This window comes from Pseudomonas sp., assembly GCF_030684895.1.
Taxonomy (GTDB): Bacteria; Pseudomonadota; Gammaproteobacteria; order Pseudomonadales; family Pseudomonadaceae; genus Aquipseudomonas.
Genome location: NZ_JAUXXP010000054.1, coordinates 1 through 57,671 on the forward strand (window position 1 = coordinate 1; position 57,671 = coordinate 57,671).

At 58.9% G+C, this 57,671-nt stretch carries 53 protein-coding genes (1 of these 53 running past the window's edge); 42 read left to right on the plus strand and 11 right to left on the minus strand.

Going from position 1 to position 57,671, the window contains the following annotated elements:
* The 6 genes from Q8M42_RS11915 to Q8M42_RS11940 all read left to right on the plus strand — a co-directional run.
* Positions 1-1,021 (plus strand): CpaF family protein (locus tag Q8M42_RS11915; protein ID WP_305284045.1); only part of this gene is annotated, 1,021 nt, incomplete at its 5' end.
* On the plus strand, positions 1,022-1,879 hold the full coding sequence (locus Q8M42_RS11920) for a type II secretion system F family protein (RefSeq protein WP_304870081.1): 858 nt from the start codon (positions 1,022-1,024) through the stop codon (positions 1,877-1,879). It abuts the gene before it with no gap.
* A gap of 2 nt (positions 1,880-1,881) precedes the next feature.
* The gene (locus tag Q8M42_RS11925; protein ID WP_305284046.1) at positions 1,882-2,760 is read left to right on the plus strand and encodes a type II secretion system F family protein; all 879 of its coding nucleotides are present in this window, start codon (positions 1,882-1,884) and stop codon (positions 2,758-2,760) included.
* Complete coding sequence (locus Q8M42_RS11930; RefSeq protein WP_304870077.1) at positions 2,760-3,113, plus strand: DUF192 domain-containing protein; 354 nt, start codon at positions 2,760-2,762, stop codon at positions 3,111-3,113. Before Q8M42_RS11925 ends, Q8M42_RS11930 begins: the two co-directional genes overlap by 1 nt.
* Positions 3,101-3,553 carry a tetratricopeptide repeat protein gene (locus Q8M42_RS11935; RefSeq protein WP_304870075.1) on the plus strand — a complete coding sequence of 151 codons (453 nt, stop codon included), beginning with the start codon at positions 3,101-3,103 and terminating at the stop codon, positions 3,551-3,553. The genes Q8M42_RS11930 and Q8M42_RS11935 overlap by 13 nt, the downstream gene beginning before the upstream one ends.
* On the plus strand, positions 3,525-4,250 hold the full coding sequence (locus Q8M42_RS11940; RefSeq protein ID WP_304870073.1) for a TadE/TadG family type IV pilus assembly protein: 726 nt from the start codon (positions 3,525-3,527) through the stop codon (positions 4,248-4,250). Before Q8M42_RS11935 ends, Q8M42_RS11940 begins: the two co-directional genes overlap by 29 nt.
* Before the next feature lie 9 nt (positions 4,251-4,259).
* Here the strand turns inward: Q8M42_RS11940 and glpD are convergent, their stop codons facing one another.
* Entirely contained in the window at positions 4,260-5,801 is a 1,542-nt protein-coding gene (glpD, locus tag Q8M42_RS11945) for a glycerol-3-phosphate dehydrogenase (protein ID WP_304870071.1), read from the minus strand.
* A gap of 165 nt (positions 5,802-5,966) precedes the next feature.
* Positions 5,967-6,725, minus strand: coding sequence for a DeoR family transcriptional regulator (locus Q8M42_RS11950; protein ID WP_304870069.1), 759 nt, complete (start codon positions 6,723-6,725; stop codon positions 5,967-5,969).
* A gap of 367 nt (positions 6,726-7,092) precedes the next feature.
* On the opposite strand from Q8M42_RS11950, the gene Q8M42_RS11955 reads away from it, so the two are divergent.
* The 5 genes from Q8M42_RS11955 (at position 7,093) to Q8M42_RS11975 (ending at position 12,859) form a co-directional block, all read left to right on the plus strand.
* Positions 7,093-8,217: a DNA cytosine methyltransferase gene (locus Q8M42_RS11955; RefSeq protein WP_304870067.1), complete on the plus strand. Its 1,125-nt coding sequence runs from the start codon at positions 7,093-7,095 to the stop codon at positions 8,215-8,217.
* On the plus strand, positions 8,214-9,281 hold the full coding sequence (locus Q8M42_RS11960; protein ID WP_304870065.1) for a hypothetical protein: 1,068 nt from the start codon (positions 8,214-8,216) through the stop codon (positions 9,279-9,281). Before Q8M42_RS11955 ends, Q8M42_RS11960 begins: the two co-directional genes overlap by 4 nt.
* Positions 9,282-10,040: 759 nt before the next feature.
* Positions 10,041-10,511, plus strand: coding sequence for a Cys-tRNA(Pro) deacylase (gene ybaK / locus Q8M42_RS11965; RefSeq protein WP_304870064.1), 471 nt, complete (start codon positions 10,041-10,043; stop codon positions 10,509-10,511).
* A 38-nt stretch (positions 10,512-10,549) separates the two neighbouring features.
* Positions 10,550-12,037, plus strand: a complete 1,488-nt coding sequence (gene glpK, locus Q8M42_RS11970) for a glycerol kinase GlpK (RefSeq protein WP_090248293.1) — start codon at positions 10,550-10,552, stop codon at positions 12,035-12,037.
* Between the two features lie 45 nt (positions 12,038-12,082).
* Positions 12,083-12,859, plus strand: coding sequence for an ABC transporter substrate-binding protein (locus tag Q8M42_RS11975; RefSeq protein WP_304870061.1), 777 nt, complete (start codon positions 12,083-12,085; stop codon positions 12,857-12,859).
* A gap of 33 nt (positions 12,860-12,892) precedes the next feature.
* On the opposite strand, the gene Q8M42_RS11980 is transcribed toward Q8M42_RS11975, so the two are convergent.
* A complete protein-coding gene (locus Q8M42_RS11980) occupies positions 12,893-14,122 on the minus strand; it encodes a hypothetical protein (RefSeq protein ID WP_304870059.1) in 1,230 nt (409 codons plus the stop codon).
* 342 nt (positions 14,123-14,464) lie between these two features.
* Between Q8M42_RS11980 and Q8M42_RS11985 the strand changes: the two genes are divergently transcribed.
* A complete protein-coding gene (locus Q8M42_RS11985; RefSeq protein ID WP_304870057.1) occupies positions 14,465-15,265 on the plus strand; it encodes a PhzF family phenazine biosynthesis protein in 801 nt (266 codons plus the stop codon).
* 4 nt (positions 15,266-15,269) lie between these two features.
* On the opposite strand, the gene Q8M42_RS11990 is transcribed toward Q8M42_RS11985, so the two are convergent.
* Together Q8M42_RS11990 and argF are read right to left on the minus strand one after the other, a co-directional pair.
* On the minus strand, positions 15,270-16,376 hold the full coding sequence (locus Q8M42_RS11990) for an ABC transporter ATP-binding protein (protein WP_304870055.1): 1,107 nt from the start codon (positions 16,374-16,376) through the stop codon (positions 15,270-15,272).
* Positions 16,373-17,293 (minus strand): ornithine carbamoyltransferase, encoded by a 921-nt coding sequence (gene argF, locus Q8M42_RS11995; protein WP_304870053.1) that lies wholly within the window; start codon positions 17,291-17,293, stop codon positions 16,373-16,375. The genes Q8M42_RS11990 and argF overlap by 4 nt, the downstream gene beginning before the upstream one ends.
* A gap of 309 nt (positions 17,294-17,602) precedes the next feature.
* Between argF and Q8M42_RS12000 the strand changes: the two genes are divergently transcribed.
* Positions 17,603-19,711 (plus strand): molybdopterin oxidoreductase family protein, encoded by a 2,109-nt coding sequence (locus tag Q8M42_RS12000; protein ID WP_304870051.1) that lies wholly within the window; start codon positions 17,603-17,605, stop codon positions 19,709-19,711.
* A 120-nt stretch (positions 19,712-19,831) separates the two neighbouring features.
* Complete coding sequence (gene grxD / locus Q8M42_RS12005; protein ID WP_090387563.1) at positions 19,832-20,158, plus strand: Grx4 family monothiol glutaredoxin; 327 nt, start codon at positions 19,832-19,834, stop codon at positions 20,156-20,158.
* 72 nt (positions 20,159-20,230) lie between these two features.
* Here the strand turns inward: grxD and bfr are convergent, their stop codons facing one another.
* Positions 20,231-20,701, minus strand: a complete 471-nt coding sequence (gene bfr, locus Q8M42_RS12010; protein WP_296219633.1) for a bacterioferritin — start codon at positions 20,699-20,701, stop codon at positions 20,231-20,233.
* 268 nt (positions 20,702-20,969) lie between these two features.
* Entirely contained in the window at positions 20,970-21,188 is a 219-nt protein-coding gene (locus Q8M42_RS12015) for a bacterioferritin-associated ferredoxin (RefSeq protein WP_304870047.1), read from the minus strand.
* 388 nt (positions 21,189-21,576) lie between these two features.
* Between Q8M42_RS12015 and flgB the strand changes: the two genes are divergently transcribed.
* The 15 genes from flgB (at position 21,577) to Q8M42_RS12090 (ending at position 38,146) form a co-directional block, all read left to right on the plus strand.
* On the plus strand, positions 21,577-21,984 hold the full coding sequence (gene flgB, locus Q8M42_RS12020; protein WP_304870045.1) for a flagellar basal body rod protein FlgB: 408 nt from the start codon (positions 21,577-21,579) through the stop codon (positions 21,982-21,984).
* 15 nt (positions 21,985-21,999) lie between these two features.
* Positions 22,000-22,443, plus strand: coding sequence for a flagellar basal body rod protein FlgC (gene flgC, locus Q8M42_RS12025; RefSeq protein ID WP_304870043.1), 444 nt, complete (start codon positions 22,000-22,002; stop codon positions 22,441-22,443).
* A gap of 25 nt (positions 22,444-22,468) precedes the next feature.
* Positions 22,469-23,137: a flagellar hook assembly protein FlgD gene (gene flgD, locus Q8M42_RS12030; RefSeq protein ID WP_304870042.1), complete on the plus strand. Its 669-nt coding sequence runs from the start codon at positions 22,469-22,471 to the stop codon at positions 23,135-23,137.
* A gap of 54 nt (positions 23,138-23,191) precedes the next feature.
* Positions 23,192-24,508, plus strand: coding sequence for a flagellar hook protein FlgE (gene flgE, locus Q8M42_RS12035; protein WP_304870040.1), 1,317 nt, complete (start codon positions 23,192-23,194; stop codon positions 24,506-24,508).
* Between the two features lie 206 nt (positions 24,509-24,714).
* Entirely contained in the window at positions 24,715-25,455 is a 741-nt protein-coding gene (locus tag Q8M42_RS12040; RefSeq protein ID WP_304870038.1) for a flagellar basal body rod protein FlgF, read from the plus strand.
* Between the two features lie 46 nt (positions 25,456-25,501).
* Positions 25,502-26,287: a flagellar basal-body rod protein FlgG gene (gene flgG, locus Q8M42_RS12045; protein WP_304870036.1), complete on the plus strand. Its 786-nt coding sequence runs from the start codon at positions 25,502-25,504 to the stop codon at positions 26,285-26,287.
* 121 nt (positions 26,288-26,408) lie between these two features.
* A complete protein-coding gene (gene flgH, locus Q8M42_RS12050) occupies positions 26,409-27,128 on the plus strand; it encodes a flagellar basal body L-ring protein FlgH (RefSeq protein ID WP_304870034.1) in 720 nt (239 codons plus the stop codon).
* Between the two features lie 11 nt (positions 27,129-27,139).
* Complete coding sequence (locus Q8M42_RS12055; RefSeq protein ID WP_304870032.1) at positions 27,140-28,243, plus strand: flagellar basal body P-ring protein FlgI; 1,104 nt, start codon at positions 27,140-27,142, stop codon at positions 28,241-28,243.
* A gap of 12 nt (positions 28,244-28,255) precedes the next feature.
* On the plus strand, positions 28,256-29,428 hold the full coding sequence (flgJ, locus tag Q8M42_RS12060) for a flagellar assembly peptidoglycan hydrolase FlgJ (protein WP_304870030.1): 1,173 nt from the start codon (positions 28,256-28,258) through the stop codon (positions 29,426-29,428).
* 6 nt (positions 29,429-29,434) lie between these two features.
* A complete protein-coding gene (flgK, locus tag Q8M42_RS12065; protein ID WP_304870028.1) occupies positions 29,435-31,474 on the plus strand; it encodes a flagellar hook-associated protein FlgK in 2,040 nt (679 codons plus the stop codon).
* 30 nt (positions 31,475-31,504) lie between these two features.
* Entirely contained in the window at positions 31,505-33,184 is a 1,680-nt protein-coding gene (locus tag Q8M42_RS12070; protein ID WP_304870026.1) for a flagellar hook-associated protein 3, read from the plus strand.
* Positions 33,185-33,251: 67 nt separating this feature from the next.
* The gene (locus Q8M42_RS12075; protein WP_304870024.1) at positions 33,252-35,579 is read left to right on the plus strand and encodes a PEP-utilizing enzyme; all 2,328 of its coding nucleotides are present in this window, start codon (positions 33,252-33,254) and stop codon (positions 35,577-35,579) included.
* The gene (locus Q8M42_RS12080) at positions 35,576-36,178 is read left to right on the plus strand and encodes a gamma-glutamyl-gamma-aminobutyrate hydrolase family protein (RefSeq protein ID WP_304870022.1); all 603 of its coding nucleotides are present in this window, start codon (positions 35,576-35,578) and stop codon (positions 36,176-36,178) included. The genes Q8M42_RS12075 and Q8M42_RS12080 overlap by 4 nt, the downstream gene beginning before the upstream one ends.
* A 7-nt stretch (positions 36,179-36,185) precedes the next feature.
* Positions 36,186-36,926, plus strand: coding sequence for a phosphocholine cytidylyltransferase family protein (locus Q8M42_RS12085; RefSeq protein WP_304870020.1), 741 nt, complete (start codon positions 36,186-36,188; stop codon positions 36,924-36,926).
* A 17-nt stretch (positions 36,927-36,943) separates the two neighbouring features.
* On the plus strand, positions 36,944-38,146 hold the full coding sequence (locus Q8M42_RS12090; RefSeq protein ID WP_304870018.1) for a bifunctional 2-polyprenyl-6-hydroxyphenol methylase/3-demethylubiquinol 3-O-methyltransferase UbiG: 1,203 nt from the start codon (positions 36,944-36,946) through the stop codon (positions 38,144-38,146).
* Positions 38,147-38,161: 15 nt separating this feature from the next.
* Here Q8M42_RS12090 and Q8M42_RS12095 read toward each other — a convergent pair whose 3' ends face one another.
* The 4 genes from Q8M42_RS12095 to Q8M42_RS12110 are packed head-to-tail and all read right to left on the minus strand — an operon-like array spanning position 38,162 to position 41,035.
* Complete coding sequence (locus Q8M42_RS12095) at positions 38,162-38,881, minus strand: formyltransferase family protein (protein ID WP_304870016.1); 720 nt, start codon at positions 38,879-38,881, stop codon at positions 38,162-38,164.
* Entirely contained in the window at positions 38,878-39,453 is a 576-nt protein-coding gene (locus Q8M42_RS12100; protein WP_304870014.1) for a hypothetical protein, read from the minus strand. Before Q8M42_RS12100 ends, Q8M42_RS12095 begins: the two co-directional genes overlap by 4 nt.
* Entirely contained in the window at positions 39,450-39,971 is a 522-nt protein-coding gene (locus tag Q8M42_RS12105; protein WP_304870012.1) for an adenylyl-sulfate kinase, read from the minus strand. Before Q8M42_RS12105 ends, Q8M42_RS12100 begins: the two co-directional genes overlap by 4 nt.
* Positions 39,971-41,035, minus strand: coding sequence for a CDP-glycerol glycerophosphotransferase family protein (locus Q8M42_RS12110; protein ID WP_304870010.1), 1,065 nt, complete (start codon positions 41,033-41,035; stop codon positions 39,971-39,973). The genes Q8M42_RS12105 and Q8M42_RS12110 overlap by 1 nt, the downstream gene beginning before the upstream one ends.
* A 128-nt stretch (positions 41,036-41,163) precedes the next feature.
* Between Q8M42_RS12110 and Q8M42_RS12115 the strand changes: the two genes are divergently transcribed.
* From Q8M42_RS12115 to Q8M42_RS12175, 13 genes are all read left to right on the plus strand, one after another.
* Positions 41,164-41,628, plus strand: a complete 465-nt coding sequence (locus tag Q8M42_RS12115; protein WP_304870008.1) for an acyltransferase — start codon at positions 41,164-41,166, stop codon at positions 41,626-41,628.
* A gap of 1 nt (position 41,629) precedes the next feature.
* Positions 41,630-42,739, plus strand: a complete 1,110-nt coding sequence (locus Q8M42_RS12120; protein WP_304870006.1) for a DegT/DnrJ/EryC1/StrS aminotransferase family protein — start codon at positions 41,630-41,632, stop codon at positions 42,737-42,739.
* Between the two features lie 146 nt (positions 42,740-42,885).
* The gene (locus Q8M42_RS12125; protein ID WP_304870004.1) at positions 42,886-43,296 is read left to right on the plus strand and encodes an FdtA/QdtA family cupin domain-containing protein; all 411 of its coding nucleotides are present in this window, start codon (positions 42,886-42,888) and stop codon (positions 43,294-43,296) included.
* A gap of 72 nt (positions 43,297-43,368) precedes the next feature.
* On the plus strand, positions 43,369-48,960 hold the full coding sequence (locus Q8M42_RS12130; RefSeq protein WP_304870002.1) for a glycosyltransferase: 5,592 nt from the start codon (positions 43,369-43,371) through the stop codon (positions 48,958-48,960).
* A 290-nt stretch (positions 48,961-49,250) separates the two neighbouring features.
* Positions 49,251-50,735, plus strand: coding sequence for a flagellin (locus Q8M42_RS12135; protein ID WP_304870000.1), 1,485 nt, complete (start codon positions 49,251-49,253; stop codon positions 50,733-50,735).
* Between the two features lie 71 nt (positions 50,736-50,806).
* Positions 50,807-51,199, plus strand: a complete 393-nt coding sequence (locus tag Q8M42_RS12140) for a flagellar protein FlaG (protein WP_304869998.1) — start codon at positions 50,807-50,809, stop codon at positions 51,197-51,199.
* A gap of 76 nt (positions 51,200-51,275) precedes the next feature.
* Positions 51,276-52,739 (plus strand): flagellar filament capping protein FliD, encoded by a 1,464-nt coding sequence (gene fliD / locus Q8M42_RS12145; RefSeq protein WP_304869996.1) that lies wholly within the window; start codon positions 51,276-51,278, stop codon positions 52,737-52,739.
* Positions 52,739-53,131, plus strand: a complete 393-nt coding sequence (fliS, locus tag Q8M42_RS12150; protein ID WP_304869994.1) for a flagellar export chaperone FliS — start codon at positions 52,739-52,741, stop codon at positions 53,129-53,131. Before fliD ends, fliS (Q8M42_RS12150) begins: the two co-directional genes overlap by 1 nt.
* 72 nt (positions 53,132-53,203) lie before the next feature.
* Positions 53,204-53,584, plus strand: coding sequence for a flagellar export chaperone FliS (fliS, locus tag Q8M42_RS12155; protein ID WP_304869993.1), 381 nt, complete (start codon positions 53,204-53,206; stop codon positions 53,582-53,584).
* A 27-nt stretch (positions 53,585-53,611) separates the two neighbouring features.
* The gene (gene fliT, locus Q8M42_RS12160) at positions 53,612-53,908 is read left to right on the plus strand and encodes a flagellar protein FliT (RefSeq protein WP_304869991.1); all 297 of its coding nucleotides are present in this window, start codon (positions 53,612-53,614) and stop codon (positions 53,906-53,908) included.
* Positions 53,909-54,150: 242 nt separating this feature from the next.
* A complete protein-coding gene (locus tag Q8M42_RS12165; RefSeq protein ID WP_304869989.1) occupies positions 54,151-55,623 on the plus strand; it encodes a sigma-54 dependent transcriptional regulator in 1,473 nt (490 codons plus the stop codon).
* Positions 55,624-55,808: 185 nt separating this feature from the next.
* The gene (locus Q8M42_RS12170) at positions 55,809-57,017 is read left to right on the plus strand and encodes a PAS domain-containing sensor histidine kinase (RefSeq protein ID WP_304869987.1); all 1,209 of its coding nucleotides are present in this window, start codon (positions 55,809-55,811) and stop codon (positions 57,015-57,017) included.
* Positions 57,018-57,023: 6 nt separating this feature from the next.
* Positions 57,024-57,671: the 5' portion of a sigma-54 dependent transcriptional regulator gene (locus tag Q8M42_RS12175; protein ID WP_304869985.1), read on the plus strand. The gene runs 759 nt beyond the window's last position; the window shows 648 of its 1,407 coding nt (coding positions 1-648); it begins with the start codon at positions 57,024-57,026; the stop codon falls past the right edge of the window.

Sequence of the window (57,671 nt, forward strand, 5' to 3'; positions counted from 1 at the left end):
AATCATGGTCAACCGTTACGATGATATTTACGTGGAGCGCTCCGGCCGCCTGGAGCGTACCGGCATCAGCTTCAGCTCCGACTCGGCTGTGCTGTCCACCATCGAACGGATCATCTCGCCGCTGGGGCGGCGCATCGATGAAAGCTCGCCGATGGTCGATGCCCGGCTCAAGGATGGCTCACGGGTCAACGCCATCATCCCGCCGCTGGCGTTGCGCGGCCCCTGCCTGACCATCCGCAAATTTTCGGAGAAGAAGCTCACCACTGATGACTTGCTGCGTTACGGCTCGATCAATGAACCCATGGTCGAGTTTCTGCGTATCGCCGTGGAGCAGCGGATGAACATCGTGGTCTCCGGCGGCACGGGCTCGGGCAAAACCACGCTGCTGAACATTCTCTCCAACTTTATCCCGCTGGATGAGCGCGTGGTGACCATCGAAGACGCCGCTGAGTTGAAGCTGGTGCAACCCCATGTGGTCGCCCTGGAAGCGCGCCCGGCCAACATGGAGGGCAAGGGCCAGGTGACCATTCGTGACCTGGTGCGCAACTGCCTGCGCATGCGCCCCGACCGCATCGTGGTCGGCGAGTGTCGTGGCGGTGAAGCCCTGGATATGCTGCAGGCGATGAACACCGGTCACGATGGTTCACTGACCACCGGCCACGCCAACTCGCCGCGCGACATGTTGCGCCGCCTGGAAGTGATGGTGCTGATGGCTGGCATGGATTTGCCCGTACAGGCCATCCGCGAGCAGATCTCCTCAGCCGTGCAGCTGATCGTGCAGCAAACGCGCTTTGGTGATGGCTCGCGGCGTATCACCAGCATCACCGAAGTCACCGGTATGGAGCAGAGCACGATTCTGCTCAACGAGATCTTTGCCTACCAGCAACAGGGCTTCGACGAGCATGGCCGGGTCAAGGGGCATTACCGCGCCACCGGGCAGATTCCCGAGTTCTATGAGGCGCTAAGCAAGCGCGGCATTGGCGTGAACATGGACATCTTCCACACCCAGGAGCGCCTCTAAGTGGCCGCCGTATGGCTGGTGCTGTGCGCGCTGCTGCTGGCCGTTTCGGTCTGCGCCCTGGCCCTGCTGATCAGCCGGCGGGTGGCGGACAACCTGGACCACTACCGCCGGCAGTTTTCCCGTCGTGCCGAGCTGGAAATGGCCGATATGTTTATTTTCACCAGCGGCCGGCAAGTGGTCATTCTTACCCTGGTGCTGCTGTTGCTGGTGCCGGTGTTGCTCGAACTGTTGTTCCAACTGCCGGTGGTCACGGCAGCGGGCATTGTGGTGACCCTGTTCACCCCACACCTGATGTTCAACCACCTGCGCAAGGCACGCCTGAAGAAGTTCGAGGAGCAGCTGCCCGATGCCTTCATGCTGTTGTCCAGCAGCCTGCAATCCGGCGCCAGCCTGAACATGGCGCTGGAGAACGTGGTGCATCAATCGCCGGCGCCGCTGAACCAGGAGTTCGGCTTGCTGATCAAGAACATCCGCCTCGGCGTCACCCTGGACGAGGCGCTGATCAAGCTGGAAAAACGCTTGCCGTTGCCCTCATTCATCATGGCCAGTTCGGCCATTCGCATCAGCCGCGAAGTGGGCGGCAATCTGGTGGAAACCATCAATGGCATGGCCGCCATGCTGCGGCGGAAAAAAGTCATGGAGGGCAAGATCGACAGCCTCACCGCCCAGGGTCGCGCCCAGGGCACATTCATGGCCATGCTGCCGATCATGCTGGCGATCATCCTCAGCTTTATCGAGCCGGAAGCCATGCGCCAGCTCTACACCACCCGCAACGGCCTGATGGTGCTGGCGGTGATGGTGGTGATGGAAGTGCTGGGCTTTATGTTCATCAAAAAAATTACCCGGATTGACGCCTGATCATGAGCGAACTTCTTGTCCTCTTCAGCAGCGCCAGCCTGGGGGTGACCGTCACCTGCGTCCTGCTCGCGGTGTTGTCGCTGTTCACCTTGCTGCCCGCGGAGAACCGCACCTACATGGACCCGGTGCCCAGCTGGATTCGCCCGATCTGGCCGCTGGTGCGCCTGGTCAGCCACTTTGCCTGCAGCAACCTGCCGCCCAAATGTATGGACTGGCTGGACGTGCGCATGCAGCGCACCGGGGCGCTTTATGTGCTCACCGCCGAAGACTTTCTCGCCCTGTGCATCACCATGGCGCTGCTGTTTCCGGTGTTGGCGATCCTGCCGATGGCCAGCGGCAAGAGCGGCATTCTTTGGTCGGTGGTGTTGCTGATGTTGCTGATGGGCGCCGCCTTACCGGTTATGTGGATCAGTGACACGCACAAGCGCCGCGACCGCGACATCGTGCGCAACCTGCCGGTGTTTCTCGAATACCTGTCCATGTGCGTCGACGCTGGCCTGAACTTCCTCGGCGCCTTGCAGCAGGCCGTGGATAAAGGCCCCGACGGCGCCATGAAAAACGAGTTCCGCATCGTGTTGCGCGATATCCGTTCCGGCCTGCCCCGCGCCGAAGCGCTGGCGCGCATGGAACAACGCATCAACCTGAAGGATGTCACCACCTTCGTGCGCTCGGTGGTGCAGGCCGAGAAGATGGGCAGCAGCCTGCGCAACACCCTGCAGATACAAGCCCAGCAGCGCCTGGAAGAGCGCTTCCAGCGCGCCGAGAAAACCGCCATGCAGGCCCCCGTGAAGCTGATCATTCCCTTGATCATGTTTATCTTCCCGCTGACCTTCGTGATCTTGCTGTTCCCGATTGTGGTCAAGTTTATGGGGCAAGCCTGATGCGTGAAGCCCTGGTTGTGCACGCCGCTGGCAATCGCCCGTCCAGCCGATTACAGCTGCAACTTGCCCACACACCTTGGGCGCGCCTGCGCGGTTTGCTCGGCTACAAAGCCCTGCCGGCCGGCCATGGCCTATGGCTGCGACCGTGTAATTCCGTGCATTGCTGGTTTATGCGCTTCGCCATTGATGTGATCTACCTGGATGAGCAACAGCGGGTGCTGCAAATCCGCACACAGCTGCGGCCCTGGCAACTGAGTCTGTGCTGGCCAGCCAGCAGCGTTATCGAAATGGCCGCAGGCGAATGCCTGCGGCTGAACATTACAGCGGGGGACCAGATCCAATGCGTGGCTTAATCATCATCGCCCTGAGCGTTTTGTTGCAGGGCTGCGCAGGGCTCGGGCTCGGCGGCTCAAACGACCTGCTCGACCTTGAGCGCCAGGCGCAACAGGCCTATGCCAAAGGCAGCTACGCACGCTCCAGCGAGTATTACGCAAAGCTGGCGGCGCAGATGCCCACTGATGCCGACACCCGTTATCGGTTGGCCAATAGTCTGGCGCGCGAAGGCAATCATGGCCTGGCGATCCGCACCTATCGCGAAGCCTTGCTGCGTGACCCGCAACACGCCGGCGCCTGGTACAACCTGATGCAGCTGCAAGCGCAGGAGCTGACGCTGACCGCGATGGAGGCACGCCGCTATCTGGATAGGAAGAACCCTGGGGCACGCTCGGCCCTGGAGCGCGCCGAGCAACTGATCGAGGTGTTCAATGAGCACGCCCCAGCCAGTACCGAGTAGCCGGCTGAACCGTGGGCAGGCCATGGTTGAGTTCCTGATCATCATCCCGGTGTTGATCCTGCTGATCTTCGGGGCCTTTCAAGCGACGCTGATCTATTCGGCGAAAAGCGGACTGAACTACGCAGCTTTCCAGGCGGCACGCCTCGGTGCGGTGAATAACGCGCAATACGAAAGCATGCGTCGCGGCCTGCTGCGCGGCATGTACCCGATGTTTTCGCAGTTCCCGGAAACCGAGCGGATGGACAAAACCGCCGAGGAGGTCGACAACTTCGTGCTGATCACCCGCATCAGCCCGGCGCTCAACAGCTTCAACGCCTGGCAAGTTCCCCATGCCGGGCTGCTAAGCAGCGGCCAAACCGCTCAAGCCATCCCTAATGACAACCTGATGTACCGCTCGGCTCAGCAGAACCCGGTGTCGATTCAAGATGCCAATCTGCTGAAAATACGTGTGCAGTACTGCGTGAAACTGATCGTGCCAATGGTTGAGAACCTACTCAGCACCGCATCAAAATTCAATCAGCGCCAATCCGGCGGCAGCTTCAGCGAAAACTCCAAGCAATCATGGGATCAGTACGCGGCCATCTGTGGCACGCGCAAGGGCTTTGTCCTGACTGCAGAGGCAACGGTGCGTATGCAGTCGGCAGCTGTGCATGACGCGGAAAACTGCGGGGCGGGCAAGAAGATGCTCTGCCCCTGAAACAACCAATCAGGCCGCGTGAGCATCTTCCGGGCTGCGCGGTGATTCGATGCGCAGGTAGCTGTCGAGCTTGGCTTGCTGCGCCGGGGTGGTAAACAGGCCAAGCTTGCTGCGGCGCCAGAGAATATCGTCCGCCTGCATCGCCCATTCTTCCTGGCACAGGTAGTCGACTTCACGGGTATACAGGCCGCCGCCCAGGTGTTCGCCGAGGTCGCTGAGGTTGTTCACGCCTTTGAGCATCACCCAGCTGCGGCTGCCGTAACTGCTGGCCCAGCGCCGTGCCAGTGAGGTGGGCAGCCAGCCAAAGCGTGCGCACAGCGCTTCCACCAAAGCGCTCTGGCTGTCCAGCTGCTCTGCGCCGGGTAGCAGGCTGCTGGCGGTCCAACTTGGGCCCATCTTGGGAAAGAACGGTGCCAGTTGCGCCAGCGCCGATTCGGCGAGCTTGCGGTAGGTAGTCAGCTTGCCGCCAAACACCGAGAGCAGTGGCGCTTCGCCGGGGTGGCCAGACAGCGACAGGGTGTAGTCGCGGGTGACTGCCGATGGATCGTCCGACTCGTCGTCACACAACGGCCGCACACCGGCATAGGTGTGCAGGATATCGCTGCGCTGAGTCTGCTTCTTGAAGTGTGCGTTGACCACCTTCAGCAGGTAGTCGGTTTCTTCGTCGCTGATCGCCACCTTGGCCGGGTCACCCTGGTATTCGCGGTCTGTGGTGCCGATCAGGGTGAAGCGCTCCTGATAGGGGATGGCAAACACGATACGGCGGTCTTCGTTCTGCAGAATGTAGGCTTGCTCGCCGTCGAACAGGCGTGGCACGACGATATGGCTGCCCTGGATCAGGCGAATGCCGTACGGCGATTCCTGTTTCAGATCCTCGCGGATAAATTTTGCGACCCAGGGGCCTGCAGCATTGACCAGGGCGCGGGAACGAATCGAGAACAGGCTGCCGTCGCTGCGCTCCAGATGGATATGCCACAGGCCCTTGCTGCGCCGCGCGCTGACGCAACGGGTTCGGCTGTGCACGTGGGCGCCTTGCTCGCGGGCGGCCATGGCATTGAGTACCACCAGGCGGGCGTCATCGACCCAGCAATCGGAATATTCAAAACCGCGGCTGATCTCGGCCTGTAGCGGGCTGCCGGCGCCGAAACGCAGGCCGCGTGAACCAGCCAGCTTCTCGCGCTTGCCCAGGTGGTCGTAGAGAAACAGCCCGGCGCGGATCATCCAGGCCGGGCGCAGGTGCGGGCGGTGCGGCAGGATAAAACGCATGGGTTTGACGATATGCGGGGCTTTGGTAAGCAGCACTTCACGCTCGGCAAGCGCCTCACGCACCAGGCGGAACTCGTAGTGCTCCAGGTAGCGCAGGCCGCCGTGGATTAGCTTGCTGCTGGCCGACGAGGTGTGCTGCGCCAGGTCGTCCTTTTCACAAAGGAACACGGACAGGCCACGCCCAGCTGCATCGGCGGCAATCCCGACACCATTGATGCCGCCGCCGATCACGGCAAGGTCATAGACTTCAGCGAGTGGAGTGTTGCTGGCGGGACGAGTAGGCATGGCGGCACCGAAAGTCAGTATTGAACTTTTAATGTTCACTTCCGAAAATATGCTAGTCGAATAAGCACGGCTTCGCCACCCCGGAATGCGCTTTCGCGCCCAGTGGTCGTCAGGTATTGGCAGAGGAATATGGGCTAGGCAGATGCCAGGCCTGCGCTGACGGGCTTACACCAGGTCGAGGTGCACCTTGTGCTCGGCGAGCAGGCGGTTGATTGCCGCGGACGGCGCGGTATCGGTAAACACTCGGTCGACCAGGGCAACCGAACCCAAGCGCACCACGGCGTTGCGGCCGAATTTGCTGGAGTCGACGGCCAGAAATACCTGGCGCGCATTGCTGATAATCGCCTGGGAGACGCGCACTTCCTGGTAGTCGAAGTCGAGCAAGCTGCCGTCTTCATCGATACCGCTGATGCCCACCAGGGCGAAATCGACCTTGAACTGCTGGATAAAATCCACCGCTGCTTGGCCGACGATGCCGCCGTCGCTGCGCACCGTACCGCCGGCCAGCAGCACCTCGAAGTCGGCCTTGGCGCTGAGTTGGGCGGCCACGTGCAGGTTGTTGGTGATGATCTTCAGGCCCTTGTGGCCGAGCAGCTCACGGGCAATGGCTTCGGTGGTGGTACCAATGTTGATGAAGAGCGAGGCGTGGTTGGGAATCTGCGCGGCGATGGCGGCGGCGATGCGTTGCTTTTCATCGCGCATCTGCCCGGCGCGCATGCTGTAGGCAGTGTTCTGCGTGCTGGAGCTTTCACTGGCCGCACCACCGTGGGTACGGCGCAGCAGCCCCTGTTCGGCGAGTTGGTTGATGTCGCGGCGAATGGTCTGCGGAGTCACCGCAAATGCCTGGGCCAACTCGTCGATGCTGACATAGCCGCGTTCGCGGGCAAGTTCGAGAATGTCGTGTTGGCGGGGTGGCAGGGTCATGAGAGCTCCTTGAAAGTGCGCGGCATTATAGACTGCTGGTCGGTAGATTTCTGGTCGTGTCATCCAGGCCTCACCCTGCAAGTCCTCGCAGCACGACGTTAAAAATGACTCCCGCTCTGTGGGCGTCTGGCAGGAGTGACTAAGGTGATGTGGGCAGGCGTTTGCCGTCGATCGGTAGCCGTGACCTGTTAAATTCCGTGCTTGGCCACGGTCGATTCGGATGAGCAACATATGTCGCAAGCCACGCACCTCGCTAAAAAATTGGTAAAGTGCGGCTCATAAAGAGAAAATCCATGCATTACATAGATCGGTTTAGGCTGTCCCGACTTGCCTGGTCGAAATGAATATTTAGTTAGATAGAGATCATATGAAAGCAATTGAGCTGTTTTCTGGAATTGGCGGATTTAGAATTGCGTGTGACTCGCTAGGGATTGAAACAGTTTGGGCAAATGACATCAGTCCTGCCGCCGCAAAAGTTTATCAACAAAGATTTGGCGAGGAAAACTATCATTTTGGGGATATAGCGGACTATCTGGATAATATTCCCGATCATGATCTTCTAACGGGTGGGTTTCCATGCCAGCCATTTTCAAGTGCGGGTCGGAAGCTTGGGCTTGAAGATGCCAGGGGTACGCTGTTTGAAAAGATAGTTCACATTCTTGAACAGAAAAAGCCAAAGTATTTTGTGCTTGAGAATGTCAAGAGACTCTTGTCAATGGATAACGGTAAGCACTTTGCAACCATATTAGACGCACTTTCAGGAATTGGCTATTTAGTGGAGTGGAGGCTGCTAAATGCAGTAAATTTTGGATTGCCTCAATATCGAGAGCGAGTTGTGATTGTCGGTCGTAGGGATCACAGTCCAAAATCTTACTTGTGTACAAGCTCGGATATCTCCGAGTTAACACCTCATCAGGCAGCTATAGCTTCTAACACAGATCACTGGAAAAGTATTGAAGATCACGGGTCTAAATTTCATCCCTGGGGGGTGGCACTTAATGGGAGGTTTTTTCATGCAAAGATTGAAGGTTTTTCCGAGGCAGAAAAATCAGTAAAGCTGAAAGACGTTCTTGAGGAGCGTCCAGATTGCTCTTTTTACTTCACTGAAGATACTCTGGAAAGAATTAAAAATAGTGAAGAGGTTAATAGATTTTATAATGGTGTAGAGATTTTGTATAACCAGAAAGGCGGTGCCAGGATGGGGTACTCGATTTTTGGGGTTGAGGGGGTAGCTCCGACTTTGACCTGCACAACAAGCCGGCACTATGAGCGTTACAAGATTGGAGGTGAGTTTAGACGTCTAACAGCTATCGAGTATGCCAGAATTCAGGGCTTTCCGGATGATCATTGCGCATCGGCAAGGCTTTATACTCAGTATCCATTGTATGGAAACGCTGTGCCACCTGCTTTGGTTCGATGGGCAATCAAAAGAACTATCTCAAATACTGGTACAAACTTTGAATCCTCCTCGGCGCAAATGGAATTGGTATGACTGATAGTTATGTACTCCGGGAACATGTAAAAAATAATTTGCCTGGAATTGTTGAAAGACTTAATCAGTATCTTCGCGGCGAAGGCGTGGAGGAAATAAAAAGCATACTGCAGAGGGTTGGGCGAGGTGGAAAGCTTCCACACTGGTACGAGCTTTTAGCGACCGGTCAGTCTATGCCGAATTTAGACGGGAAGACTATTGGCAGTGTTATTGAAATGACCCTGCTTGGCGTGCTGGAGCGGCATACACTTTCATCCTTCAAAATCCCGCCGCTTGAGGTTAATCCGGCAAAAGGTGTAGACATTCCACTTTTGGGTCTCGGTGTTAAATCGCCATCTGAAAATTTTTGTACAAGCGAGCCGTTTTTTTCTGCTTACGAGCGAGTTCTCGGAAATGAAAGCGATGCAGTTATTTTGTTGACAGACTATCAAACCGCCAAAAAAAACCCACCCCCTGTTAGGATTCAGATTATCAAGGCTGCATATTTGAGGGGAAGTGAGATAGCTGACAGAAATCTCTGCATGATTGCGTCAAAAAACAAACAGATGCTTTATGAAGAAAGCGAGTCATTGTGCAAGAAGATGCTTCAATTCCTATGTCATATAAATCAGCAAGACTGGCGAGCAAAGTCTCTTCTGCGGCTTGTAAATTCACTGTATCAAGATGACGCCGCCCTCAATGAGCTGGTCAATGCCATTGAGCAGGACTTCCAAAGAAAACTCAAAGATGATATCAAAAAGGGTGTGGAGCCGAATTCAACAGATGAATTGCATAAAATAATAGCTATACGTGATTCCAATCAAAAAGTTTCAACTATTATAAATGCTTGCAATGATTGGGTTATAGAAAATCATAAAGACTTCGCACGCCTTCCCAATGACAATGAATGGCAACGGTTTTTGAAAAGCCCTCTGGATGGGAAAATTGGCATGAGCTTTGCTTTGCAGTGGCGTTACAATTTTGGAAATCTTTTTAGTTTGCTCCCTTTTTCGCCAGTCGCTTCAGTTATAAATCACGAAGCACATGCCGCCCCATTGATTTCTGATTTTGAGATACTAGATTAGAATCTATCTATTTTGATATTGGTTCGAGTAAGTATCTAAAGAGTTTATGGTGTCAGTGTTGTGCATCTGCTGCCTCTAAAATATCCAAGATCAGTTTTTTGCTAGGTTGTTATTTTTTAATGATGTTTATAAATCTGTTATTCATCATGGTGTGACGAAACGGTTGCTCGGATTGTTATTGATCCTTCTTCAGTGAAATGAAAAAAATCTCATTTTTTATGGCCGCCGCATCGAATTGTTTATTAGCTCTATCGCATGAGTTCTTACGTAAAAAGCGCTTTGAAGAGCTTCGTGTCGTTGATCTTCTCTCTTTGGAGAGAAGTTGCCGTATTTTTGAGCTGTGCCTGAATATGCAAGATGATTTTTCGATTAATTAGATGCGCTCAAGCTTCTCAAGAAAATAGAGGGCTGCATTGATAAGGATATCGATTTGCTGGTGTAGGTAAAGATTGAGTTAGCTGTTGTTTCGGATGACGAAAACGTAACCACGGAAAGGCTGAAAGCGGTGATCAAAACCACTAAATCTATTTCAGCTACTTTGAAGGCCAATATCGCACGCATTGAATACGTGCTGTGAAAAATGCGATTTATAGAGGCCCGGCGAGACTAAACTTATGAGGATGCATTCCCTCATGGCCAGATATCTGCGATCCCTGAAGTCTACTCTGCGGACGCGTGGCTATTCGACGTTAAAAACTGCTCCTGGCAGTTTTTCGGCTAAGGTACGCCAACTTTGTCAGATTTTTTTCACATTCGAACATGACTCCTGCCATTGATCTGCTGAAAAAAGCCCAGGCTGTGCACCAGGTGCACAGTTATCACCACGACCCCAAGGCGGCTTCCTATGGCCTGGAAGCTGCGGAAAAGCTCAATCTTGAGCCTGCTCAGGTGTTCAAGACCCTGCTGGCGGCCAGCGAGAAGGGCGAGCTGCTGGTGGCGGTGGTGCCGGTGGCCGGCACGCTTGACCTGAAGGCCCTGGCGCAGGCAGCCGGGGTGAAGAAAGCCGATATGGCCGACCCCGCTGCTGCACAGCGTGCTACCGGTTACCTGCTCGGCGGCATCAGCCCGCTGGGGCAGAAGAAGCGCCTGCGTACCTTTATTGATGAATCGGCGCAGCACTTCCCTAATATCTATATCAGTGCCGGGCGGCGCGGCCTGGAGGTGCAGCTGGAGGCTACCGTGCTGGCCCAGCTGACGCAGGCCGTGTTCGCACCCATTGGCCGCCCCTGAACAAGTCGCTCGACGCCATAACAATAAGGAAACCTTGCATGTCTCATTACCTGCTTGCCATTGACCAAGGCACCACCAGTAGCCGGGCAATTGTCTTCAGTGCCCAAGGGCTGCCCGTCGCGCGTGCGCAGCAGGAGTTCAAGCAATACTTCCCGCAGGATGGCTGGGTTGAACATGACGGCGAAGAGCTATGGCTGAGCACCCTCAAAGTATGCCGTGAGGCGCTCAAGCAGAGCGGCTTGAGTGCCAGTGATGTGGCGGCTATCGGCATCACCAATCAGCGTGAAACCACGCTAGTGTGGGATGCGCAGACCGGTACACCGATCCATCCGGCGATTGTCTGGCAAGACCGCCGTACCGCTGACTATTGCGCCGAGCTGAAAGACGCCGGGCATGAAGCGGCGGTAGCGGCCAAGACCGGGCTGCTGATTGATCCGTATTTCTCGGCCACCAAGCTGCGCTGGATTCTGCATAAAGTGCCCGGCGCCCGTGAGCGCGCCGAACGTGGCGAGCTGCGCTTTGGCACCGTGGATTCCTTTTTGTTGTGGCGCCTGACCGGTGGCAAGTCGCACAAGACAGATGCCAGCAACGCCTCGCGCACCCTGCTGTTCAATATCCACACCCAGCAGTGGGATGAAGAGCTGCTCAAGCTGTTCGAGATTCCCGCCAGCCTGCTGCCGGAGGTGCTCGACTGCGCCGCTGATTTCGGCATTACTGACGCCAATCTGCTCGGCGCCGCCATTCCGGTGCTGGGCATGGCCGGTGATCAGCAAGCAGCCCTGATCGGTCAAGCGTGCTTCGAGCCAGGTATGGTCAAAAGCACCTATGGCACCGGCTGTTTCATGATCCAGAACACCGGTAGCACCCCGGTGATCTCGAAAAACCGCCTGCTCACCACGGTTGGCTATCGCCTGAATGGCCAGGTCACCTATGCAGTGGAGGGCAGCATCTTTGTCGCTGGCGCTGCTGTGCAGTGGTTGCGCGATGGCATCAAGCTGATCAGTCATGCCCGAGATACCGAAGCCATGGCCGAGCAGACCGGTGATGCCTGCGGCGTTTACCTAGTGCCAGCCTTCACCGGCCTGGGCGCGCCGTACTGGGACCCGAAAGCCCGTGGTGCAATCTTCGGTCTGACCCGCGATACCGGGATCAAGGAAATCGTCACCGCCGGCTTGCAGTCAGTGTGCTATCAGACCCGTGACCTGCTCGAAGCCATGCGCCAGGACGGCGCGGCCGAACCGAGTGCGCTGCGGGTCGATGGCGGCATGGTGGAAAACAACTGGGTCATGCAGTTTCTCGCCGACATCTTGGGGGTACCGGTGGAACGTCCGGAAGTCACCGAAACCACGGCGCTCGGCGTGGCCTATCTGGCGGGCTTGCAGGCTGGGCTTTATAAGGACTTGGCAAGCATTGCCCGGCATTGGCACCGTCAGCAGCGGTTCGATCCGCGCATGGCGGACAGTCATCGCAGCAAACTCTATGACGGGTGGCTGGATGCGGTGAAAAGGGTGCGCAGCGAAGGCTGAGGATGGTAAAACTCGCTGCAAGCTTATTGGTCTTTGGAGCCCTGCATGTCGATATGCCGTCAGCTGGTTGCTCGTGGATTGTTGTTGACGCTGCTGGGCGTAGCCGGCTGGGCGCGGGCCGAGACGCTGGTGATCGCCGGGGATATCTGGTGCCCGGTGAATTGCCAGCCAGGCGCCGAGCGGCCAGGCATATTTGTTGAGCTGGCGCGGGAGATCTTTGCCGAATCCGGTATCGAGGTGCAGTACCAGGCGCTGAATTGGGCGCGCACCCTGCAACAGGTGCGCCGCGGGCACTTGAATGCGGCAATCGGCGCGGGCGTCGAAGATGCGCCGGATTTTCTTTTTGGCACCACGCCCGTGGCGTCATCACGTAACTGCTTTTTCACCTTGCCGGATTCGACCTGGCGTTTTACCGGTACCGCTTCGCTCGCCGGACAACGCCTTGGGGTGATCAATGACTACAGCTACGGTGATGAACTGAACACCTATATCGCCTTGCACCACGCTGACAGCGAGCGCATCCAGATTGCCGCCGGTGATACGGCATTGGCCTTGAACATCGGCAAGCTGATGCACGGCCGGGTGGATGTAGTGCTGGAAAACGCCTGGGTGATGCAGGCCATGCTGGCCAGTCAGGGGCAGGCGGGAGGCTTGCGTGAGGCCGGGTGCCGCGCTCCGGATGTGCCGATCTACCTGGCGTTCTCCCCGGCACTGGAGTCCAGCCCACGCTATGTCGCGTTGTTCGAGCAGGGCGTGCAGCGCTATCGCGCCAATGGCCGTTTGCAGCAGCTGCTGCAGGCCTATGGCGTGGGCACGCCCTGATTTGAAACGGCCCCGTTGCCAGGGCCGCGAGCATCAGTAGCTGTATTGCACTTGCAGCCAGGCTTTGTCGGTGTCGACGGCAAAGTCGTCGGCGTCGTAGCTGGCGTATTTGACCAGCCCAATCAGACCCTTTACGCCCGGAATCGGGTGGGCGTAGGACAGATTGATCTCTTCGCCATATTGGCTGCTGCCCTGTTCAGCGCGAAAGTCGTGGTACCAGGCCTGCAGGGTGCCGCCGAACAACGGCGCGGTGACGCCAGCGTAGGCATCCTTGACGCCGCCAGCGGGCGTCATCAGAAAGATATCGGCCCACCCCTGAAACGCATGCTTGGTCGCCAACGGGGTCTGGAAGGCGCGGTTGCCTGGGCCCTCGTCGCCGCCGAGCATTTCATAGCCGGCTTTCAGCGCCACGCCTTGGACGGTGTAACCGAGTTCGGCCAGGTAGTAGTCGCTATCCAGATCCCGCGGGTTATCGGCGTATTCGCTTTGCTGCGCGTATTCCAGCACGTAGCTGACGCCAGCGATGGCACCGTTGAGGCGCAGGCCGGTGGTCTTGCTCGACTGGCTGCCGGCCGTTAGGTTGTCCAGGCCCAGGCGGTACTGGTAGGCGGTGGCGGTCAGCTCGGGCATCAGGATGTACTGGGCGTTGAGCAGGTGGCTGTGGCCTTCGATATTGGCCGGGTTGGCCGCAGTGTCGTTCTGACCGTTGCCAGGGCCGAAGATGCTGTTGATGTTGTCGATATAGGCGTAGGTCAGGGTCAGCCCGGCCAGCGGTTTGAGTTGAGCCAGGGCGCCGTCGTAGGTCTGCTCGTTCTGCCGCCAGGCCACGCCGCCAACGAAGCGCTGGTTGTCCAGGTTGATCCGTTGGCGACCCAGTACCGCGCTGCCGTATTGGTGGTCGTAGCGCAGCAGGGCCTGATTGATTTCGCTGCCATCCGGGTCGGCGACCACTGAGTACTCGCTTTGGCCATTACGGGTTTCGTTGTAGCTGGCATCGCCGATACGGCTGACGTTGTCGGCCTCGATCAGTGCCGACAGGCCGTACCACTTGCCGCTCTGCACGCCGACGCGGGTGCGCAGGGTTTGCGCGTTGGCGTGCTTGAGGGCGTTGTCCTGGTCGACATGCTCATAGCGGTAGCGCGCGTCGAGAATCGGCTTGGCCTCGCTGAACAGGTTGCTGAAGGATTCTTCGGCAAAGGCGGCGTGGCTGAGGGTGGTGCCGGCAATGGCCAGCGACAGCAGGGACAGGTTCATCATGCGCATAGGGGTCTTCCTGTAAGCCAAAAAACGCAAAAAAAAACGCCACAGCGCCCATGTCTCGAAAGGAGAGGGGTGCTATGACGTCGTTGTCGGTTGAGTGGCAGACACGCCGTTGTGCTGACCGGGGTGGCTCATAGCAGGCGGCGTGCCAGGATTTATAAGCTGCTGATTTCTTACGTATTAGTGAGTTTTTAAGAGCCTTTGGCGATTAACCCGTGCACCGTCGCTGCCCGGTGCGCATTCACACGGTGCAGCTGTACCGGCGCAATCGTCGGCCGCTGTAGTGGGTGCACGTTGGCGCGCTGCGGCATGCTCTGCGCCATCACAGATAAGGGGAGTCGCTCCATGCAGCTTGAATTTCACCAAGTCGATGCCTTTGCTACGCAGCCGTTTACCGGCAACCCGGCGATGGTTTATCGCCTAGACAGTTGGCTTGACGACGCGCTGATGCAGCAGATTGCCGCCGAGCACAACCTGGCGGAAACCGCCTTTGTGGTGAAGGAAGGCGCGGCCTGGCATATCCGTTGGTTTACCCCAACGGCGGAAGTACCGCTGTGTGGTCACGCCACATTGGCCAGTGCCCATGTGCTGTTTGAGGTGTATGACGAACCGGGTGAGGTATTGGATTTCACCTGTCTGTCCGGCGCACTGCAGGTCAGTCGCGCAGGCGGCAAGCTGGTGCTGAATTTCCCCGTGCGCCGCGTGCAGCCGTGTGAGTTACGTGCAGACGTGGAACAGGCGCTGGGCCAGCCGGTTGAAAGCGTATTGGCGCTGTATGAAGGGCAGGGCATTCAGGAGCTGCTGGCGATTCTGCCGAACGAAGCTGCAGTGCGGGCTTTTCAGCCTGATCTGGCAGCCGTGGCCCGCTTGCCGGGGCTGGGCTTGCTGATCAGTGCGCCTGGTGATGAGCACGATTTTGTCTCGCGCTACTTCGCCCCTTTCATTGGTATCGATGAAGACCCGGTGACCGGCTCGACCCACTGCATGCTGACGCCCTACTGGGCGCAGCGCTTGGACAAGTCCCGGCTGAGTGCCTTGCAGTGTTCGGCGCGTGGCGGCGAACTGCATTGTGAGTTGGCTGGCGAGCGGGTGAAGATCGCCGGCCAGGCGCTATTGATTGCCAGTGGCCGGCTATTTTTGTCGTAGCCGCTTAGCTGTCGCTGCTGTAGCGGCGTACCCCCGACTCCCCCAGGTTGACCTGGGCGGCGATGCTGCCCGGAGCGGGGAATACCACCAGATGGTCGGCGGCAACGCGAATGCCGACCTGCTGGCCGGGCAGGTGGTCGGCGTGGCTGGGGAAGATTGATTCCAGCTGGCTGCCGGTGGGTAGCTGTAGGCGATACAGGGTGGCTGCGCCGAGGAAGGTCTTACCGACGATCAGCGCTTTTTGCGTGCTGTCCGGGTCATAAACGATATCGTCCGGGCGCAGCAACACGTCCACCGCGCTGCCGGTTGGCCAGGTGTAAGCACGATTGCCGCGAATCAGGCCCAGTTCGGTCTGTACCGAGTCCGGGCTGAGCAGTTGGCCGCGAATAAAGTAGCCCTGGCCGATAAAGCTCGCGACAAAGGGCGTTAGCGGTTCGTGGTAGAGGTTGAACGGGGTGTCCCACTGCTGCAGCTTGCCCTCATGAAAGACCCCGACGTGATCGCTGACGGCAAAGGCTTCTTCCTGATCGTGGGTCACCAGAATCGCGCTGGTGCCGCGCGCCTTGAGAATGTCGCGCACCTCATGGCTCAGGCGCCGACGCAGCTCGCCATCGAGGTTGGAGAAGGGCTCATCGAGCAGCAGCAATTGCGGTTCCGGGGCCAGAGCGCGGGCCAGGGCCACGCGCTGCTGTTGGCCGCCGGACAGCTCATGCGGGTAGCGCTTGCCGAGGTGGCCAAGTTTGACCAGCTCCATCAGCTCCTGGGTAACCCGCTCGCAGTTGGGCTGCTTGCGGATGCCGAAGCCGATGTTCTCGGCCACGCTCAGGTGCGGGAACAGCGCGTAATCCTGAAACACCATACCGATCCGGCGTTTCTCCGGGGCCAGGGTAAAGCCGGCCTTGGAGATCACCTGATCGGCCAGCTGAATCTCGCCTTCCAGCACCGGCTCGAAACCGGCAATCGCCCGCAGCGTGGTGGTCTTGCCGCAGCCAGAAGGGCCGAGCAGGCAGCCGATATCGCCGGCATTCAGGTGCAGGTTGAGGTTTTGCACCACCTTGTGTCCGGGGTAGCCGCAGCTCAGCTCGCGCAGGTTCAGCAGGGCTTGGTTCATGCGTGGTGGTACGCCGGCTCAACCAGAAGTTCGAGCAGTGCCTTCTGTACATGCAGGCGGTTTTCGGCCTGATCCCAGGCTGCCGAGCGCGGGTCGTCGAGCAGATCCTCGCTGATTTCTTCGCCACGATGGGCCGGCAGGCAGTGCAGGAACAGCACGTTTTCTGCGGCTGCATCGAGCAGCGCACGGTTGACCTGGTAGGGCTGGAATAACTTCAAGCGCTCGGCGGCTTCGTCTTCCTGGCCCATGGAGGCCCACACGTCGGTGCTCACCAGGTGCGCGCCGGCAACGGCGGCAAGCGGGTCACGCAGAATCTGCACACGCTCGCCGGCTGCAGCGAGGAATTTGGCATTCGGCTCATAGCCCTCGGGGCAGGCCACGCGCAGCTGGAAGTCGAACTGCATGGCCGCCTCTATATAGGAGTTGCACATATTGTTGCCGTCGCCGATCCAGGCCACGGTTTTGCCTTTGATGCTGCCGCGCTGTTCTTGATAGGTCTGCATGTCGGCCAACAACTGGCAGGGGTGCAGGTCATCGGACAGGCCGTTGATCACCGGCACGCGCGAGTTGGCGGCAAATTCGGTCAGGGTGCTGTGGGCGAAGGTGCGGATCATCACCGCATCAAGCATGCGCGACATGACGATGGCCGCATCGCCAATCGGCTCGCCACGGCCCAACTGGGTGTCACGCGGCGAGAGGAAGATGGCCTGGCCGCCGAGCTGGATCATGCCGGCTTCAAACGACAGCCGGGTACGGGTCGAAGCCTTCTCGAAGATCATGCCCAGTACGCGATTCTTCAGCGGCTCGAACAGTACGCCGCGGTTACGCAAGTCCTTCAGCTCCATGCCGCGGCGGATCAGGCTCACCAGTTCGTCTGGTGTGCAATCCATCAGCGAGAGAAAGTGTCTTGCGCTCATCGTTAACTACCTTTTGACAGCTGGGCGCAGGTTCAATGGCCTAATTAAATAGAAGAAACGGCAGAACCTACGGCTGGGGGGCCGCACTATGCGACGAAACGGGGAAGTCGCGATCTTATAAGCAAACGCCGATCAGGCGCAAATTGCCTGCGGTTTGCGGGTGAACTGAACGGGGGCGAGAACCATCTATCGGCTGACCTGATGCCGCGCAATTCACGCAGCGAACCCTGCTGGCGCACGTCCGCACCAGCCGCCATAGTCATGCCTTTACGGTGCTCAGCGCATCGCGTTAAAACAAGAGGCCCGGCCATGACCAAGACCCTCCACCACCGTGCATGCCATCTCTGCGAAGCCATCTGTGGCCTGACCATTGAAACCGACGTGCAGGACGACGGCTCCACGCAGATCCGTTCGATCAAGGGCGATGCCCAGGACAGCTTCAGCCGTGGCCATATTTGCCCCAAGGCCGTGGCCCTGCAGGATATCCAGAGCGATCCCGACCGCCTGCGCCAGCCCATGCGCCGCATCGGCAATGAGTGGCAGGCCATCGAGTGGGATGACGCCTTCGAGCGGGTAGCCGAGCGTCTGAGCACGATTCAGGCGCAGCATGGGCAAAACGCCGTGGCGGTGTATCAGGGCAATCCGAGTGTGCATAACTACGGCCTGATGACCCACAGCAACTACTTCCTTGGCCAGCTGAAAACCCGTAACCGTTATTCGGCTACCTCGGTCGATCAGCTGCCGCATCACCTGACCAGTCACCTGATGTACGGCCACGGCCTGCTGATCCCGATTCCGGACATCGACCACACCGACTTTATGTTGATTCTCGGCGGCAACCCGCTGGCGTCCAACGGCAGCATCATGACCGTACCGGATGTGGAGAAGCGCCTGAAGGCCATCCAGAAGCGCGGCGGCAAACTGGTGGTGGTTGATCCGCGTCGCAGCGAGACTGCGGCGATTGCCGACCAGCATGTGTTCGTCCGCCCCGGTCAGGACGCTGCGCTGCTGTTCGGCCTGCTCAATACCCTGTTTGAAGAAAGTCTGGGGCGTGTGAGCCACCTGGCAGTTGATGGGCTGGATGAGGTGCGTCAGGCGATTGCCGGTTTCACCGCCGAAAGCATGAGCGCCCAATGCGGCGTGCCGGCGCAAACGATCCGCCAGTTGGCGCGCGATTTTGCCGCTGCCGAATCCGCTGTGTGCTATGGCCGCATGGGCGTGTCCACCCAGGCCTTCGGCACCTTGTGTCAGTGGCTGGTGCAATTGACCAACCTGGTCACTGGCAATCTGGATCGCGTCGGTGGCGTGCTTTGTACCGAGCCGGCCGTGGACCTGGTGGCCTCGACCTCAGGCGGGCATTTCAATCGCTGGCAAAGCCGCGTGTCCGGCTTGCCGGAGTACGGCGGTGAATTGCCGGTGTCTGCCCTGGCCGAGGAAATGCTCAGCCAGGGTGAAGGGCAGGTGCGGGCGCTGGTCACGGTGGCGGGCAATCCGGTGCTGTCCACACCCAATGGCCGGCAGCTGGAGCAGGCGCTGGATGGCTTGGAGTTTATGCTCAGCATCGACTTCTACATCAATGAAACCACCCGTTATGCCGACCTGATTCTGCCGCCGACTGGGCCTCTGGAGCACGATCACTACGACACCACCTTTAATATGTTCGCGGTGCGCAATGTCACCCGCTTCAATGAGGCGGTGCTGGCCAAGCCGGCGGGTGCGCTGCATGACTGGGAAATCTTTGTCGGTCTGGCCAAGGCCTTTGCTGCCAAGACTGGCGTGGAACTCAAGCCGACCATGGCGCCTGAGCAGATGATCGACATGGGCCTGCGTTTTGGCAGCTACGGCGACAAGTCGGAACATAAGCTGTCTTTGGCTGCGCTGCGTGAGCATCCGCATGGGCTCGATCTGGGGGCGCTCAAGCCCAATTTGGCCAATCGCCTGAAAACCGCCAACAAGCAGATTCAGGCGGCGCCGGCAGTGATCATGGCCGACTTGCAACGCTTTGCGGCGCAGCCTACAGCCAAGGCGGACGAGCTGCTGCTGATCGGTCGACGCCATGTGCGCAGCAATAACTCCTGGATGCATAACTACCACCGCCTGGTTAAAGGCAAGCCGCGCCATCAGTTGCTGATGCACCCGGCGGATCTGAGCCAGCGCGGGCTGACCGATGGCCAATTGGTGCGCGTGCGTTCGCGGGTCGGTGTCATTGAAGTGGAAGTGGCCGCCAGTGAGGACATGATGACTGGCGTGGTCAGCCTGCCGCATGGCTGGGGTCACGCCCGCCCAGGCGTGCAGATGAGCATTGCCAGCGAGCAGCCAGGCGCCAGCGCCAATGACCTGACTGATGAGCGGCAACTCGACGCCTTGTCCGGCAATGCTGCGTTGAACGGTGTTCCCGTGCAGGTTGAGGCCGCTTGACCAAGTGATCTTCGGCACAAGGAAAGTGGCAGGGAAGGCCGAGCATTGCGCTCGGCTTTTCGCTACAATGCCGCCACCGTGCCGACCCGTGAGTCGGGAAGTTAAGTCCTGAGGTGCCCAATGGATATCATCGAAACCATCAAAGAGCAGATCGCTAAAAATACCGTTCTGCTGTACATGAAAGGCTCGCCGAACGCTCCGCAGTGCGGCTTTTCCTCCAAAGCTGCGCAGGTAGTGATGGCCTGTGGCGAGAAATTCGCCTACGTCGACATCCTGCAAAACCCGGAAATCCGCGCCAACCTGCCGAAGTACGCCAACTGGCCAACCTTCCCACAGCTGTGGGTCGGTGGTGAGCTGGTCGGCGGCAGCGACATCCTCGCGGAAATGTTCGATAAGGGTGAGCTGCAGACCCTGATCAAGGACGCTGTGCAGAAAGCCGACGCCTAAGCCAAGCAGACTGCATAAACAACAAACCCCGCCAAGTGCGGGGTTTGTTGTTTATGGCGCAAGCGTTTTGGTTTATTCGTCCATCTGCGATTGCAGATAGTTCTGCAAGCCCACGGCCTCGATCAGGCTGAGTTGGGTTTCCAGCCAGTCGATGTGGTCTTCTTCGGAGCAGAGGATTTCTTCCAGCAGTTCACGGCTGGCGTAGTCCCCGATGCTTTCGCAGTAGGCAATCGCTGCTTTTAGGTCGATATGCGCTTTGTGTTCGATCTTCAGGTCGCACTCGAGCATTTCCTTGGTGTTTTCACCGATCAGGATCTTGCCGAGGTCTTGCACGTTGGGTAGGCCTTCGAGGAAGAGGATGCGCTTGATCAGCTTGTCCGCATGCTTCATCTCGTCGATGGACTCGTGATACTCATGCTCGCCGAGTTTCTTCAGGCCCCAGTCTTCATACATGCGTGCGTGCAGGAAGTACTGGTTGATCGCGACCAGCTCGTTACCGAGGATCTTGTTCAGATGCTGGATGACCTTCTTGTCGCCTTTCATGTCTGCGTCTGCCTTGCAGGGGAGTTAGCGTCAAATTCTGGGCCGATGGTTTTCGACTGTCAAACCTAAGTATTTGAATTTAAAGCTAAAATTAATATGAATACGAATGCTTAAGTTCTGCGCTTTGCCGCTAAGGCATTGAATTTCAGGCATAAAAATGTCCGGGAGAGATTTTTAACGTCGCCCAGCGACGGCTCGCAGGTTGGTCGTCATGGATGGCGGCCATAAAAAACCGGACACAAGGTCCGGTTTTTGTATATCGCTAGATTCAGGCGGCAACACAGTTTGCCGGGTAGGCCATGGCTGCCTGGCTGCTCTGCACGTCGCTCAATGTTTCGCGGACCACTTGCTTGGCCAGGCAGGCGCATTTGCCGCATTGGCTGGCAACACCGAGGGTGGCGCGCACGTCACGGTAGCTGCAGCAGCCTTCGTAGATGGCTTCGCGGATCTGGCCGTCAGTAATACCTTCGCAGAGACACACGTACATGATTAAGGCTCGTGGCAGGGCAGTGGTTCGTGCGACGGATACTAATGTTAATGAGAATGCTTGTCAAAACTGTGTGTGGTTGATTGCGAATTGCCTGACGGGCGGTGGTGAGCAGTGCCGCATCTGGCTGCGGATGATGGGGCGTGACCTGCATGTAAGCCGTCGTGGCCGTGCAGCGTTGCGCTGAAATGTGCCGCGCGAGCGGCAATAGGCCCAACCCGCTTGCCGCTTGCTTGCCCATAGGCGGAAAGCGCTTGCCGCTTTGCCGCTCCAAGTGCTGTATTTTTAAGTTAAGTTGATGATAAATAAGTAAAAAATAATATGGCACAGGCATTGCTTATGGTCTTGCACGGAAAGTAGCAAGACCAACCGGCAAAGGTTTCTGACCATGAGCATCAGTTTCGATCGGGCACTCGGCATCCATGAACAGGCACTGGGCTTTCGCGCTCAGCGCGCCGAGGTGTTGGCCAACAACATCGCCAACGCCGACACGCCGCACTACAAGGCGCGTGATCTGCAGTTCGCCACTGTGCTGGCCGAGCAAAGCGCTAAAAACCAGCGTGGTCAGGTCAGCCTGAATCGAACTAACAGTCAGCATATCCCTGCCGATGGCGTGATGGTCGGGGATGCCAGCCTGGCGTACCGCACCCCGTTCCATCCCTCGATTGATCAGAACACCGTCGACCTGCAGATCGAGCAATCCAATTACGCGGAAAACTCGGTGCAGTTCCAGGCCAGCTTTACCTTTCTCAATAGCAAATTCAAAGGGCTGGTCAGCGCCCTGCGCGGCGATTAATAGGAGCCTGATGCCATGTCACTAGCCAGTGTTTTCAACATCGCCGGAACCGGGATGAGCGCCCAGAGCACTCGCCTGAACACCATTGCCAGCAACATCGCCAACGCCGAAACGGTCTCCTCGAGTATCGATCAGACCTATCGTGCGCGGCATCCGGTGTTTGCCACCATGTTCCAGTCAGCGCAGGGCGGCGACCGTGGTTCGCTGTTTGCCGATCAGGACAATGCCGGAGTCGGCGTGCAGGTGTTGGGTGTGGTCGAGGATCAGAGCAGCCTGATGCCGCGCTATGAGCCGAATCATCCAGCAGCCGATGCCGGCGGCTATGTGTACTACCCCAATGTCAATGTGGTGGAAGAGATGGCCGACATGATTTCTGCCAGTCGGGCCTTTCAGACCAACACTGAAATGATGAACACCGCCAAGCAGATGATGCAGCGCGTATTGACCCTCGGTCAGTAAGCCTGCGAATAAGGAGCGCAGACCTATGAGCACTGTTGGCGACGTCAGCGGTACGGCACTGGATCAGTACCAGATCAAAAATGAGCGTACCACCAATAAAGACCTCGGCAAGAACGAGTTCCTGAATCTGTTGGTGGCGCAGTTGAATAACCAGAACCCGCTTGAGCCGCAGAGCAATGGTGAGTTTATCGCCCAGTTGGCGCAGTTCAGCCAGGTCGAAGGGATCGAGAAGCTGAATACCAGCATGGGTTCGCTGCTCACTGGCTATCAGTCGTCCCAGGCGCTGCAGGCGTCTTCGTTGGTGGGGCGCAAGGTGATCATCCCGACGGACAAGGCGGTGGTCGATACCAGCGAGAGCTTCAAGGCCAGCCTGGTATTGCCCGTCAGCAGTAGCAACGTCTACGTCAACATCTATGACACGGCGGGCTCTGCGGTGGGGCGGGTCAATCTGGGTGAACAGGCGGCGGGTAATGTCAGCTTTATCTGGGATGGTAAGGACGCCAGCGGCAATCTGTTGCCGCCCGGCACTTACAAGTTCGAGGCGCAGGCCACCTACGCCGATGGCACCAAAGGGTTGTACACCATGCTGCCGGCCAACGTCGACAGCGTCACCCTGGGCGGCAAAGAGTTGATGTTGAACCTGGCGGGGCTTGGCAGTGTGCCGATGTCGCAGGTCCAGGTGATCGGTCAGTAACTAACAGGTTTTAGCCAGGTTTTAGCCGCCGGCTGTCCGGCAAAGGAGTCTTCCATGGGTTTCAATATCGGTCTGAGCGGTCTGCGTGCCGCAACCAGTGACCTCAATGTGACCGGCAACAACATCGCCAACGCAGGCACTGCCGGCTTCAAGCAGTCGCGTGCCGAGTTTGCCGATGTCTATGCAGCCTCGGTGCTGGGCTCTGGCTCCAATCCGCAGGGCAGTGGTGTGCTGCTCGGTGATGTCTCGCAACTGTTTAATCAGGGCAATATCAATTACACGCAGAACGCCCTGGACCTGGCGATCAATGGCAATGGTTTTTTCCAGACCAGCAACAACGGTGAGGTGAGTTATACCCGTGCCGGTTACTTCGGCACCGACCGTGATGGCTTTATGGTGAATAACTTTGGTTATCGCCTGCAGGGCTATGCGGTGGATGCCAATGGTAATTTGCAGAATGGCATCATCAACGATTTGCGCATCGAGACTGCCAGCCAGGAGCCCCGAGCAACCGAGAAGCTTGAGCAAGTGTTCAACCTCAATTCGACCAATAAAGTCCCGACTACCGTGCCGTTCAATCCGTCGGACCCCACGACTTATAACTCGTCGACGTCGACCAATATTTACGACACCCAGGGTAACTCTCACGTATTCACCCAGTACTTCCTCAAAACGGGGCCCAATACTTGGCAGATGAATGTGCTGATTGATGGGCGCAACCCGGATGACCCGACGCTGACCACGCCTTCGTCAGTGGATCTGCAGTTCACCACGGCCGGACAGTTGGATATTCCCGCGCTGATTGCCTCGACGCCGACCGGTTTTACTGTCGACGCCAATGGTCTTATTAATCTAACCACCTGGGTGCCGGCAGCGCCGGACAATTCCATCCCACCTGTGTGGAGTGGCAACGGCGCTACTGCCAGCGCTGCGGGTGTGGCTGTGGATGTGCGCGCCTCAACGCAGTTTGCCAGTAACTTTGCGGTAAACCGGGTCAGTCAGGATGGTTACACCACCGGTCAATTGGCTGGGTTGGAAATCGATGATACCGGGGTGATCTTTGCCCGCTACACCAATGGTCAATCCAAGGTTCAGGGGCAGGTGATTCTGGCCAACTTCGCCAACGTGCAAGGCTTGACGCCGGTGGGCAAGACCGCCTGGGTACAATCCTTTGCCTCGGGGGAGCCGGTGGTCGGTACGCCGCGCAGCGGTACCCTGGGCGCGCTGCAGTCTGGTGCGCTGGAGGACTCCAACGTTGAGTTGTCGGATCAGCTGGTCAACCTGATCGTGGCGCAGCGCAACTACCAGGCCAACGCTAAAACCATCGAAACCGAAAGCGCGGTAACCCAGACCATTATTAACCTGCGTTGATAGCTGTTGCCGACGGCAGGCAAGCGCCTGTCGTCGGCGGCAAAAGTACGCCGCGCTGATATTTAGAAGGCTCCATGTGGAGCCTTTTTTGTTTTTTAAAGTCTATTTAAATCAATAAGTTAAATTGATTTTTCGAGTGCTGGCACAGCCATTGCTTTATGGCTTGCATAGAGCAGCGGGGCGGCAAGCCCACTCGGAGAATGACCATGGACAAGATGCTGTACGTTTCCATGACTGGGGCCCACCAGAACACCCTGGCCCAGCGTGCCCATGCCAACAATCTGGCAAACATCACCACCAATGGTTTCCGCCGGGATTTCGAGCAGGCGCGTTCCATGCCGATCTTTGGTGACAGTTATCCGTCGCGTGTCTACGCCATGAGCGAACGCCCGGGTACTGACTTCACCCCAGGCTCGCTGCAGGAAACCGGTCGCGATCTGGATGTGGCGGTAGGCGGCAAGGGCTGGTTGGCCGTGCAAGCGCCCGATGGCAGCGAAGCCTATGTGCGTACCGCCAGCTTGAACGTCGATGCCCTGGGTGTTTTGCGTACCGGCAATGGCTTGCCGGTGATGGGCAACGCCGGGCCGATTGCGGTACCGCCTGAGCAGAAAATCGAGATCGGCAAGGACGGCACCATCAGCATCCGCGCCCTGGGCGAGGCACCTAACGTGCTGGCCGAGGTGGACCGTTTGAAGCTGGTCAACCCGGACCTCAAGCAGATGGAGAAGGGCACCGACGGGATGATCCGCTTCAAGGGCCAGGGCCCGGTACTGGCAGACGCCAATATGGAAATCACCTCGGGCTTTCTCGAATCGAGCAACGTCAACGCCGTGGAAGAGATGACCGCGATTCTCTCGCTGTCCCGCCAATTCGAGCTGCAAGTGAAGATGATGCGCACCGCCGAAGACAATTCGGCGGCCATGGCGCGCGTCTTGCAAATGACCTAATTATCAGCACGCGGCGCCGTTAAAACGACGCCCGAGGAGAATCGATATGCTTCCGGCACTGTGGGTCAGCAAGACGGGTCTGTCCGCTCAGGACATGAACCTGACCACCATTTCCAACAACCTGGCCAACGTTTCGACCACCGGCTTTAAGCGTGACCGCGCCGAGTTCGAGGATCTGCTGTATCAGATTCGTCGTCAGCCAGGTGGCCAGTCCAGCCAGGACAGCCAGCTGCCGTCTGGCCTGCAGCTGGGTACCGGTGTGCGGGTGGTGGGTACGCAGAAGATCTTTACTGCCGGTAGCCTGCAAACTACTGAGCAACCGCTGGATATGGCGATCAACGGCCGGGGCTTCTTCCAGGTGTTGCTGCCTGACGGCACCGTGTCCTATAGCCGCGACGGCAGCTTCCACCTCAATTCCGATGGCCAGGTGGTGACCTCCAACGGCTATGCGCTGGAGCCCGCCATCGTGCTGCCCAACGAGGTACGCACCTTTACCGTGGGTGAAGACGGCACTGTGTCGGTGACCACCGCCGGCAATCCGCAACCGCAAATTATTGGCAACCTGCAGATCTCTGACTTCATCAACCCGGCGGGTCTGGAAGCGATCGGCAACAACCTGTTTCTGGAGACCGCCTCCAGCGGCGCGCCGCAGGTTGGTACGCCTGGCCTGAACGGCCTGGGCACCACGCTGCAGAACACCCTGGAAAACTCCAACGTCAGCGTGGTCGAGGAACTGGTGAACATGATCACCACTCAGCGCGCCTATGAAATGAACTCCAAGGTCATTTCCACCGCTGACCAGATGCTCGGCTTTATTTCGCAGAATCTTTGATAGGTAGGGCCGGTTAGTCGCGCAGCGTCTGGTCGGGCTTTGGATACAGCAAGGAATCGCTTGAACGGGTGCTGGTGGCTCAGGTTACACACCGCCCCAGGCAACGCATGAGGTAGTAGATATGAACCGGCTGATAATCATAAGTGCACTGCTTGGCCCCCTGGCTTTGAGTGGCTGCATGGCGCCCGCGGCTAAGCCGGATGATCCCTATTACGCGCCTGTGATGCCGCGCACACCGCTGCCAGCGGCGCAGAACAATGGCTCTATCTATCAGGCCGGCTTCGACAATGGCTTGTTCGGTGACCGCAAGGCCTATCGCGTGGGCGACATCATTACCATCACCCTGAATGAGCGCACCCAGGCCAGCAAGAACAGCAACAGCAAGATCAGCAAAGACAGCTCGGCCAACCTGGGTGTGCCTAACCTGTTCGGTATGACTGCAGCCCCGAAAAACCCCCTGGCTGGCCTTAGCGCTTTGGGCATGACCAACGACACCCTGGGTCTGGATGCCAGTTTTGATGCCACTCGTTCAGCGGATGGCTCTGGCGCTGCCGGGCAGAGCAACAGCTTGACCGGCTCGATTACCGTATCGGTCGCCGAGGTGATGCCCAACGGTATTTTGCTGGTGCGCGGGGAAAAGTGGATGACCCTCAATACCGGCGATGAGCTGGTGCGCATTGCCGGCCTGGTACGGGCCGATGACATTGCCACTGATAACACCGTGTCTTCGACCCGGATTGCCGATGCGCGTATCACCTACTCGGGTACCGGCGCCTTTGCCGATGCCTCTCAGCCGGGCTGGATGAGCCGGTTCTTTCTTAGCCCAATGTGGCCGTTCTGAGGATGGCCAGCATGACGCTTAGCAAATACCTGATCGCCGCTAGCGCTTTGTTGCTGGCTTCTCTGGCTCAGGCCGAGCGGCTTAAGGATCTGGCCAGCATCCAGGGCGTGCGCAGTAACCAGTTGATCGGCTACGGCCTGGTGGTGGGGCTTAGTGGCAGTGGCGACCAGACCACCCAGACGCCTTTCACCGTGCAGACCTTCAACAACATGATGGCGCAGTTCGGCATCAAGGTGCCGCAGGGCGGCAACGTGCAGCTGAAGAACGTTGCCGCGGTGTCGATCCATGCCGACTTGCCGGCGTTCGCCAAGCCCGGGCAGACCATCGACATCACTGTGTCCTCCATCGGTAACGCCAAGAGCCTGCGTGGCGGCAGCCTGCTGATGACACCGCTCAAGGGTATCGACGGCAACGTTTACGCCATTGCCCAGGGCAACCTGGTGGTCGGCGGTTTTGACGCCGAAGGCGGCGACGGCTCGCGGATTACCGTCAACGTGCCGTCGGCTGGTCGCATTCCTGGTGGTGCGACGGTCGAGCGGCCAGTGCCAAGCGGTTTCGATCAGGGCAACACCCTGACGCTCAACCTTAACCGTCCGGATTTCACCACGGCGAAGAATATCGTCGACCACATCAACGAACTGCTCGGCCCAGGTGTGGCGCAGGCAGTGGATGGCGGCTCGATTCGCGTCAGTGCGCCGCTCGACCCTAATCAGCGGGTGGACTACCTGTCGATTCTGGAAAACCTCGAGGTCGAGATTGGTCAGGCCGTGGCCAAGGTCATCATCAACTCACGCACCGGCACCATCGTGATTGGCCAGAACGTGCGCGTGCAGCCTGCTGCAGTCACCCACGGCAGCCTGACCGTAACCATTACCGAAGATCCGATTGTCAGCCAGCCGGAAGCATTGTCTGGCGGCCAAACTGCCGTGGTGCCTCGCTCCAAGGTGAATGCGGATGAAGAAGCCAAGCCGATGTTCAAGTTCGGCCCCGGGACCACGCTGGATGAAATCGTCCGCGCGGTGAATCAGGTGGGCGCTTCGCCTTCCGACCTTATGGCCATCCTGGAGGCGCTGAAACAAGCCGGCGCTCTGCAGGCTGATCTGATCGTTATCTAAGAGGGCTGCGCCATGGACTCTCGCCTTTCAGCCGGTTTGCTCGGCGGCACCAGCACCGTCGACAGTGGTGCCTATAACGATCTCAATCGTCTCAACCAGTTCAAGGTCGGCGGCGACAGCGAAAAGAACATCAAGAAAGTGGCTCAGGAGTTTGAGTCGCTATTCCTCAATGAAATGCTCAAGGCCATGCGCTCGGCCAACGAAGCGTTCGGTGAAGGCAACTTCATGAACAGCAACGAGAGCAAAACCTACCAGGACATGCACGATCAGCAGCTGTCGGTGACGCTGTCCAATCACCAGAACGGCATCGGCCTGGCCGACGTGCTGGTGCGGCAGATGTCGAAGATGAAACAGGCGGATAGCCGGCCCAATCCATTTGCTCAGGTCAATGAGCCGGTGCCGAATGCGCCGAGCAAGCCACTGGCCAAGGTCGACAGCGCGCGTGACGACACCTCGCTGATCAACCAGCGCCGTCTGTCTCTGCCGGGCAAGCTAACGGACCGTTTGCTGGCTGGCATCGTGCCGTCGGCTACAGCCGCTGATGGTCAGCCATTGGCGCAGAACGACTGGATTCCGGCCAAGGCCTTTGCCGCACCCGCCGATACTGCGCTGGGGCTCAACGGCATGGACGCGATCACCGGTCGGCGCATTGCCCAGCCGCCACTGGCGCCGGGCAAAGCCGCGTTCGGCTCGAAGGATGAATTTATTGCCGCCATGTTGCCGATGGCCGAGAAGGCTGCCGAGAAGATTGGTGTCGACCCGCGTTATCTGGTGGCCCAGGCCGCGCTGGAAACCGGTTGGGGCAAGTCAATTATTCGTCAGCAGGATGGCACCAGCAGCCACAATCTGTTCGGCATCAAGACCCACAACAGCTGGGAAGGCGACTCGGCGCGGGTACTGACCACCGAGTTCAAGGGTGGCAAGGCGGTCAAGGAAGCGGCCTCGTTCCGCGCCTATGACTCCTTCGAGCACAGTTTTAACGATTTTGTGAGCTTCCTGCAGGGCAATGGCCGCTACGAGAAAGCCTTGGCCAGTACCGACAAACCCGAGCAGTTCGCCCGTGAGTTGCAGAAAGCCGGCTACGCCACGGACCCGCAGTACGCCCGCAAGATCGCTCAGATAGCGCGGCAGATGCAGACCTATCAAACAGTCGCGGCCGTCAGTACGCCGTCCACCAACGGATGATGAAACATGGCTGACCTACTCAGTATTGGCCTCTCCGGGCTGTCGGCGAACAAGACCTCGCTGGCGGTGACTGGCCATAACATCGTCAACGTCAATACGCCGGGTTTCTCGCGCCAGGAGACGATCCAGGCCACGCGCATTCCGCAATTTAGCGGTGCCGGCTATATCGGTTCGGGCACCACCCTGGTCGATGTGCGGCGCATCTATAACGAATTTCTCAATACCCAGGTGCGCAGCAGTACCGCGCTCAACAGTGATGTGCAGTCCTACCTCAGTCAGATCAACCAGCTTGACTCGCTGCTGGCTGGTAGCACCACCGGGATCAATCCGGGGTTGCAGAAGGTTTTTGCTGCGCTGCAAACCGCTGCCGAAGACCCTGCCAATATTCCGGCACGGCAGTTGGCGTTGTCCGAAGCCGAGGGCTTGGCCAAGCGCTTCAATACCGTGTACGACCGCTTGTACGAACAGAACGCCTTTATCAACAAGCAGCTGTCGGCGGTGACCGATCAGGTCAATCAGCTGGCCACCTCGATTGCCGGCTACAACGATGCCATCGCCGTGGCCGCCTCCAACGGTCAGCAACCCAACGATCTGCTCGACGCTCGTGAAGAAGCAGTGCGCAAGCTGTCGACCTTTATCGGTGTGACGGTGGTGGCGCAGGATGACAACAGCTACAACCTGTTTGTCGGCTCCGGCCAGCCCTTGGTGGTCGGCAGCCAGGCCTCGCGTCTGGAGGTGGTGCCCGGCTTGTCCGACCCACTGCGCAGCGAAGTGCAGTTTGTCAGCGGCAATTCGCGCCAAGGCATTACCTCACTGATTACCGGCGGCGAAATGGGCGGGCTGATCCGCTACCGCGAGGATGTGCTGGACACCACCTTGAATGCCGTCGGCCGTTTGGCGCTGTCGGTTACCGATCAGGTCAACCGCCAGCTGGGCCAGGGCCTGGACCTCAATGGTCAGTTTGGTAATGGCCTGTTTCGTGACCTCAATGATCCCATTCTGATTGGCCAGCGCAGCCTGGCGCGTGTCGGTAACAGCGATACCACGGCCAACCTCAATGTGCTGATCAAGGACACCACCCAGCTGACCACCAGCGACTATGAAGTGGAATTCACCAACGCCACGGATTACACCGTACGGCGCGTCAGTGATGGCACCAGCTTTGGCCCGTTCGATATTACGGCACTGCCGGCGGCGGAATTCGATGGCGTTTCGCTGAATGTGGCCAGCGGCACCTTTGCCGCCGGTGACCGCTTCCGCATCATGCCGACGCGCAACGCCGGGCAGAACATCCGCGCGGATATGAAACGGCCTGAAGAGCTGGCCTTTGCCGCACCGCTGAAATCGCAAACCAGTCCGGCGAATATCGGCACTGGGGTGATCAGTCAGCCGACCCTTAAAACCGAGATCGACATCTACGATCCAGTCGCCCAGGCCGATCTGGAAACCAGCCTGCGCAACGCGCCGCCGCTGCGCATCGTCATGGGCGCCGGCGGGGGTGCCACTCAGGGTTATGACGTCGTCGATATCAACGGCAACGTGATTGATACCGGGGTCATCGTACCTGGGCAGAACAACAAGCTGACCATCACTGTGCCCGCTACGGTTGGCCCGCCTGCAGTACCGGTGCCCTTCGATTACGAGGTGACCATTAGTGGTCGGCCGCAGGGTGGCGATAATTTTTCGGTTTCTTTCAACACCAATGGGGTGTCTGATAACCGCAACGCCTTAAAGCTGATTGATCTGCAGAATCGCGCGACGATTGGCATCAATCCACTGGCGCCTGCTACTACCGGCTCAAGCTTTACCGATGCTTACGGCGATTTGGTGGAGCGGGTGGGCACCCTGACCAGTCAGGCGCGGGTCGATGGCGAGGCCACTGGCGCTATTCTCAAGCAGGCCACCAATAACCGTGACTCGGTATCGGCGGTCAACCTCGATGAAGAAGCGGCCAAACTGATTCAGTTCGAGCAGTACTACCAGGCGTCGGCGCAGATCATTCAAGTTGCCCGCAGCCTGTTCGATACACTGATTAACACGTTCTGACGCGCCGTCTAGAACTTCGAGGTTAGTTTTATGGTGATGCGCATCTCTTCGATCCAGGCCTTCAATAACGGTGTCAGTGGCCTTGGGCGCAACTATGCCAACCTGATCCGCACCCAGGAGCAGATCAGCAGCGGTAACCGTATTCTGACTCCGGCCGATGACCCGGTGGCCTCGGTACGCCTGCTGCAACTCGAACAGCAGCAGGCGCTGCTGGGCCAGTACAAGGAAAACCTCACGGCTGCGAAGAACAGTCTGACCCAGGAAGAAACCACCATCAAATCGGTGGTCAACGTGCTGCAGCGCATTCGCGAGCTGGCGGTACAGGCCGGCGGCGGTGCGCTGTCAGCCGATGATCGTAAGTCGATTGCCAAGGAGTTGGGCGAGCGCGAGGGCGAACTGCTCAATCTGATGAACAGCCGCAACGCCCGTGGCGAGTACCTGTTCAGTGGCTTTCTCGGTAAAACCGAACCGTTCTTGCGTAATCCCGATGGTAGCTATTCCTATCAGGGCGATGAGGGCCAGCGCAGCTTGCAGGTAGCGGGCTCAAGTAGCGTGGCGATCAACGATAACGGCAAGCGCCTGTTTGAAGATGTAAGCAATGCCAATCGGATTATCAATGCGCTGGGCGTTAATAACGCCGCCTTACCGACGCCGCCGTTACCGGCCACCAACATTCCGGCGCTGCCGACAGCAGATCAGCGCGTGTTTATGTCGCCTGGTCTGGTGCAGGATAATCAGGCATTCAACAGCAGCTTTCGTGCGGGTGAGCCCTATTCGCTAGCCTTTGTGAGCGGCAAAGAGTTTCGCATCTATGACAGCGCTGGCGCCGATGTGACCTCGGAAATTCCCGGTGGCGGTCTGATTGACCCCCTGGCTAGTGGTGGCAATACCATCAATTTTCGCGGCATGCGTTTCCAGTTGGATGTGGTGTTGCAGCCTGGGGACAACGAGCTGGATCTGGACAACCTGCTGGCCAATACCGCCACGCCGGGAACCCCGGGCATCAATACCCATAGTTTCACCCTGCAGTCGGCGCCGACGGACTTTGCCGTCAACCGCTCATCAACCAACAATTCGGCTGCAATTGTTGCTCCGGCAGGTATCAGTAACCAGGCAACCTTTGACAGCCAGTTTCCGACATCCGGGGTTGTCCTGCGCTTTACCGACGACACGAACTATGAGGTCTACTCCCAGCCGGTTGGGCCGGGTAGCCCGGTACTCGCTACCGGTACGGTGGCTGGACCTTATCCGGCAACCTTCAGCGTGTTCGGTGCTGATTTCACCCTGTCCGCTCCAGCGGCGGTTGCCGGTGGTGACGAGTTCGGCCTGCAGCCACAGTTTCAGGAACAGCGCAGCATCCTCAACACCATCAGCCGTTTGCGCCAGGCGCTGGAGTCTTCGCCGACCTCACCGGCCGGTAACCTGGGTGTGCGTAACGAGGTGGCGATTGCCTTGACTAACCTGGACAGCGGGATGGGCAAGGTGCTGGAAGTGCAGACGGAGATCGGTGCACGGATGAACCTGATTGAAACCACCGAAATCGATAATGAAGATGTCACCTTGGTCAACAAGGCCGTACAAGCAGACCTGCGCGAACTGGATTACGCCGAAGCGCTGTCACGCTTGTCATTTCAGACCATCATTCTGGAGGCTGCGCAGCAGAGTTATGTGAAGATCGCCGGGTTGAATTTGTTCAATCAGTTGCGTTGAGCCGCAGCCACTAGGCCGCTCGTCGCGGCACCAGGGCACGTTCTACTCATCAGGGATATGGCAGCGCATGACCGAACAGATTCTGGCTTTTTCTACCAAGGCGGGTTCACTCGCTCTGCTCGATGGTCGTCTGCACAGCGCCTGCGTGCTACCGCAGGTGCTCTTCAGTGTCGCGCAGTGGCGCGAGAGGGCTGACGCCTGCCTAGCCGAGGTGCTCTCGCAAGGCTGGGCCAGCATGGCGGTGCGCAGCAGCAGCAGCCGTGAGGACGGCGAACTGTCTTCGGCGGCCGGCGCGTTCGACTCCTGCCTGAACGTCGACTCCGACGGCTTGCCTGCGGCCATCGAGCAGGTGCTCGAGTCGATGGGCGGGCTGGGCGCCAGTGAGCACGATCAGGTCTTCGTTCAACCTATGGTCGGCGATGTACGTATGGCTGGTGTCGGTTTTGGCCTCGACCCGGCCACCTTGGCGCCGTATTTCGTGATCAACTACGACGAGAGCAGTGGGCGCACCGATGCCGTGACCTCCGGGCGCTCCAACGAGCTGCGCACCTTTTATGCACATCATGCTGCCAGTGAGCTGCCGTCTTCGCTGGCGCCCGTGGTGGCGCTGTTGCGCGAATTGCAGGCGCTGTTCGGGCGGCAGGCCATGGACATCGAATTTGCCGTGGATGCGCAGGCACGGCTGTATCTACTGCAGGTGAGGCCGCTGGTGCTCGGCGCCGAACCGGCCGATGCCCAGGCGCATGGCAAGCTGGTTCGCCTGATCCATGACCGTATTGCCCAAGGCATTCGTCCACAGCCCTTTCTACATGGTGAGCGCACCGTATTCGGGGTGATGCCGGACTGGAACCCAGCCGAAATCATCGGTGTGCGACCGCGGCCGTTGGCGCTGTCGCTGTACCGCGAATTGGTCACCGACATGATCTGGGCCTACCAGCGCAACAACTATGGCTACCGCAATCTGCGCAGCTTCCCGCTGATGCTGCATTTCCATGGGCTGCCTTACATCGACGTGCGCGTCAGCTTCAACTCCTTCATACCGCGCGACATCGACGGAGCCCTCGCCGACAAACTGGTCAATTACTACATCGAGCGCCTGTTGGCCGCGCCCAATCTGCATGACAAGGTCGAGTTCGAGATCGTCTTCTCCTGCTACACGCTGGATCTTCCGCAGCGCCTGCAGGCGCTGCAGGACGCCGGTTTTACTGAGGCCGAGTGCCGACGCCTGGGCGACAGCCTGCGCGAGTTGACCAACCGTATCGTGCACAACGAAACCGGTCTGTGGCGCACTGACCGGCAGAAGCTCGACGTGTTGCTGGCCAGGCGCGACGAGATACTCGGTGCCGATACCGATCCGGTTACGCGCATCTACTGGCTGTTGGAAGACTGCCGTCGCTATGGCACGCTACCGTTCGCAGGCTTGGCGCGGGCCGGTTTCATTGCTGTGCAACTGCTGCGCTCGCTGGTCACCGTGGGCGTGCTCGACCAGAGCGAATACGATGCCTTTCTCAATGGCCTGTCCACGGTCAGCGGGCAGATGACTCAGGATCTGGCGCAGCTGGATCGCACCACCTTCCTGGCCCGCTACGGTCACCTGCGACCGGGTACCTACGACATCCTGTCGCCGCGCTACGACGAGGCTCCCGATCTCTATTTCGATTGGCACAACCTGGCGGTCGAGACGCGTCACGACAGCACCCGTTTCGCTCTATCGCTGGCACAGATGCGCGAGATCAGTCGCCTGCTCAGCGAGCATGGGCTGTCCCACGACGTGGTGGGGCTGTTTGATTTTCTTCAGGCCGGTATCGAGTTGCGCGAATACGCCAAATTCGTGTTCACGCGCAACCTGTCCGATGCGCTGTCACTGTTCCGTGAGCTGGGCCATGACCTGGGGTTCAGCGCCGAGGACATGTCCTACGCCAACATCCAGGTGATCAAGGAACTGCATGCTGCCAGTGCCGACCCCAGGGAGCTGATCGCCGCCAGTATCGAGGAAGGGCGCCGGCGTTACGGCGAAACCTGCCAGATCGTGCTGCCGCCGCTGATCACCAGCGCCGAGGACGCTTTCTGTTTCCACCTGCCGCAGGCCGAGCCGAACTTCATCACCCAGCGTCAGGTGACCGGCGCGGTGATGGACTACCACCAGCGCGATCAGCTGCAGGGCGCTATCGTCATGATCCCCAGCGCCGATCCTGGGTTCGATTGGATCTTCTCCCACTCTATCGCCGGCTTTATTACCGCCTATGGCGGCACCAATTCGCACATGGCCATCCGCGCCAACGAACTCGGTCTGCCGGCCGTGATCGGGGCAGGAGAGGTGCTCTACCGCAAGTGGGCTGCGGCGCAGATGCTCAACATCGACTGCGCCAACCGGCGCGTCGAGGTGTTGCGGTGAGGGTGGTGCTGGTCAGCCAGCGCGTAGATGTGCTGGCCGACCGGGGCGAGCGGCGTGATGCGCTGGATCAGCGCTTGCCGGACTGGTTGGCGAGCCATGGACTGTTACCGGTGCCGGTGCCCAATCGCCCTGAACGAGTGAATGCCTTGTGGACGCAGTTGAAGCCCTGCGCGGTGGTGCTCAGCGGCGGCAACGATCTTGCCGAGTACGGTGGCGATGCTCCGGAGCGTGACGCTGTCGAACGTGCGTTGCTGGCGCGAGCCATGGCCGAGCGGGTGCCGCTGTTTGCCCTGTGCCGTGGGGCGCAACTGCTGCTTGATGCCTTTGGCAATCGTCTCGAACAGATGGCTGGGCATGTTGGTACGCGTCACCGCTTGGTGATCGACGGTCGCAAGGTGGAGGTCAACAGCTACCACCAATGGGGCTGCCGTTCGCTGATCGCGCCACTGGAAGTGCTGGCATGCAGCGAGGATGGCGTAATCGAGGCCTTCTTTCACCCGCAACTGCCGCTGCTTGGCGTGATGTGGCACCCCGAGCGGGAAATGCCTTTCGCCGAGCTGGATGGTCTGCTTCTGAATCGCTGTCTGAACAAGGAATGAGCGTTACATGACACGAGCCATCATCCTTGCCGCCGGGCGCGGCAGTCGCATGGGCGAGCTAACCGCCGAGCAGCCTAAGTGTTTCGCCCGCCTGCACGGTCGCCGCCTGCTGGACTGGCAGCTGGGCGCGCTGCGTGGCGCTGGAATCGAGCGCCTGGGCCTGGTGCGAGGCTATCGCGGCGAATGCTTCGACGAGCCGTTAACCTATTTCGAGAACCCGCGCTGGCAACAGAGCAATATGGTGCGCACGCTGCTGGCCGCCGACGCTTGGCTAGCAACGGAGGCGTGCATCGTCAGTTACAGCGACATCTTCTACAGCGCCGCCACCGTGGCCGCGCTTAGCCGGGTGGAGGCGGGCTTGGCGATTGCCTACGACCCGCACTGGTATGCGCTGTGGTCGCAGCGTTTCGCGGATCCGCTGGCCGATGCTGAGAGTTTTCGTCTGGATGCCAATGGCAATCTGGCGACTATTGGCGAGCGCTGCCAAAGCGTCGCCGAGATCGAGGGGCAGTACATGGGCCTGCTCAAGTTCACTCCGGGCGGCTGGACACAGGTGCGTGAGTTGCTGCAGCGACTCGGTGACGACGCGGTGGATCGCCTGGACATGACCAGCCTGCTGCGGCTGCTTTTGCAGGCCGGTATGCCGATTGCCGTGTCGCCGGTGCAAGGGCCGTGGGGGGAGGTGGACGCCGCCGACGACCTGGCGCTCTATCATCGGATTATGCCTCTCGCTGCAATTGCCCCCTGAGTTCTGGAGCTGCCTTCATGCCACTATGTTTCCCCATCGACACGGTGTTGGCCATTCTCAAGCGTTTTCCCCGTCCTGCCGATCCTCTGGAGCAGCAGGCGCTGGAGCGCTTGAGGACGATGGAAGCGCAGGAAGCCGACTCGCTCTGGGAACAGCTGTGCCTGAGAGTGCTGCTCAACCCTGTGTACCTAGAGGCGCTCTGGCCTGACGCCTGTGTGCAGCATCCGGAAATGCGCCAGCTCCTGCAACGCTTGCAGGAACGGCTTTGGGTGCCGGATGTCCGCGTGCAGACGGAGAACGACAGTGCTCAGTGGGTGCTGGAGCAGGGGGATGCCGAGCAGCACGACACCCTGATGCACCGCCTACTTGCTTACCTCAGAAGCGGCAACCCGAACGCCGGTACCCCCTTTGCCTTCCTGGCGCGCTACTACACCTGGCGTGACCTATTGGTGACGCAACTGGTTGCGCCCGAGCGCATCGATCTGGTTGATCGCGTTTTCGCTTTGCTGGATATGCAGAACAAGCAATGGGGCAAACCCTACTGCGGCGGATACGCCTACCAGGGCTATGCCCGAATCGGCATCGCCGGCGTCAAACCGACCGAGGAGCGCCTGGACGGCTACGCTTTTATGCCCTGGCTGAACGAGGGAATGAGCGTACTGGAGATCGGCTGCAACAACGGTTTTATGGCCATCGAACTGGCCTGCCGGGCGGGTCTCGTCGACGCGGTGGAATACAACCCCTTTCTCGTCGAGATCGGCCGTATCACCGCTGAAGCGCTGGGCCAGCACAATGTGAATTTCCAGGTCGCAGATTTCAGCAGCTGGAGGCCGAACCGGCGCTATGACGTGGTTCTCTCGTTCGCTAACCACTGCACCATCGACGGAAACCTGGCCGTCGAGTTCGAGAACTTCGTGGCCAAACTCTGGTGTTTGACGCAGGACGATGGCTGGCTGCTGTTCGAGAGTCACAATGTGTTCGGCGCAGGCACTGGCGCGGCAGGCGATGACGGTGACCTGGACCGCAAGTTCGACATCATGGAGCGTTACTTCGAACTGCAGGACTCCAAGATGACGCGGGCATTCGTGCCCAGTCAGGACATCGACAAGTTGTTTGTCGTGCTGCGTCGACGTCCAGAGGTGATCCCTTGCGTTCAGCGCTGCATGAACCTCCCGCAAGCTCGCCAGCTATACAGCTATCAGGGCGAGCCGTTCGCCTGAACCGGTCAGTCAGGTTCAGGCCTCGGGCAGGCTCAGCAGCGCAAGGTGCTTGAGCACCGGATGGATGACGTAATAGGTGTTGCCCTGTTCGGCATCTTGCTGCAGTACCACCGCCAACTCGCCGCTGGCCTGATAGCCACGCAGCACCTCCAGCAGCAGGTCGGCGCGGATCGCCGTGTCGTAGCGGCGGTCGATGTCGGTGCCCAGCGGCGGCGCCGGATAGCGCTTGCGGGCGAGTACCGGGCCGGTGTCGATGTGGGTGTCGAGCAGGATGGCGCTGGCGGCGCAAGTACCTTCCTCCAGCAGGCTGTAGTAGACGGTCGTGCTGCCACGGTATTCGGGTAGCCAGCCGCTGTGTACGTGCAGCAGCGGTATGCCCAGCTCGATCAGTGGCGGCTTGACGATCTGCCCGCCATAGCCGGAGAAGATCACCAGGCGCGGCGCCCGTTCACGCACGGCTTCGATGACCTGCTGATCGTTGATGTCGCGCGTTTCCAGATAAGTGACCGGTACAGCGCAGTCGGCCAGGGTGCGGCTGAGGGGGATACCCAGATCCGGCAGCAGAACCCCCATCAGCTCGCGGGCCGGCTCGCTCGGTGCCGTGCAGGCTGGCGCCGTCTCGCCGAGCAGCAACGCATGGGATGGCATCAGCCCGTGGGCGGCCAGGGTCTGCACGTAGGCCTGGCTGCGTGCGCTGTGTGCCGCGATCAGCAGAACGTCGTCGAGGTGGGTCATGGGGCGATCTTCACGTTGGCCTGCGTGGCAATACGAGTGACCCAGTCCTGCTCGGCGGCGATTAGCCAGGCGAGTTGAGCGCCCTGGGCCGGGGTCAGGCGCGGGTGGATCGAGATCAGGCTATCGATGACCTTGAGCAGGCCATTGAGGAAGGGCAGGGCGCCAGGCTGTTTGGCCTGATGTAGGCACAGTGCGGCGAATTGCAGGTAGAGATTCAGGTCGTCATAGCCGCTGTCGGCGACGGCCTTGAAATCGCTATCGTAGCGACGATGCAGGCGCTTGCTGACTTCGAAGCGTTGTAGCAGGCGTTCGGCCAGACGCCGCTTGCCGGGCGCATCCGCGGCCGCATGCAGCAGTTCGGCCAGCAACTCGGCTGTATCCTGAGTTTTTGCGCCGTGTTTGGGGGCTACCGGTAACGGTACCACGCGCGCTGACGGTAACTCCTCCAGTGCTGCCTGACGGCTCGCGCGCCAGGCCGGGAAGAAGGCCGCGCCGTGGTACTGGCTGTAGAAGTAGGTGTTGCGTTCTTCGAGCCGATCACCCTGGCTATAGGCGTAGTCGATATCGCTCATGCCACCGATCCCTGTGCCCGTTGGAGGATGTCACGTGCCAGTTCGGCGATGTCGGCCGAATGGCTGGTATCGATTTCCAGATCGGCTGCGGTGGGGGGCGGGAAGGGAATGTCCACGCCCACCATGTCGCTCATCTCGCCGGCCAGCGCCTTGCGGTAGAGCCCCTTGGTGTCGCGTTCGACCAGCGTCTGCATGGGTGGATTGAGGTAGACCTCGTAGTAGTGGCGAAAGCGCGTACGGTTCAGCTCGCGCAGATCCGGAAAGACCGACAGGATGCTGCACACCACGTTGATTTCCTGCGCATCGAGCCAGGTGCACAGTTCGAAGATGCGCTCGGCGTTGAGGCGTCGCCCAGCCAGGCTGTAGTCCGCAGCCTGGGTGTCCTGGCGGAAGATGCGCCGAACTTCGTCGCCATCCACCAGCAGGGTATTGGGCGTCTGCAGCTTCCATTGGCGGGTTATTTCGCGTCCGAGCGTGGTCTTGCCCGAACCGGACAGGCCGATCAGCCAGATGACCATCAGCCTCTCCCTGCCAGGGAACGGGCGCTGTTGGCGATTGCCACGGCGGCGACCTGGCCTGCATAACCGTAGAATGGCGCGAAGTAGTACTGGCTGAGGGTCTTGCGGATCGGCCGCTGGGCCTCCCACAGGCGGGCATCCTCCAGCAACTCTTCGAGACGGCCGCTGTGCTGGGCGCCAAGGTGCGGCAGGTACTTGCGCAGCCAGATGTCCGAAGAGTCCTCACCCATCAACGGGTCGGCCTCGGCATTGGGTAGGTCGAGCAGCAGCACGTTGCGATCAGTGTAGATGCCGCCGAAGGCAGAGCCGCCGTAGTCGCACAGCAGGAAGTCGGCAAGCTGGAACAGTTCGACGTTGTCGATGTGTTCGCGGATCACGCAGGCAAAGCGCTCCAGCTCGCGCATACGCGCTGGCTCTTCGGTGATGGTGATCGGGTGTGGTTTGACGATCACGTTGTAGCGCGCCTGTAGACGTGCGACGGCAGCGGCGAACAGGTCTATCGAACTTAGCGTGCTCCATGTCGGCAGCCACACCACGGTCTGGCGGCCGGGGTCGAGCTGCAGCTCGGTCAGCCGCGCAGGGCAATCCAGCGGCTGATTGAAGAAACGATCGAAGCGCGGGTAGCCCATCTGAATCTTCAACGTGTCGTGGCAGAACTCCAGATGCTCAGCCTGATAGGGGCCGAAACAGAGGATGCTGTCGTACACCTGGTTCCAGGGCTGGAAGTTCCAGCCGGCCTTGCCGTTGGCGTACATGAACCTTAGGTTGTAACGGCCAATGGACTTGGGCAGGTAGGGCGAGTCGGGGCCACGCAGGTAATGCTGTGGGAAGTTTGACACCAAGGTGGTGTAGCGTTCCTTGTTGGCGAGCATTTCGCGAGCGTCGCGCCACGGTAGCCGGTGCTGCTGGCAACCGGCGACCACTGCGTCGATGTCCTGCTGCGTCTTGCCGGTGACGGCGATCTCCACACTGCCTGCCGGCAGATGCTGCCAGACCGCGTGATAGTGATTGAACATCTCAGGGTTGTGAATCAGGAAACCGAAGCGTTCGAGTTCTCTAGCCATGCCGTCCAGTCCTGGCGATTACCAATGCGCCATGTTACTGGAAATTAACCGGTGGTTGAGACGCTTCTTCCGTGACGCCTTAGGCTAGGCTTGCTACGCTCGAAACTTCTCCCAAAGGCAGTGCATACATGGCATCGATCCATCCGTCCGCGGACGTCAAAAGCCAATCGATCGGCGAGGGCACCTCTGTCTGGCAGTTCGTGGTGATCCTCGCGCAGGCGAGCATCGGTCGTGACTGCAATATCAACGCCCACTGTTTCATCGAGAACGATGTGATGCTTGGTGATCGGGTTACGGTGAAATGCGGCGTGTATCTGTGGGATGGTCTGCGTGTCGGCGACGATGTCTTCATCGGCCCCAATGCCACCTTCACCAACGACCGACTGCCGCGCTCCAAACAATACCCCGAAAGCTTCTCGCAGACCGTGATCGAGCGCGGGGCCTCCATTGGTGCCGCGGCTGTCATCCTGCCCGGCCTGACCATCGGCGCTGGTGCCATGGTCGGCGCCGGCGCGGTGGTGACCCGCGACGTCCCCGCGCGCGCGCTGGTGGTTGGCAACCCTGCACGTATCGTGCGTTACCTGGATGAGTGACATGTTTCCTTTTCTTGATCTGGCCGGGATCAACCGGCGCGATGAAGCGGCATTGACCGAGGCGTTTCAGCGGGTGTTGCGCTCCGGCTGGTATGTGCTCGGCGCCGAGGTCGCCGCATTCGAGGCCGAGTACGCGGCTGCCTGCGGAGTGACGCATGCCATCGGCGTGGGTAACGGCTTGGATGCGCTGACCCTGATCCTGCGAGGCTATCGGCAGCTGGGGCGTCTGGTGGAGGGTGACGAGGTGATCCTGCCTGACAACAGCTTCATCGCCACTGCGCTGGCTGTCAGCGAAGCTGGGCTCACTCCGGTGTTGGTGGAGCCCCATGTGGACACGTTCAACATTGATCCAGCCGCTGTGGAGGCCGCCATTAGTCCGCGCACACGTGCGGTCATCGCCGTACATCTATACGGGCGTCTGGCCGACATGCAGCGCCTGCGTGCGATAGCTGATCAGCACGGTCTGTTACTGATTGAGGATGCGGCTCAGGCACATGGTGCGGTAGACGCCCAGGGGGGGGCGGCTGGCGCTCTCGGCGATGCGGCGGGCTTCAGCTTCTTCCCGGTGAAGAACCTCGGCGCGCTTGGCGATGCCGGTGCATTGACCACCAGCGACGATGCGCTGGCCGAACAGGTGCGTAAGCTGCGCAACTACGGCTCCAGCCGCAAGTACGTGCACGAACTGCAGGGCGTCAACTCGCGCCTGGACGAGTTGCAGGCCGCGCTGTTGCGGGTGAAATTGGTGCGCCTGGCCGACGATGCCCAGGCGCGACGTGACCTGGCAGCGCGTTACCTGGCTGGGATCGACAATTCGCACCTGCATTTGCCTCAGGCTCCGCAGGTGCCCGGCAGCCATGTCTGGCACCAGTTCGTCCTGCGTTGCGAACAGCGAGAGGCCTTACAGGCTCATCTCGAACGCAATGGCGTGCCGAGTCTGATCCACTATCCGATCCCCATCCATCGCCAGGCGGCCTACGCCGAGTTCGCCGATCTGGATCTGCCACTCTCGCGATGCCTGGCTGGCGAGGTGCTCAGCTTGCCGCTATACCCGGGGATGGCGGACGAGTGGGTCGAGCAGACCATCGAGGCATGCAACGCTTTCAGCGTCTGAAGAGAAGGTGGTTCGAGTTTTGCTTCGGAGCTACAACACCCTATCAATCATGTTTTCTTGACGCAGTAACTGCATGGGGCTCGGTTACCTGGGTGTGATCGAGAGGCAGCTAGGAACGGGTTTCACCAGCGTATTTGGAGCGCTCTATGTCTCTTCAGCACTGCAAGATCATCGACCTGCCGATCATCGAGGATCGGCGCGGTAATCTCACCTTCATTGAGGGTGGGCGACACATTCCCTTCGACATCCAGCGCGTGTACTACCTCTATGATGTACCCGGCGGCTCTCACCGCGGCGGCCATGCGCACAAGGGGCTGCATCAGTTGTTGATCGCCATGTCGGGCAGTTTCGACATTCTGCTGGACGATGGGCGAACCAAGTTTAAGTACCACCTCAATCGTTCCTATTACGGGCTCTATATTCCGCCAATGATCTGGCGCGAGATCGACAACTTCTCCAGTGGTTCGGTGTGCATGGTGCTGGCGTCCGAGCACTACAGCGAAGACGACTACTTCCGCGACTACGACCAGTTCTCCCTCGCGGCCAACTGCAAGTAAGCCTTCGCCGTCGCATGCGGTCGCCATGGTCCGGCTGGCCGGTTTTTACTTTTTTTGATCGGAGTTTTCTGCATGCCCCAGGGAAGTCATCTGTCAGACGCAGTGGTCAGCGCCAGGGTCGTTCCTGCTAGGAGCGCCAAGGGTTGTGCCGATCTGGCCGAGCTGGCTGCTGCCGAGAGCTGGTCGCCAGCGCCGCTGGAGATGGTGGGGTTCTCCCTGCCTGAGAGCGTGCGCCAGGCTCGGCAACGCATGCTGGCGCAGTACCGCGGGCGTTTTCATAGCGTGCGCCTAGTCGCTGGCATGGCCGGTATTGGCGACATCGCCCATGGCGAGTATGTCTGCGATGGTGTCTACGACAACCTCGGGCGGTTGAATAACGCCTGGTACGAAAAGCACGGGTTGCGTCTCGATGACAGCGGTGCCTGCGAATTCTTCAGTGGTAAGGGCGAGCCGTTGCAGGTGGCCAGTGCCATTAGCTTCTTCGGCTGGGAAAACGGTAACTATGCGCACTGGCTGAGCGAGAAACTCGGGCGTTTCTACTGGATCGAACAGGCCGATCTGCCGCAGGATACCGTTGTACTGGTCGAGGCCGGCTTGCCTGCCTCTATCATGGACGCTCTGGCCTTGTTCTGGCCGCGCGAGCGTACGGTCTGTGTACAGCCGGGGCGCGCCTGTCAGGTGGACGTGCTGCATCATTTCTCCGACGCCGCCGATATCTGGGAGCCGCGTGCAGGCTACGTCTATCGCGGTGACGAATATCATCTCTATCCGCCGGCCATCGCCTGGATGGCCAACCGGGTCAGGGCCCGTTGTTCTGCGCTCGATGGCCGGGACAGGGCCTATCTGATCCGACCGCCGGGCGGTAACGGCCGCACCATCGTCAATCAACAGGAGCTGATCCGCCAGCTCAATGGCGAATGCTTCCAGGCCTTTCAGCCGGAGGTGCGCGATTTCGCCTCGCAAGTGCGTGCGCTTGCGGGCTGCGAACTGGCGATTCTGGGCTCTGGTGCGGCGGCCGCCAACCTTCTATGGATGCCCCGGGGCGGCACGCTGGTTATGCTGATCCAGGACAACCCGCAGATGTGGTACTGGTTCTTCCACGCCCTGGCCGCTGCCGTGGGGGTGCGCCTGGTCTATCACCCCGTCAAGGGATTGCCTGGCACCCACAGCGTCGTCTACCACTGGAACGTGGAAATCCCCATCGAGGCACTGCGCCAATGGCTGGCTCAGGATGCGCAGCGCGCCAGCCAGGGGCAGCCGGAGCAGCCGGAGCAGCCGCTGGGCGTCGCGACTCTGCAGGGTGAGCTCGCAGGGCGGCGCCGTAGAACGTTGCCCGAACCGCTGCCTGCCGAGCCGCAGGAAGAGGGCGTCGACGTCACCGTAGCGGTGATGTCCTACAACAACGCCGCATTCCTGGCCCAGACCATCGATTCGATCCTGGCCCAGGAGGGTGTGCGGCTTGAGGTAGTGGTCTACGACGACTGCTCGAAAGATGACAGCCTGGACGTGCTGAAACTTTATGCCGGCGAGCCGCGCCTGCATTTCGAAGTTAACGCCCAGAACCTCGGCATGACCGGTAACTACAACAAATGCGCGGCGGCTGGACGCGGGCGTTATGTGGTGGTGCTGGGTTCCGATGACGTGCTCTACCCAGGTCACCTTGCCTCACTGGTCGAAGCCATGGATGCCAGTCCGCAGGCTGCGCTGGGCTATACCCAGTGCTACTGGATCGACGAGAAGGGTGTGCGGCAGCAGTACGCGGACCACCCGGGGCACCGGCGCGCATCCTATTGCGGTGGGCGCGACGAAGTGATTGATCTGCTGTGCTTCGACAACTACATCACGCCTTCTGCCGCCATGTTGCGCCGTAGCTCGCTGCACCTCGTCGCACTGCCAGAAGGTGGCATCCACCGCCACGACATGCTCGCCGGCGACTGGGAACTGTGGATTCGCCTGGCTCATGTGGCGCCCGACTTTGTCTTCCTGCGTCAGCCCAGCGTCGGCTACCGAGTACATGGTGGGCAGATATCCAAGAGCTTCTATGGCAGCGACCGACCGCTGCGTGAGCACACCGAAATTCTCGAGCTGTGCTTGGATGACGCGGCGACCCGCGTGCGCATGCGGGACGCCGCGCAACCTATCTGGCAACTCTATCGTCAGCGTATCGAGGCCTACTCGGCGGAGTTCAGGGCGCCGCTGCAAGTGCGCATTGATGCCATACGCCGCGCGCTGCTGGAACAGAGTGCCGATGATTCGGTCGCGCAGTGTTTGTTTTCCATAATTCTCACCACCTACAACCGTCCCGATCTGCTGAAGGATGCTCTGGCAAGCGTTGGCAGCCAGACGCTGTGCGATTTTGAAGTCATCCTGATCAACGATAATGGAGAGCCGGTTGAGCACCTGCTGGCGGTCTACGACTTCCCCATCACCTATATCCGTCAGGGGCGCAATCAGGGCCTGTCGGCCGCGCGTAACGCCGGTCTCAAGCAGGCGCGCGGACGCTATGTCGTCTATCTCGACGACGACGATATATACCTGCCCAATCACCTGGCCGTGCTGGCTGAGGCCTTTGAACAGCATCCGGGCAGCGTTATCTATACCGGCGTCGAGTACGTTAACGAAAAGCTGGAGAACGGCCAGCGCATCGAGCTAGGCCGTGGCCAGCCGTTCAAGCACGAGGTGTTTGATCGCGACCGTCTATTTACGCAGAACTACATCCCGGTCAATACCTGGGCGCACCCGCGCAGCATGCTAGGTGAAGTCGGCGAATTTGATACTGGGCTGGCTGCGTTCGAAGACTGGGACATGCTCCTTCGTCTGGCCACGCGCTACCCCTTTGTCCATGTGCCGGTTGTGACCAGCGAAGTTCATACGCGCGAGCAGAGCACCAGTGACGATCACATGCTGGGTCGGGAGCGGAAGAACTTCCCGGCGCTCTATCAACTGCTGTATCAGCGTTACCCCGGTTCGGACAGTGAGGTATTGACGCGTGAGCGCGGGGATATGCTGCAGCGTTTGGGTATCTCGGCAGACAGATGTACTGATGTTCCCACCCTGCAGCGTTGGCTGGCGGAGCGCCTGCCAACCAAGACGGAAAACCGCTTAATTAATCAGTACCTGCAAGAACATGACGGCGGACCGCTGATCGGCATCATCGTGCTCGATCTGGATGGGCAATCAGCGCTGTTGATGCAAACCCTGAAGAGCCTGATCGGCGAGCGCTGCCTGTATGCCACCCTGAAGATCGTGGTGCTGACCAGTAGCGCTGATGTACCGAAGACCTCTGCGGGGGATAAGTTGCACTTCGTTCGATTGAGCGACGCAAGCCTGGCAGCACAGATTAACCACGTAGTGAGTGAAAGCGATTTCTCCTGGTTCATGTTGGCCCGCGCCGGCGATGAGTTCACCCCGAGTGGCTTGATGGTCGCAGGGCTGGAGCTGGCGGCAAATCCGGAGTGCCGTGCAATTTATGGTGACCAGTTGCAGCGCTTGCCTGATGGCAGTCTGGGCGGGGCATTTCTGCCGAGCTTCAACCTGGATCTGCTGCTTAGCTTCCCACTGGTCATTGCGCGGCACTGGTTGTTCCGGCGTGATGTGTTTCTGGCTGTCGGTGGTTTTGATGCGCAGTTTGCCGAAGCCCTGGAGTTCGACTTGCTCACCAGGCTGATTGAGGCACAGGGTCTGCTTGGGCTGGGGCATGTTGATGAGCCACTGCTGATCACCGATGCGCCTGCGCTGCGGGATAACCCAGATGAGCGGCGAGTGATTGAGCGTCATCTGGCCCAGCGCGGTTATCAGGCGCGGGTTATTCCAGGGCTACCTGCACGTTACCGCATCGATTACGGCCATTCGAATACCCCGCTGGTATCGATCATCATCGCTATTGACGCCTCTTTGGCCTGTCTGCAGCGCTGTCTGGAGAGTCTGCTCGAGAAAACCCGTTACGCACATTACGAGATTCTGTTCGGTGGCCACGATGCACTGGATGCGGATACTCAAGTGTGGTTGCAGGGTATTGCCGGTCTGGCTGATGCCCGGCTCAGGGTTGTCTCGGCGGGCGATATCGTCCAGGCCCAGAACCAGGCAGCCATGGCCGCTCAGGGTGAATACCTGCTGCTGTTGTCTGCTGAGTCGGTGGCGGTGAGTGAAGTCTGGCTGGACGAGCTGCTCAATCATGCGCAACGCCCTGAAGTCGGTGTTGTTGGCGGCAAACTGTTGAGCGGCGATGGACGTATTGATCAAGCCGGCTTACTGCTCGGGTTGCGGGGGCCTGCTGGCCGGGCATTCGCCGGTGAGGCAATGAACAGTGCGGGCTATCTGCAACGCCTGCAGGTCGATCAGAACTACAGCGCCGTGAGTGATGCCTGTCTGATGGTGCGCGCCGACATCTTTCGTCAGCTCGGCGGGCTGGATACCACGCTGAATGCTTACCGCGATGTCGATTTCTGTCTGCGGGTACGTGCTGCGGGCTACCTGACCGTATGGGCTGCCCATGCAGTGCTGATGCATGAACATGTATATCGAGAGCCCGATGTGGCCGAGCAGGACGCTCTCTACGAGCGTCACCTGGCCGACATTGCGCGTGACCCTGCCTATAACCGTAATCTGGCGTTGAGTGGTCGCGGTTTTGATCTGGAAGTCGACTCTGGTCTGACCTGGCGCCCACTGAGCTGGCGCCCGCTGCCAGTGGTGCTGGCGCATCCTGCGGACCCCTTTGGTTGTGGTAACTACCGTGTGATCAAACCGTTCTCGGCGCTTAAAGAGAGTGGTATGGCTGATGGCATGATGTCTATCGGGCTGTTGCAGGTGCCGGACTTGGAGCGCCTTGACCCGGACGTGATCGTGCTGCAGCGCCAGATCGGTGACGAGCGCCTGGACGCCATGCGCCGCATCAAGAAATTCTCGCAGGCATTCACCATTTATGAGCTGGATGATTACCTGCCCAACCTGCCGCTCAAGAGTGTGCATCGTCCGCAGATGCCGAAGGACATACTCAAGTCGCTGCGCAAGGGGCTGAGCTTTGTTGATCGCTTCACGGTATCCACTGCGCCGTTGGCTGAGGCCTTTGCCGGGTTGCATGGCGATATTCGGGTAGTTGAGAACCGCTTGCCGGTGGATTGGTGGAGCGGCCTGTCGTCCATGCGGCGGCGAGGAAGGAAGCCTCGGGTCGGTTGGGCGGGTGGCGTTAGCCACACCGGTGATCTGGAATTGATCACTGATGTGGTCAAGGAGCTGGCAGGTGAGGTCGAGTGGGTGTTTATGGGCATGTGCCCGGAAGTAATCCGTCCTTACGTGCATGAGATGCATGTGGGCGTTGCAATTGATCTGTACCCGGCCGCATTGGCCAACCTGGATCTGGACCTTGCTTTGGCTCCGGTCGAGCAGAATCTGTTCAATGAATGCAAAAGCAACTTGCGTCTTCTTGAGTACGGCGCTTGTGGCTTCCCGGTTATCTGCAGTGATCTGGTGTGTTACCAGGGGGCGTTGCCGGTAACCCGGGTGAAAAATCGCTTCAAGGACTGGGTCGACGCAATTCGCATGCACATCAGTGATCTGGACGCGAGTGCCAGGATGGGTGATGAGCTGCGCCGGCAGGTGCAGCACGGCTGGATGCTCGACGGGGAAAATCTTGAGGTGTGGAGAGCCTCATGGTTGCCTGATTGATGCCGACAAAGTGCTAGCGAGGGTTCAGGTTGAAGGAATGGGCTGTTTTTGTATGTGAAGAACTCGGTATTTGCCGTCGGGATGTCGGCAGATACCAAGTTTTTCTCGGCTTTGCTGCTTAAGTAATTGTTCTGTTTGTGGAAAAAAAAATAGAACGAGTTGCTAAAGCTGCTCCTAAGGCCGCCGATATAAAGATCGAATGCGAACTTTATGGGGCGTCTGAGCAAAGCAGGCCCGAAGCTCGCAGGCTCAGACAATCTCAGTAGCACGGTCCTTTGGAGGCAAACACCATGGCCCTTACAGTCAACACAAACGTAGCGTCACTCAACACTCAGCGTAACCTCAATAGCTCATCCAAAGGCTTGGATACTTCGTTGCAGCGCCTGTCCACAGGCTTCCGCATCAACAGTGCCAAGGATGACGCCGCCGGCTTGCAGATTTCCAACCGTCTGACCAGCCAGATAAACGGTCTGAACGTTGCGACCCGTAACTCCAACGACGGCATCTCCCTGGCGCAAACCGCTGAAGGTGCACTGCAGCAGTCGACTGGCATTCTGCAACGTATCCGTGACTTGGCCCTGCAATCGGCCAACGGTTCTAACGGCGCCACTGAGCGTGCAGCCCTGCAAGGCGAAGTGTCGCAGTTGCAACAAGAACTGAACCGTATTTCTGAAACCACCAGCTTCGGTGGCCGTAAGATTCTCGACGGCTCCTTCGGTTCGCAAAGCTTCCAAGTAGGTGCTAACGCTTACGAAACCATCAGCGTATCGATCGGCTCCGCTGCAACTGACCGTATCGGTATCAACCGCTTCACCACCGATGGCGCTGCTGCCACTGCTACTGCTTCTGGTGCTGCCTTCAGTGCTACATCAGGCAGTGCCTACGGCAGTTCTTCGTTCAACGTCAACTCCAAACTGTCTGATGGTGATGTAGCCATCGCTGGTGCAGCCAGCGGCTCGGCGAGTGAAGTGGCTCGTGCAATTAACTCCAAGAGCGATGAAACCGGCGTCACGGCCAACGCCAGAACTGTAGCCACACTAGGTGGTATTACTGCCTCGGGTACTGTTTCTTTTGATCTGTCCGGCCTGACCAGCAAGTCTCTTGCAAAAGACGCTACTTCTGTTTCTGCAGTAGTCAGTGACCTGAGTGATCTGTCTGCTCTGGCTGATGCAATCAACCGCGAAACTGGCAAGACTGGTATCTCCGCAGTGTCTAAAGGTAGCACCATTGAGCTGGTTAGCTCCCGTGGTGATGCCATCAGCATCAGTAACTTCGCAGGCTCCGGCGGTGCTACGCTGCAAGCGAAGAGCTTCGATGGGAAGACTGATGTGGGCACTGCTGCAACTATCGTTACTGGCGGTGGTGCGCGTGCAGACGGTCAAGTTCAACTCGAAGCTGCTGATGCCTTCAGTGTGAATGGCTTGACTGGTGGTTTGGGTACTGATGGTTTCAGTGAACTGAATGCGGTGAATACCATCGATATCAGTACGGCAACAGGTGCACAGGACGCTCTGGGTATCATCAACGGTGCAATTTCCAACATCGATAGCCAGCGTGCCCAACTCGGTGCTGTTCAAAACCGTTTCGAGAACACTATCTCGAACCTGCAGAACATCTCTGAGAACTCCTCTGCTGCTCGCAGCCGGATTCGTGATACTGACTTTGCTGCTGAAACCTCGGAGCTGACCAAAAATCAGATCCTGCAGCAGGCCGGTACCGCGATCTTGGCCCAGGCTAACCAGTTGCCACAGGCTGTACTCAGCCTGCTCGGCTAAGGGTAAAGCGCTAGACTGCGGGGAGAAGGGCTTAGCTCTTCTCCCCGTTCCCTCATTCTGAGGAGAAAGTTATGGACATTGGTTCTATTCAAGGTTCGTCTGCATCCACCGCTGTTGCTTCCAAAGCAGAGCGTGCGCCAAATGCCTCTGCCAAAGTTGTGGCTGATGCTGTTGAGCGTAAGCCTTCTGAAGACGCTGCAACCGGTAGTGCCACAAAGGTTGAAAATGGCTCCGCGGCCTCTCGCGAAGAGGTCGAAGCTGCAGTTGCGACGATTCAGGACTTTGTCCAATCGGTACGTCGTAGCCTGAATTTTTCCCTCGAAGAGGGCAGTGGGCGTGTCGTGGTCAAGGTGACTGATGCAGGGTCGGGTGATGTGATCCGGCAAATTCCTTCTGAAGAAGCGCTGCAGTTGGCAGAGAATCTTTCGGAGGTTCGTAGTTTGTTATTCAAAGCTGAGGCCTAGCCAACAAGGTTGGCACAGCTTTTGACTGTTAACGCTTATCTAGCGTGTTGCAGTCATTATTTTGGCGAGGTGAAGCATGGTCGGGATTACGGGCATTGGCTCAGGAATCAAAATCGACGAAATCGTCACAGCGTTGGTCAATGCCGAAAGGGCGCCAAAGACCAGTCAGTTGGACCGTCTCGAGAAGACCACCGTTGCGCGCATCTCGGCCGTGGGCTCGCTAACCAGCGCGCTGAATACCTTCAAAACTGCCGTCGACTCGCTGAATAAGGCTTCCTTGTTCGAGTCGCGAACGGCGAGCTCATCCAACACCAGTGCCCTTAAGGTTACTGCCGCAACCACTGCCCCTGCAGGCAACTACAACGTTCAGGTCAAGCAGTTGGCGACCAGCAGTAAGGTAGCGCTGCAGTCGGTTACTGGTGGCAACACCGCCACATTTAATAGCGGCGTGCTTACTATTTCTGCGGGCAGCTCGAGCTTCAACGTCAACATTACTTCCAGCAATAACACCCTGGCCGGTATGCGCGACGCAATCAATGAAGCCGGCAAAAGCAGCGGTGTGAGTGCCACGATCATCACCGATGATTCAGGTTCGCGGCTGGTTCTGAGCTCCACCAAGAGTGGTGCTGGCAATGACATTCAGGTCGTGGCCAACGAAGACAATGTGACGACTGGAGCCAACGTGTTGACGTCTCAGGCGTTTACTCCAGCGGTTGACCCCGGCAATGCCGATGCCTTCCTTAAACCCAACTCCACTACGGGTGCTGGTGGTGTTATCACCAAGGCCCAGTCGGCCAAGATATCCATTGATGGTTTGGAATTGGTCCGCGACACTAACCGTATTGAGGACGCACTAGAGGGCGTAACGCTTGATCTCACTGCGGCACAGAGCTCTACAGATTTGGCCGATGGCAAAACCATCAGCGTCACTGTTGGGGTCGATAAAAGTGGTGTGAAAACCAACCTGCAGAAGTTTGTTGATGCTTACAACGCGTTGATCAGTACGACTTCTCAGCTGACAGCCGTTGTGCCGGTCGATGGCGGTAAGCCGGTAACGGGCCCTTTGCTCGGTGACTCATCTATTCGCAATGTGCTGTCCAGCTTGCGTAATGAAATGGTCAATATGACTGGTGAGGGCGGGGTTCGTGCACTGGCAGATTTGGGGATTACGTCTGATTGGAAAACTGGTCAGCTCAAGATTGATGACACAAAACTAACTAAAGCGTTGGACGGCAATTTCGATCAGGTTGCCGGTTACCTCGCAGGCGATAATGGACTGATGGGGCGTCTGTCCAAATCTGTTGGCTCATATGTGGGAGCCACGGGTGTGCTTAAGCAGCGTACTGATGCATTGCAGGTTACCAAGCAGAGTGTCGATGAGCAGCGCAAAGTATTGGCTGTTCGGGTCGAGAGTCTGCAGACGCGTCTTTATGCTCAGTACAACGCTATGGACTCCCTTGTCGGCCGGCTAAAACAAACCAGCGAAAGCCTGGCCAATCAACTCGCCAGCCTGCCAGGTTTCGTGAAAAAGGATAAGTAATGAGCAAGAAGCCGATTGATACCTACAAACAGGTCAATACCAGCCACGATGTTTCGCCCTATCGCACTGTTCAACTGCTGCTTGAGGGGGCGTTGCAAAGGGTAATGTTGGCCAAGCATGCACAGGTTGAGGGGGATGCCGAGATTCGCGGCATGGCCGTTGGCAGCACTATCACCATCCTCGGCGTATTGCAGGCGAGCTTGGACAAAGAGTTGGGCGGTGAAATTGCCGAGAACCTGGATTCGCTCTACGACTACATGACGCGCCGGTTGGCCGGTGTAGCGCTCGACAGTACGCCGCGTACTCTGGATGAGGTTCAGGCGCTGCTTGAGCAGATCAAAAGCGCTTGGGATGCCATCGGCCCAGAGGTTGAGCCGGCTGTAGGAAACTGATTTCGTTGCTAAAGCTTTGCTCTGTAGCGCCGATACCCAAGGTATCCAGCAAACAGAACAGCGAGAACAACGATGAACGCGATGGCGGCCCTCAAGCAGTATCAAACCGTCAACACCCAGGCGCAGGCTATTGAAGCCAGCCCGCATCGGCTGATCCAGATGTTGATGGAGGGTGGGCTCACCCGTTTGGCCCAAGCTCGTGGTGCCATGGAGCGCAATCAAGTCGCCCTCAAAGGCGAGCTGATCAGTAAAGCCATCGGCATCATTGGCGGCTTGCGCGAAGGTTTAAATCTGGAGCAGGGCGGTGAAGTGGCTGCCAATCTGGATAGCCTGTATGAGTACATGACTTCGCGTTTGGTTGAAGCCAATGTGCAGAATGAAACTGCGCCGCTGGATGAAGTCGCAGGCCTGCTGCGTAATGTAAAAGCTGGCTGGGATGCCATCGCTGAGTGATGCTGTTTCCCGCCTGAGGAATTGTTTATGAGTTCATCCGTGCAGCGTCTAGAAGAAACCGGTAGCGCGTTGCGTACTGCTTTGGCTACTCAGGATTGGGCCGCCATTGGCGAGCTAGATCTGCAGTGCCGCCAGGCTGTTGACGAAGCCATGGTTGAGTCTGCCGGCGATGAAGAGACTCTACGTGCGCGTATGCAGGAGTTACTGGATCTTTATCGCGAGCTGGTTAGCGTTTGCCAGGCCGAACAGCAGCGCTTGGCTCATGAGCTTGTACAACTGAATCAGTCGCAACAAGGCGCCAAGGTTTACCAGCTGTTTGGTTGATTGGCGTTTTCGGTCGGTGCTGCCTAGTATCGACCCTCTGGCATTTGTCTACGTTCTGCTCCGATATTCCCCCTTCTTTGTTAAACAGCTGCTTAGTCTGCTTGGCGGACACAATAAAAAGCACGCCATAAAATTGACTATTAACAAAAAATTGACTTAACTAGTGGCCAGTTGCCGTCGCTGGATTGAGCGGTATTTGGGCGGCGGGCGCGTTTTTCACTCCAGGATCAGTAAATAAAATTATGTGGCGTGAAACCAAAATCCTCCTGATTGACGATAACAGCGAGCGCCGTCGTGACTTGACGGTGATCTTGAATTTTCTCGGTGAAGATCATCTGGCCAGCGATAGCCAGAACTGGCGTCAATGCGTCGCGGAGTTGGCGTCCAGTCGTGAAGTGCTCAGCGTGGTGCTTGGCGAAGTGAAAGCCAAAGGTGGCGTGCTGGACATGCTCAAGCAGCTGGCGGCCTGGGATGAGTTTCTGCCGACGCTGCTGATCAACGATCAGGCCGCTGCCGAGTGGCCGGAAGAGCAGCGTCGTAGCGTGCTGGCGACGCTGGAAATGCCAGTGAGCTACAACAAGCTGCTCGACTCTCTGCACCGCGCTCAGGTTTACCGCGAGATGTATGACCAGGCCCGCGAGCGCGGGCGGCAGCGCGAGACCAATCTGTTCCGTAGTCTGGTCGGCACCAGTCGGGCCATTCAGCAAGTGCGGCAGATGATGCAACAGGTGGCTGATACCGAGGCCAGCGTGCTGATCCTTGGCGAGTCAGGCACGGGCAAGGAGGTGGTTGCGCGCAATCTGCATTACCACTCCAAGCGCCGTGAGGCGCCTTTTGTACCGGTTAACTGCGGCGCAATTCCTGCTGAGTTGCTTGAGAGCGAGTTATTTGGCCATGAGAAAGGCGCGTTTACCGGTGCGATCACCAGCCGGGCGGGGCGTTTCGAGCTGGCCAACGGCGGCACGCTGTTTCTTGATGAAATCGGCGACATGCCGCTGCCGATGCAGGTGAAGTTGCTGCGCGTATTGCAGGAGCGCACCTTCGAGCGGGTGGGTAGCAACAAGACCCAGAGCGCCGATGTGCGGATCATTGCTGCCACGCACAAGAATCTCGAGAAAATGATCGAGGACGGCAGCTTCCGTGAGGATCTGTATTACCGCCTTAACGTCTTCCCGATCGAAATGGCCCCGCTGCGCGAGCGCATCGAGGATATTCCGCTGCTGATGAATGAGCTGATCTCGCGCATGGAGTTCGAGAAGCGCGGTTCCATTCGTTTCAACTCGGCAGCGATCATGTCGCTGTGTCGGCATGACTGGGCGGGTAACGTGCGCGAGTTGGCCAACCTGGTCGAACGCATGGCGATCATGCATCCCTATGGCGTGATTGGCGTGGGCGAGCTGCCGAAGAAATTCCGCCATGTCGATGATGAGGACGAAAGTCTGGTTGCCAGCCTGCGTGACGACCTGGATGAGCGCGCGACAATTCTGGCCGGTCTGCCGGGTGTGGATTCGATGGCCATGCTGCCGCCCGAAGGCCTGGACCTGAAGGATTACCTGGGCAACCTTGAGCAGGGCTTGATTCAACAGGCGCTCGATGATGCCAGTGGTGTGGTGGCGCGGGCGGCTGAGCGTTTGCGCATTCGTCGCACCACCCTTGTCGAGAAGATGCGCAAGTACGGCATGAGTCGACGTGATGATGAGGGGCTGGACGACTGACCTTTCTGTAACAGGCAATCGTCAGTGACTTGGCGCCTGCCCCTTCAATAAAGCCGAAGGTTTGACGAAATCTTCGGCTTTGTTTTTTACAGCATTGATTTAAAAGGATATTTTTTCAGGCACGGGTATTGCTATCTCTCTTGCAACTGACTGTCTTATGACGGCTCGCTGCGCGAGAGAGAACCATGAACGCTAACGCCCAACGCCCTGAAGAATCCGAAGCGCCCGCTCCCGTGGAGCAGGCCAGCCGTGCCGGGCTCGAACAGGCCTTTGCCTTGTTCAATCAGATGTCTACCCAGCTCAGTACCAGCTACAGCATGCTGGAAGCACGGGTGACTGAACTCAAGGGCCAGTTGGCCCTGGTCAGCGCCCAGCGTATGCAGGAGCTGGCCGAGAAAGAGCGTCTGGCTCACCGTCTGCAGAGCCTGTTGGATCTGTTGCCTGGCGGGGTCATCGTCATTGATGGCCAGGGCGTGGTGCGTGAGGCCAACCCGGTGGCGCGTAATCTGCTCGGCCAGCCGTTGGTGGGCATGCTCTGGCGTCAAGTCATCGCGCGCAACTTTGCCCCGCGTGAGGATGACGGCCACGAAATTTCCCTGAAGGATGGCCGGCGCCTGTCGATTGCCACTCGTTCTTTGCATGCCGAACCTGGCCAGTTGGTGCTATTAACCGACCTGACAGAAACCCGGCGCTTGCAGGATCAGCTGTCACGCCACGAACGGTTATCTGCCTTGGGCCGCATGGTTGCTTCTCTGGCTCACCAGATTCGTACGCCGCTCTCGGCTGCATTGCTCTACGCCAGTCACCTGACAGAACAGGTGTTGCCAGTTGAACAGCAACAGCGCTTTGCTGGCCGTCTGAAAGAGCGCCTGCACGAGCTGGAGCATCAGGTGCGCGACATGCTGATCTTTGCCCGTGGCGAGCTGCCGCTGCCGGATCGTCTGGCGCCCAAGGCACTGTTCGATGCGTTGCGCAGCGCCGCCGAACCCCATGTGCTGGATATGCAGGTGCGTTGGCAATGCGACAGCCGCGCCGGCGAGTTGCTGTGCAACCGCGACACCCTGGTCGGCACCGTGCTCAACCTGATCGAAAACGCGATTCAGGCCGGCGGCCGTGAAGCGCGTTTGAAGATCCATCTGTATCAGCGCGGTGAAACGCTGCGCCTGTGCATCAGCGACAACGGCCCAGGCATCGACAGCGCGACGCTGGCGCGGCTTGGCGAACCCTTCTTTACCACCAAAACCACCGGCACCGGGCTTGGCCTGGCCGTGGTTAAGGCAGTGGCGCGCGCCCATCAGGGCGATGTGCAGCTGCGTTCGCGGCCGGGGCGTGGCACCTGCGCCATTATCACCTTGCCGCTGCTTGGTGCTACGCACCCTTTGATTCAGGAGTAACCATCCATGGCGAGCAAAATTCTATTGGTCGAAGATGACCGCGCACTGCGCGAGGCACTGGCCGATACCCTGGCGCTGGGTGGGCATGATTACCGCGCGGTGGACTGCGCCGAAGCGGCGCTGCTGGCGATTGCCGAAGAGCCGTTTGGCCTGGTGGTCAGTGACGTGAACATGCCCGGCATGGATGGCCACCAGTTGCTCGCGCAGATTCGTCAGCGCCAGCCGCAACTGCCGGTGCTGCTGATGACTGCGTTCGGCGCGGTGGAGCGCGCGGTAGATGCCATGCGCCAAGGTGCAGCGGATTATCTGGTTAAACCATTTGAGCCGAACGCTTTGCTGACGCTGGTTGATCGGCATGCGTTGGGCCGAGTCTCGGTCAGCGAGCAGGACGGTCCAGTCGCCGAGGAACCCGCCAGCGTGCAATTACTGGCCCTGGCCACGCGGGTGGCGCAGAGCGATTCCACGGTGTTGATCACGGGCGAATCCGGTACTGGTAAAGAGGTGCTGGCGCGCTTTATCCATCAGCAGTCGCCACGCGGCAGCAAACCCTTTATCGCCATTAACTGCGCGGCGATTCCGGACAACATGCTCGAAGCCACGCTGTTCGGCCACGAAAAGGGCGCATTTACCGGGGCAATTGCCAGTGCGCCGGGC

Coding starts and splice junctions, on each gene's coding strand:
- fliS (WP_304869994.1), top strand. CDS start 52,739: ATGAGCAAGAAGCCGATTGATACCTACAAACAGGTCAATACCAGCCAC.
- flgJ (WP_304870030.1), top strand. CDS start 28,256: ATGGACTCTCGCCTTTCAGCCGGTTTGCTCGGCGGCACCAGCACCGTC.
- fliS (WP_304869993.1), top strand. CDS start 53,204: ATGAACGCGATGGCGGCCCTCAAGCAGTATCAAACCGTCAACACCCAG.
- Q8M42_RS12170 (WP_304869987.1), top strand. CDS start 55,809: ATGAACGCTAACGCCCAACGCCCTGAAGAATCCGAAGCGCCCGCTCCC.
- Q8M42_RS12130 (WP_304870002.1), top strand. CDS start 43,369: ATGCCCCAGGGAAGTCATCTGTCAGACGCAGTGGTCAGCGCCAGGGTC.
- flgD (WP_304870042.1), top strand. CDS start 22,469: ATGAGCACTGTTGGCGACGTCAGCGGTACGGCACTGGATCAGTACCAG.
- Q8M42_RS12090 (WP_304870018.1), top strand. CDS start 36,944: ATGCCACTATGTTTCCCCATCGACACGGTGTTGGCCATTCTCAAGCGT.
- Q8M42_RS11930 (WP_304870077.1), top strand. CDS start 2,760: ATGCGTGAAGCCCTGGTTGTGCACGCCGCTGGCAATCGCCCGTCCAGC.
- Q8M42_RS12120 (WP_304870006.1), top strand. CDS start 41,630: ATGTTTCCTTTTCTTGATCTGGCCGGGATCAACCGGCGCGATGAAGCG.
- Q8M42_RS12075 (WP_304870024.1), top strand. CDS start 33,252: ATGACCGAACAGATTCTGGCTTTTTCTACCAAGGCGGGTTCACTCGCT.
- Q8M42_RS12040 (WP_304870038.1), top strand. CDS start 24,715: ATGGACAAGATGCTGTACGTTTCCATGACTGGGGCCCACCAGAACACC.
- Q8M42_RS12135 (WP_304870000.1), top strand. CDS start 49,251: ATGGCCCTTACAGTCAACACAAACGTAGCGTCACTCAACACTCAGCGT.
- Q8M42_RS12110 (WP_304870010.1), bottom strand. CDS start 41,035: ATGGCTAGAGAACTCGAACGCTTCGGTTTCCTGATTCACAACCCTGAG.
- Q8M42_RS12085 (WP_304870020.1), top strand. CDS start 36,186: ATGACACGAGCCATCATCCTTGCCGCCGGGCGCGGCAGTCGCATGGGC.
- flgE (WP_304870040.1), top strand. CDS start 23,192: ATGGGTTTCAATATCGGTCTGAGCGGTCTGCGTGCCGCAACCAGTGAC.
- Q8M42_RS12015 (WP_304870047.1), bottom strand. CDS start 21,188: ATGTACGTGTGTCTCTGCGAAGGTATTACTGACGGCCAGATCCGCGAA.
- argF (WP_304870053.1), bottom strand. CDS start 17,293: ATGAGCGCAAGACACTTTCTCTCGCTGATGGATTGCACACCAGACGAA.
- grxD (WP_090387563.1), top strand. CDS start 19,832: ATGGATATCATCGAAACCATCAAAGAGCAGATCGCTAAAAATACCGTT.
- Q8M42_RS11990 (WP_304870055.1), bottom strand. CDS start 16,376: ATGAACCAAGCCCTGCTGAACCTGCGCGAGCTGAGCTGCGGCTACCCC.
- flgK (WP_304870028.1), top strand. CDS start 29,435: ATGGCTGACCTACTCAGTATTGGCCTCTCCGGGCTGTCGGCGAACAAG.
- Q8M42_RS12000 (WP_304870051.1), top strand. CDS start 17,603: ATGACCAAGACCCTCCACCACCGTGCATGCCATCTCTGCGAAGCCATC.
- flgH (WP_304870034.1), top strand. CDS start 26,409: ATGAACCGGCTGATAATCATAAGTGCACTGCTTGGCCCCCTGGCTTTG.
- Q8M42_RS12140 (WP_304869998.1), top strand. CDS start 50,807: ATGGACATTGGTTCTATTCAAGGTTCGTCTGCATCCACCGCTGTTGCT.
- Q8M42_RS12055 (WP_304870032.1), top strand. CDS start 27,140: ATGACGCTTAGCAAATACCTGATCGCCGCTAGCGCTTTGTTGCTGGCT.
- glpK (WP_090248293.1), top strand. CDS start 10,550: ATGTCTCATTACCTGCTTGCCATTGACCAAGGCACCACCAGTAGCCGG.
- flgG (WP_304870036.1), top strand. CDS start 25,502: ATGCTTCCGGCACTGTGGGTCAGCAAGACGGGTCTGTCCGCTCAGGAC.
- Q8M42_RS12100 (WP_304870014.1), bottom strand. CDS start 39,453: ATGAGCGATATCGACTACGCCTATAGCCAGGGTGATCGGCTCGAAGAA.
- Q8M42_RS11925 (WP_305284046.1), top strand. CDS start 1,882: ATGAGCGAACTTCTTGTCCTCTTCAGCAGCGCCAGCCTGGGGGTGACC.
- Q8M42_RS12165 (WP_304869989.1), top strand. CDS start 54,151: ATGTGGCGTGAAACCAAAATCCTCCTGATTGACGATAACAGCGAGCGC.
- flgC (WP_304870043.1), top strand. CDS start 22,000: ATGTCACTAGCCAGTGTTTTCAACATCGCCGGAACCGGGATGAGCGCC.
- Q8M42_RS11940 (WP_304870073.1), top strand. CDS start 3,525: ATGAGCACGCCCCAGCCAGTACCGAGTAGCCGGCTGAACCGTGGGCAG.
- fliD (WP_304869996.1), top strand. CDS start 51,276: ATGGTCGGGATTACGGGCATTGGCTCAGGAATCAAAATCGACGAAATC.
- Q8M42_RS11975 (WP_304870061.1), top strand. CDS start 12,083: ATGTCGATATGCCGTCAGCTGGTTGCTCGTGGATTGTTGTTGACGCTG.
- Q8M42_RS12105 (WP_304870012.1), bottom strand. CDS start 39,971: ATGGTCATCTGGCTGATCGGCCTGTCCGGTTCGGGCAAGACCACGCTC.
- Q8M42_RS12125 (WP_304870004.1), top strand. CDS start 42,886: ATGTCTCTTCAGCACTGCAAGATCATCGACCTGCCGATCATCGAGGAT.
- Q8M42_RS11950 (WP_304870069.1), bottom strand. CDS start 6,725: ATGACCCTGCCACCCCGCCAACACGACATTCTCGAACTTGCCCGCGAA.
- fliT (WP_304869991.1), top strand. CDS start 53,612: ATGAGTTCATCCGTGCAGCGTCTAGAAGAAACCGGTAGCGCGTTGCGT.
- flgB (WP_304870045.1), top strand. CDS start 21,577: ATGAGCATCAGTTTCGATCGGGCACTCGGCATCCATGAACAGGCACTG.
- Q8M42_RS11960 (WP_304870065.1), top strand. CDS start 8,214: ATGACTGATAGTTATGTACTCCGGGAACATGTAAAAAATAATTTGCCT.
- glpD (WP_304870071.1), bottom strand. CDS start 5,801: ATGCCTACTCGTCCCGCCAGCAACACTCCACTCGCTGAAGTCTATGAC.
- Q8M42_RS11935 (WP_304870075.1), top strand. CDS start 3,101: ATGCGTGGCTTAATCATCATCGCCCTGAGCGTTTTGTTGCAGGGCTGC.
- Q8M42_RS11955 (WP_304870067.1), top strand. CDS start 7,093: ATGAAAGCAATTGAGCTGTTTTCTGGAATTGGCGGATTTAGAATTGCG.
- Q8M42_RS11985 (WP_304870057.1), top strand. CDS start 14,465: ATGCAGCTTGAATTTCACCAAGTCGATGCCTTTGCTACGCAGCCGTTT.
- Q8M42_RS12115 (WP_304870008.1), top strand. CDS start 41,164: ATGGCATCGATCCATCCGTCCGCGGACGTCAAAAGCCAATCGATCGGC.
- bfr (WP_296219633.1), bottom strand. CDS start 20,701: ATGAAAGGCGACAAGAAGGTCATCCAGCATCTGAACAAGATCCTCGGT.
- ybaK (WP_304870064.1), top strand. CDS start 10,041: ATGACTCCTGCCATTGATCTGCTGAAAAAAGCCCAGGCTGTGCACCAG.
- Q8M42_RS12070 (WP_304870026.1), top strand. CDS start 31,505: ATGGTGATGCGCATCTCTTCGATCCAGGCCTTCAATAACGGTGTCAGT.
- Q8M42_RS11980 (WP_304870059.1), bottom strand. CDS start 14,122: ATGCGCATGATGAACCTGTCCCTGCTGTCGCTGGCCATTGCCGGCACC.
- Q8M42_RS12095 (WP_304870016.1), bottom strand. CDS start 38,881: ATGACCCACCTCGACGACGTTCTGCTGATCGCGGCACACAGCGCACGC.